Source organism: Corynebacterium silvaticum, from assembly GCF_002162115.2.
Classification (GTDB): Bacteria; Actinomycetota; Actinomycetes; order Mycobacteriales; family Mycobacteriaceae; genus Corynebacterium; species Corynebacterium silvaticum.
The window spans coordinates 1,612,847-1,670,517 of the sequence record NZ_CP021417.2 but is presented as its reverse complement, the minus strand read 5'-3'; the positions used below and the strand labels follow the sequence as shown (position 1 = coordinate 1,670,517).

At 55.6% G+C, this 57,671-nt stretch carries 52 protein-coding genes, 12 pseudogenes and 1 riboswitch (2 of these 65 running past the window's edge); of the genes and pseudogenes, 42 read left to right on the top strand and 22 right to left on the bottom strand.

Annotation, left to right across the window (positions count from 1 at the left end; all coding sequences use genetic code 11):
* From smc to rpsP, 8 genes and pseudogenes are all read left to right on the top strand, one after another.
* Nucleotides 1-3,256: the 3' portion of a chromosome segregation protein SMC gene (gene smc, locus CBE74_RS20265; protein ID WP_087454913.1), read on the top strand. The gene continues 248 nt to the left of window position 1, outside the view; the window shows 3,256 of its 3,504 coding nt (coding positions 249-3,504); its start codon lies off the left edge, out of view; its stop codon occupies nt 3,254-3,256.
* Nucleotides 3,257-3,446: 190 nt separating this feature from the next.
* Nucleotides 3,447-7,043, top strand: coding sequence for a hypothetical protein (locus tag CBE74_RS20260; protein WP_087454214.1), 3,597 nt, complete (start codon nt 3,447-3,449; stop codon nt 7,041-7,043).
* Nucleotides 7,044-7,209: 166 nt separating this feature from the next.
* Complete coding sequence (gene ftsY, locus CBE74_RS20255; protein ID WP_087454213.1) at nt 7,210-8,868, top strand: signal recognition particle-docking protein FtsY; 1,659 nt, start codon at nt 7,210-7,212, stop codon at nt 8,866-8,868.
* A gap of 178 nt (nt 8,869-9,046) precedes the next feature.
* A pseudogene (locus CBE74_RS20250) lies at nt 9,047-10,361 on the top strand (ammonium transporter).
* A 229-nt stretch (nt 10,362-10,590) separates the two neighbouring features.
* Nucleotides 10,591-10,929 (top strand): P-II family nitrogen regulator, encoded by a 339-nt coding sequence (locus CBE74_RS20245; RefSeq protein WP_013911801.1) that lies wholly within the window; start codon nt 10,591-10,593, stop codon nt 10,927-10,929.
* Between the two features lie 74 nt (nt 10,930-11,003).
* Complete coding sequence (locus CBE74_RS20240; protein ID WP_087454212.1) at nt 11,004-13,238, top strand: [protein-PII] uridylyltransferase; 2,235 nt, start codon at nt 11,004-11,006, stop codon at nt 13,236-13,238.
* A gap of 93 nt (nt 13,239-13,331) precedes the next feature.
* A complete protein-coding gene (gene ffh / locus CBE74_RS20235; protein WP_087454912.1) occupies nt 13,332-14,939 on the top strand; it encodes a signal recognition particle protein in 1,608 nt (535 codons plus the stop codon).
* Between the two features lie 237 nt (nt 14,940-15,176).
* Complete coding sequence (rpsP, locus tag CBE74_RS20230) at nt 15,177-15,650, top strand: 30S ribosomal protein S16 (protein WP_087454211.1); 474 nt, start codon at nt 15,177-15,179, stop codon at nt 15,648-15,650.
* An 80-nt stretch (nt 15,651-15,730) separates the two neighbouring features.
* On the opposite strand, the gene CBE74_RS20225 is transcribed toward rpsP, so the two are convergent.
* A complete protein-coding gene (locus CBE74_RS20225; protein WP_087454210.1) occupies nt 15,731-16,129 on the bottom strand; it encodes a cupin domain-containing protein in 399 nt (132 codons plus the stop codon).
* A gap of 185 nt (nt 16,130-16,314) precedes the next feature.
* Between CBE74_RS20225 and rimM the strand changes: the two genes are divergently transcribed.
* The 9 genes and pseudogenes from rimM (at nt 16,315) to CBE74_RS20180 (ending at nt 25,187) form a co-directional block, all read left to right on the top strand.
* Nucleotides 16,315-16,818 carry a ribosome maturation factor RimM gene (gene rimM / locus CBE74_RS20220; protein ID WP_087454209.1) on the top strand — a complete coding sequence of 168 codons (504 nt, stop codon included), beginning with the start codon at nt 16,315-16,317 and terminating at the stop codon, nt 16,816-16,818.
* Nucleotides 16,818-17,687, top strand: a complete 870-nt coding sequence (trmD, locus tag CBE74_RS20215) for a tRNA (guanosine(37)-N1)-methyltransferase TrmD (RefSeq protein WP_087454208.1) — start codon at nt 16,818-16,820, stop codon at nt 17,685-17,687. The genes rimM and trmD overlap by 1 nt, the downstream gene beginning before the upstream one ends.
* Nucleotides 17,688-17,735: 48 nt before the next feature.
* Nucleotides 17,736-18,113 (top strand): hypothetical protein, encoded by a 378-nt coding sequence (locus CBE74_RS20210; RefSeq protein ID WP_087454207.1) that lies wholly within the window; start codon nt 17,736-17,738, stop codon nt 18,111-18,113.
* 83 nt (nt 18,114-18,196) lie between these two features.
* On the top strand, nt 18,197-20,203 hold the full coding sequence (locus tag CBE74_RS20205) for a fructose-specific PTS transporter subunit EIIC (RefSeq protein WP_087454206.1): 2,007 nt from the start codon (nt 18,197-18,199) through the stop codon (nt 20,201-20,203).
* 61 nt (nt 20,204-20,264) lie between these two features.
* Nucleotides 20,265-22,568, top strand: a pseudogene (locus CBE74_RS20200) (Tex family protein).
* Between the two features lie 209 nt (nt 22,569-22,777).
* Entirely contained in the window at nt 22,778-23,119 is a 342-nt protein-coding gene (rplS, locus tag CBE74_RS20195; protein ID WP_087454205.1) for a 50S ribosomal protein L19, read from the top strand.
* Nucleotides 23,120-23,337: 218 nt separating this feature from the next.
* The gene (gene lepB / locus CBE74_RS20190) at nt 23,338-24,144 is read left to right on the top strand and encodes a signal peptidase I (RefSeq protein WP_087454204.1); all 807 of its coding nucleotides are present in this window, start codon (nt 23,338-23,340) and stop codon (nt 24,142-24,144) included.
* Between the two features lie 49 nt (nt 24,145-24,193).
* Nucleotides 24,194-24,877 carry a ribonuclease HII gene (locus tag CBE74_RS20185; RefSeq protein WP_216605256.1) on the top strand — a complete coding sequence of 228 codons (684 nt, stop codon included), beginning with the start codon at nt 24,194-24,196 and terminating at the stop codon, nt 24,875-24,877.
* Nucleotides 24,878-24,881: 4 nt separating this feature from the next.
* A complete protein-coding gene (locus tag CBE74_RS20180; RefSeq protein ID WP_013242174.1) occupies nt 24,882-25,187 on the top strand; it encodes a DUF2469 domain-containing protein in 306 nt (101 codons plus the stop codon).
* A 32-nt stretch (nt 25,188-25,219) separates the two neighbouring features.
* Here CBE74_RS20180 and thiD read toward each other — a convergent pair.
* The 17 genes and pseudogenes from thiD to CBE74_RS20100 form a co-directional block, all read right to left on the bottom strand.
* Nucleotides 25,220-26,039 (bottom strand): annotated as a pseudogene (gene thiD / locus CBE74_RS20175) (bifunctional hydroxymethylpyrimidine kinase/phosphomethylpyrimidine kinase); the annotation flags it as partial.
* A gap of 1 nt (nt 26,040) precedes the next feature.
* Nucleotides 26,041-27,184: pseudogene (locus CBE74_RS20170) on the bottom strand (ThiF family adenylyltransferase).
* On the bottom strand, nt 27,185-27,973 hold the full coding sequence (locus tag CBE74_RS20165) for a thiazole synthase (RefSeq protein ID WP_087454202.1): 789 nt from the start codon (nt 27,971-27,973) through the stop codon (nt 27,185-27,187).
* Nucleotides 27,974-28,177 (bottom strand): sulfur carrier protein ThiS, encoded by a 204-nt coding sequence (gene thiS / locus CBE74_RS20160; RefSeq protein ID WP_087454201.1) that lies wholly within the window; start codon nt 28,175-28,177, stop codon nt 27,974-27,976.
* A gap of 12 nt (nt 28,178-28,189) precedes the next feature.
* Nucleotides 28,190-29,349, bottom strand: a pseudogene (gene thiO / locus CBE74_RS20155) (glycine oxidase ThiO).
* Nucleotides 29,340-30,006 (bottom strand): annotated as a pseudogene (locus CBE74_RS20150) (thiamine phosphate synthase). Before CBE74_RS20150 ends, thiO begins: the two co-directional pseudogenes overlap by 10 nt.
* Before the next feature lie 19 nt (nt 30,007-30,025).
* A pseudogene (locus CBE74_RS20145) lies at nt 30,026-30,892 on the bottom strand (phosphomethylpyrimidine synthase ThiC); the annotation flags it as partial.
* Nucleotides 30,893-31,087: 195 nt separating this feature from the next.
* On the bottom strand, nt 31,088-34,240 hold the full coding sequence (locus CBE74_RS20140) for a type I restriction endonuclease subunit R (protein ID WP_087454200.1): 3,153 nt from the start codon (nt 34,238-34,240) through the stop codon (nt 31,088-31,090).
* Nucleotides 34,241-34,250: 10 nt separating this feature from the next.
* On the bottom strand, nt 34,251-35,429 hold the full coding sequence (locus CBE74_RS20135; RefSeq protein WP_225870067.1) for a restriction endonuclease subunit S: 1,179 nt from the start codon (nt 35,427-35,429) through the stop codon (nt 34,251-34,253).
* Nucleotides 35,426-37,215 (bottom strand): annotated as a pseudogene (locus CBE74_RS20130) (type I restriction-modification system subunit M). Before CBE74_RS20130 ends, CBE74_RS20135 begins: the two are co-directional and overlap by 4 nt.
* On the bottom strand, nt 37,212-37,469 hold the full coding sequence (locus tag CBE74_RS20125) for a helix-turn-helix domain-containing protein (RefSeq protein WP_087454199.1): 258 nt from the start codon (nt 37,467-37,469) through the stop codon (nt 37,212-37,214). The pseudogene CBE74_RS20130 and the gene CBE74_RS20125 overlap by 4 nt, the downstream one beginning before the upstream one ends.
* Nucleotides 37,462-38,616 carry a DUF2326 domain-containing protein gene (locus CBE74_RS20120; RefSeq protein ID WP_225870068.1) on the bottom strand — a complete coding sequence of 385 codons (1,155 nt, stop codon included), beginning with the start codon at nt 38,614-38,616 and terminating at the stop codon, nt 37,462-37,464. The genes CBE74_RS20125 and CBE74_RS20120 overlap by 8 nt, the downstream gene beginning before the upstream one ends.
* Nucleotides 38,617-38,747: 131 nt before the next feature.
* The gene (locus CBE74_RS20115) at nt 38,748-39,122 is read right to left on the bottom strand and encodes a hypothetical protein (RefSeq protein WP_225871125.1); all 375 of its coding nucleotides are present in this window, start codon (nt 39,120-39,122) and stop codon (nt 38,748-38,750) included.
* Entirely contained in the window at nt 39,106-39,372 is a 267-nt protein-coding gene (locus tag CBE74_RS24630) for an ABC-three component system middle component 7 (RefSeq protein WP_310795205.1), read from the bottom strand. The genes CBE74_RS20115 and CBE74_RS24630 overlap by 17 nt, the downstream gene beginning before the upstream one ends.
* Nucleotides 39,327-40,034 (bottom strand): ABC-three component system protein, encoded by a 708-nt coding sequence (locus tag CBE74_RS20110; protein ID WP_225871126.1) that lies wholly within the window; start codon nt 40,032-40,034, stop codon nt 39,327-39,329. Before CBE74_RS20110 ends, CBE74_RS24630 begins: the two co-directional genes overlap by 46 nt.
* Nucleotides 40,035-40,049: 15 nt before the next feature.
* On the bottom strand, nt 40,050-40,214 hold the full coding sequence (locus CBE74_RS20105; RefSeq protein ID WP_225871128.1) for a hypothetical protein: 165 nt from the start codon (nt 40,212-40,214) through the stop codon (nt 40,050-40,052).
* Nucleotides 40,215-40,248: 34 nt separating this feature from the next.
* Nucleotides 40,249-40,572: a hypothetical protein gene (locus CBE74_RS20100; protein ID WP_225870072.1), complete on the bottom strand. Its 324-nt coding sequence runs from the start codon at nt 40,570-40,572 to the stop codon at nt 40,249-40,251.
* A 403-nt stretch (nt 40,573-40,975) separates the two neighbouring features.
* Between CBE74_RS20100 and CBE74_RS24835 the strand changes: the two genes are divergently transcribed.
* The 10 genes and pseudogenes from CBE74_RS24835 (at nt 40,976) to CBE74_RS20055 (ending at nt 46,191) form a co-directional block, all read left to right on the top strand.
* A complete protein-coding gene (locus CBE74_RS24835; RefSeq protein ID WP_425290647.1) occupies nt 40,976-41,326 on the top strand; it encodes a hypothetical protein in 351 nt (116 codons plus the stop codon).
* 35 nt (nt 41,327-41,361) lie between these two features.
* Nucleotides 41,362-41,601 carry an RNA polymerase sigma factor gene (locus tag CBE74_RS24830; RefSeq protein WP_445707533.1) on the top strand — a complete coding sequence of 80 codons (240 nt, stop codon included), beginning with the start codon at nt 41,362-41,364 and terminating at the stop codon, nt 41,599-41,601.
* 63 nt (nt 41,602-41,664) lie between these two features.
* A complete protein-coding gene (locus CBE74_RS20090; protein ID WP_225870073.1) occupies nt 41,665-41,898 on the top strand; it encodes a hypothetical protein in 234 nt (77 codons plus the stop codon).
* 6 nt (nt 41,899-41,904) lie between these two features.
* Nucleotides 41,905-42,308: pseudogene (locus CBE74_RS20085) on the top strand (hypothetical protein).
* Entirely contained in the window at nt 42,301-43,434 is a 1,134-nt protein-coding gene (locus CBE74_RS20080; protein ID WP_087454198.1) for a DUF2800 domain-containing protein, read from the top strand. The pseudogene CBE74_RS20085 and the gene CBE74_RS20080 overlap by 8 nt, the downstream one beginning before the upstream one ends.
* A 25-nt stretch (nt 43,435-43,459) precedes the next feature.
* On the top strand, nt 43,460-44,002 hold the full coding sequence (locus CBE74_RS20075) for a DUF2815 family protein (RefSeq protein ID WP_087454197.1): 543 nt from the start codon (nt 43,460-43,462) through the stop codon (nt 44,000-44,002).
* 17 nt (nt 44,003-44,019) lie between these two features.
* Complete coding sequence (locus CBE74_RS20070; protein WP_087454196.1) at nt 44,020-44,229, top strand: DUF1049 domain-containing protein; 210 nt, start codon at nt 44,020-44,022, stop codon at nt 44,227-44,229.
* A gap of 123 nt (nt 44,230-44,352) precedes the next feature.
* Nucleotides 44,353-44,844, top strand: a complete 492-nt coding sequence (locus tag CBE74_RS20065; RefSeq protein WP_134873838.1) for a hypothetical protein — start codon at nt 44,353-44,355, stop codon at nt 44,842-44,844.
* Nucleotides 44,845-44,989: 145 nt separating this feature from the next.
* Nucleotides 44,990-45,523, top strand: coding sequence for a DNA polymerase family A protein (locus CBE74_RS20060; protein WP_216608130.1), 534 nt, complete (start codon nt 44,990-44,992; stop codon nt 45,521-45,523).
* Nucleotides 45,524-45,705: 182 nt separating this feature from the next.
* The gene (locus CBE74_RS20055) at nt 45,706-46,191 is read left to right on the top strand and encodes a DNA polymerase family A protein (RefSeq protein WP_233426030.1); all 486 of its coding nucleotides are present in this window, start codon (nt 45,706-45,708) and stop codon (nt 46,189-46,191) included.
* A 44-nt stretch (nt 46,192-46,235) separates the two neighbouring features.
* Here the strand turns inward: CBE74_RS20055 and CBE74_RS20050 are convergent, their stop codons facing one another.
* Both CBE74_RS20050 and CBE74_RS20045 read right to left on the bottom strand, forming a co-directional pair.
* A complete protein-coding gene (locus CBE74_RS20050; RefSeq protein WP_225870074.1) occupies nt 46,236-46,655 on the bottom strand; it encodes a TIGR02391 family protein in 420 nt (139 codons plus the stop codon).
* Complete coding sequence (locus CBE74_RS20045; RefSeq protein ID WP_225870075.1) at nt 46,592-47,068, bottom strand: hypothetical protein; 477 nt, start codon at nt 47,066-47,068, stop codon at nt 46,592-46,594. Before CBE74_RS20045 ends, CBE74_RS20050 begins: the two co-directional genes overlap by 64 nt.
* Nucleotides 47,069-47,223: 155 nt before the next feature.
* On the opposite strand from CBE74_RS20045, the gene CBE74_RS20040 reads away from it, so the two are divergent.
* From CBE74_RS20040 to CBE74_RS19985, 11 genes are all read left to right on the top strand, one after another.
* Nucleotides 47,224-47,991: a phage antirepressor gene (locus tag CBE74_RS20040; protein ID WP_087454195.1), complete on the top strand. Its 768-nt coding sequence runs from the start codon at nt 47,224-47,226 to the stop codon at nt 47,989-47,991.
* Nucleotides 47,988-48,275, top strand: coding sequence for a DUF7768 domain-containing protein (locus CBE74_RS20035; protein WP_225870076.1), 288 nt, complete (start codon nt 47,988-47,990; stop codon nt 48,273-48,275). The genes CBE74_RS20040 and CBE74_RS20035 overlap by 4 nt, the downstream gene beginning before the upstream one ends.
* Nucleotides 48,247-48,438 (top strand): DUF7768 domain-containing protein, encoded by a 192-nt coding sequence (locus CBE74_RS20030; RefSeq protein ID WP_225870077.1) that lies wholly within the window; start codon nt 48,247-48,249, stop codon nt 48,436-48,438. The genes CBE74_RS20035 and CBE74_RS20030 overlap by 29 nt, the downstream gene beginning before the upstream one ends.
* Nucleotides 48,435-50,213 carry a primase C-terminal domain-containing protein gene (locus CBE74_RS20025; protein ID WP_233426029.1) on the top strand — a complete coding sequence of 593 codons (1,779 nt, stop codon included), beginning with the start codon at nt 48,435-48,437 and terminating at the stop codon, nt 50,211-50,213. Before CBE74_RS20030 ends, CBE74_RS20025 begins: the two co-directional genes overlap by 4 nt.
* The gene (locus CBE74_RS20020; protein WP_225870079.1) at nt 50,126-50,683 is read left to right on the top strand and encodes a phage/plasmid primase, P4 family; all 558 of its coding nucleotides are present in this window, start codon (nt 50,126-50,128) and stop codon (nt 50,681-50,683) included. The genes CBE74_RS20025 and CBE74_RS20020 overlap by 88 nt, the downstream gene beginning before the upstream one ends.
* Nucleotides 50,684-50,838: 155 nt before the next feature.
* Nucleotides 50,839-51,117 carry a VRR-NUC domain-containing protein gene (locus CBE74_RS20015; protein ID WP_216605257.1) on the top strand — a complete coding sequence of 93 codons (279 nt, stop codon included), beginning with the start codon at nt 50,839-50,841 and terminating at the stop codon, nt 51,115-51,117.
* Nucleotides 51,098-51,742: an SNF2-related protein gene (locus CBE74_RS24825; protein WP_225870080.1), complete on the top strand. Its 645-nt coding sequence runs from the start codon at nt 51,098-51,100 to the stop codon at nt 51,740-51,742. The genes CBE74_RS20015 and CBE74_RS24825 overlap by 20 nt, the downstream gene beginning before the upstream one ends.
* A complete protein-coding gene (locus CBE74_RS24820) occupies nt 51,732-52,463 on the top strand; it encodes a DEAD/DEAH box helicase (protein WP_225870081.1) in 732 nt (243 codons plus the stop codon). Before CBE74_RS24825 ends, CBE74_RS24820 begins: the two co-directional genes overlap by 11 nt.
* Nucleotides 52,460-52,924 (top strand): hypothetical protein, encoded by a 465-nt coding sequence (locus CBE74_RS20000; RefSeq protein ID WP_087454193.1) that lies wholly within the window; start codon nt 52,460-52,462, stop codon nt 52,922-52,924. The genes CBE74_RS24820 and CBE74_RS20000 overlap by 4 nt, the downstream gene beginning before the upstream one ends.
* A gap of 16 nt (nt 52,925-52,940) precedes the next feature.
* The gene (locus CBE74_RS24620; protein WP_445707532.1) at nt 52,941-53,456 is read left to right on the top strand and encodes an HNH endonuclease; all 516 of its coding nucleotides are present in this window, start codon (nt 52,941-52,943) and stop codon (nt 53,454-53,456) included.
* Nucleotides 53,423-53,686, top strand: coding sequence for a hypothetical protein (locus CBE74_RS19985; protein ID WP_167552588.1), 264 nt, complete (start codon nt 53,423-53,425; stop codon nt 53,684-53,686). The genes CBE74_RS24620 and CBE74_RS19985 overlap by 34 nt, the downstream gene beginning before the upstream one ends.
* Here the strand turns inward: CBE74_RS19985 and CBE74_RS19980 are convergent.
* On the bottom strand, nt 53,655-54,479 hold the full coding sequence (locus CBE74_RS19980; RefSeq protein WP_087454192.1) for an abortive infection family protein: 825 nt from the start codon (nt 54,477-54,479) through the stop codon (nt 53,655-53,657). The genes CBE74_RS19985 and CBE74_RS19980 overlap by 32 nt on opposite strands.
* 168 nt (nt 54,480-54,647) lie before the next feature.
* Here CBE74_RS19980 and CBE74_RS19975 point away from each other — a divergent pair, with 168 nt between their 5' ends.
* A complete protein-coding gene (locus tag CBE74_RS19975; RefSeq protein ID WP_225870106.1) occupies nt 54,648-55,097 on the top strand; it encodes a P27 family phage terminase small subunit in 450 nt (149 codons plus the stop codon).
* An 87-nt stretch (nt 55,098-55,184) separates the two neighbouring features.
* A pseudogene (locus tag CBE74_RS19970) lies at nt 55,185-55,367 on the top strand (S-adenosylmethionine synthetase N-terminal domain-containing protein); the annotation flags it as partial.
* 66 nt (nt 55,368-55,433) lie between these two features.
* On the opposite strand, the pseudogene CBE74_RS19965 reads toward CBE74_RS19970, so the two are convergent.
* Nucleotides 55,434-55,658 (bottom strand): annotated as a pseudogene (locus CBE74_RS19965) (phosphomethylpyrimidine synthase ThiC); the annotation flags it as partial.
* Nucleotides 55,655-55,769: riboswitch (TPP riboswitch) on the bottom strand. It overlaps the preceding pseudogene by 4 nt.
* 360 nt (nt 55,770-56,129) lie before the next feature.
* Between CBE74_RS19965 and CBE74_RS19960 the strand changes: the two are divergent.
* Nucleotides 56,130-56,531, top strand: a complete 402-nt coding sequence (locus tag CBE74_RS19960) for a YraN family protein (RefSeq protein WP_087454190.1) — start codon at nt 56,130-56,132, stop codon at nt 56,529-56,531.
* A pseudogene (locus CBE74_RS19955) lies at nt 56,518-57,671 on the top strand (YifB family Mg chelatase-like AAA ATPase) (its annotated part continues 373 nt past the right edge of the window); the annotation flags it as partial. The gene CBE74_RS19960 and the pseudogene CBE74_RS19955, both read left to right, overlap by 14 nt.

Below are 57,671 nucleotides of genomic sequence, written 5' to 3'. Positions count from 1 at the left end.
CATCGACAATAGCGATGGCGCTTTGCCTATTGAGTATCGTGAAGTTTCTGTTACTCGCCGTATGTTCCGTGATGGTGCTAGCGAATACGAAATCAACGGCAGCCGCGCCCGCCTCATGGACATCCAAGAGCTGCTCTCTGATTCCGGCATTGGTCGGGAAATGCACGTTATTGTTGGGCAGGGCAGCCTTGCACAAATACTTGAATCACGTCCTGAGGATCGCCGGGCGTTCATCGAAGAGGCAGCAGGGGTACTAAAGCACCGGCGACGAAAAGAAAAAGCGCAACGCAAGCTCGTCGGCATGCAAGCAAATCTGGATCGCCTTAATGACCTCACAACGGAGCTGCGTCGACAACTTAAGCCACTGGCGCGCCAAGCCGAAGCTGCGCAACGTGCCGCTACCGTTCAAGCAGACGTAAGGGACTCTAGATTACGGCTTGCCGGGCACCGCGTAGTGGAATTACAAGAACAGCTTAATTCCGCGGAGTCCCAGGCGCGGGTGCTATTGGAAAAGGTCGAGCTCGTCACCGAACAACTCGAAGAAGCAACTGCGCAGCAAACGGAGATAGACGATCTCCTAGCGGAGGCAACCCCGCGCGCAGAAAGTGCACAGCACCTATGGTTTGAACTTTCTGCCTTGGCGGAGCGGGTAGCCGCGACCCAGAGAATCGCTTCCGACCGTGCCTCTTCCATACAAGAAGTTGCCTATTCTGGCCCGGATCCAGAAATTTTAGAGAACAAAGCCGCGCGTGCAGATGACGAATACCGGGAGCTGGCGGAAGCCGCAGAGATCGCGCGGGAGCGTTTAGACGCCATCCACGAAGAGGCAGAGCAGCGTGAAGAGGCCGCTCGTGAGGCGGAACAGGAGCACCTAGCGCAGGTCCGAGCCATTGCAGATAGACGCGAGGGCGTAGTCAGACTTCTCGCTTCAGAAGAATCCCAACGCAAGCAAGTTGAGTCGGCCCAAGCTGAGGTTTCGCGCTTAACAGAAACATCCCAGGCTTCTTCTCAGCGCCAGCGCGAGCTGATAAATGAGAAAACTGCGATAGATGAGACCGTAGCTCAGTTACAGGCGGAGATGTCTCCGCTCAGTGAGCGCCACGCGCAGGCAACGACGGAGGCCGAAACCTCCGAAAAACGGCTTGAGCAGCTCCGCGTACAGCGTGGTTCCATCGACAAATTAGTGTCTCGGTTGGAATCGCGCATTGAGACCTTAACCGCAACCCTGCAGGTGGCAACCTCAGAAAACGTGCTCTCTGGGCTGGAGGAATGCGCTCCTCTTGGGCCAAAGATTCGTCCACGACCGGGTGCAGAGAAGGCAGTTTCTGCCGCTTTGGGGCGCTTTACCGAGGCATTAGTAGCTGCAATCTTTGACGCAGGATCTGTGAACGATCTTGATTCGGTTGCTCGGACCATTGTGGTCACCAGCGCAGGTTCCGAGGGCTGGCGCATGGATGCTGATCTGCCTTCTGGCGCATCATGGCTACTAGACCACGTAGACATGGACAGTGATGTCCGCGGTGCTATCACGCGAGTGCTTGCCGACGCAGTCTGGGTGCCAGACCTAGAAGCGGGACGAACCCTCATAGAACAAGACCCACGGTTGCGTGCTGTCACTTCTGAGGGCACCATGCTGGGGCAAGGATGGATTGAGTTAGGCTCTGGCGGCTATAGCTCAGTGGAAGCTGCGTCTCATATAGAAACAGCTCAAGCTGAACTTGATATAGCTCACGCCCAGTTGGAAGAGTTATCTGGAACTTTGGAGGGCGCCCACCATGCTGCTGCAGAGGCCCGCGTTGCGGCTGCCCGCGCAACAGCGGCTTTAAGGGATCACCAGCATCGAATTTCTGAAGCTGAAAGGGACAGCTCCAGATTGCAGCAGCAGTGCGACGCCCATCAAAAGCAACACCAACAAGCTCTTGAACAATGCACAAAAGCTGAAACACGAATGCACCAGCTCCAGGAAGAATGGGAGGAGATAAAGAGTCGTCTGGATAGAGTGTCAGACAGTGACACCCCAGAAGAACCCTCCAGTGTCGCCCGGGATGAAGCTGCTTCCGCCTTGGCTCAGATCAAAGCGATGGAGATGGAAGCACGCTTGAACTTGAGGACAGCCGAGGAACGCGCGGAAAATGCTCAGGGTAAGGGCGAGGGGTTGCGTCGACAAGCTCATTACGAGCGCCAAGCAAAAATCCGCCATGAGCAAGCGATGGAACGCCGGATAAAACAGTCGCGTCTGGCGGCTGCAGTTGCTGAGGGTGCGAACATGCTTGCCCAGCGAGTATCCACGGCATTGGAGAAAGCAGCCACGGAGAAGAACTCAGCTATCGCAGAACGTACTCGCCTGGCAGCCCAGGCCGCTAGTGCAAAAGATGCGGTCAATGCTCTACAGAATCAGCTCAACCGACTGAGCGATACTGCTCATGCCTCAGAAATCGCCCAAAGCCAGTCTCAAGTGAGGCTAGAGGAAGCCCAAGAAAAATTAGTCGAGCAACTCGGCGTGCCGATAACGGACTTGTTGCGTGACTACGCGCCGGGAGCTGATTTTGACGTAGCTGCGGAACGCGCGCGTCTGAAGCAAGCAGAAAAAGACCTCAGTGCGCTTGGCGAGGTGAATCCTTTGGCTTTGGAGGAATTTAAGGCGCTAGAAGAGCGATATGAGTTTTTGTCCACCCAGCTAGCCGACGTGGAGCAGGCACGACAAGACCTCGGAGGCGTGATCGAGGACGTAGACGCGAAAATCCTGCAACTTTTTACCGACGCATGGCGCGACGTAGAGGCTGAGTTTCCGAAGGTTTTTGCAACTTTGTTCCCAGGCGGGGAGGGGCGTCTTATCCTGACCGAGCCCGACGACATGCTGGCTACGGGAATTGAAGTGGAAGCTCGCCCTCCAGGAAAGAAAGTAAAGCGGTTGTCTTTGCTCTCTGGTGGTGAGAAATCGCTGACTGCGCTGGCAATGTTGGTTGCTATTTTCCGGGCTCGGCCTAGTCCGTTTTACGTGATGGATGAGGTGGAAGCAGCACTTGATGATGTTAACCTTCGTCGTTTGATCGCTTTGTTTGAAGAGCTGCGGAAAGACTCCCAGCTCATCGTTATTACGCACCAGAAAACAACGATGGACGTAGCCAACGTGCTGTACGGCGTAACAATGTGTGGCGACGGCGTAACGCGTGTGATCTCTCAGCATATGAGCCCAGGTGCAGTAGCGGTTGCGCAAGGCGATTCTTCAGGGAACACGCCAGAGGAGAAGGCTTGAGAAAACCCACGCAGAATTAGTGTGGTCTGCCCGTATTCTTTGGCATCGCCAGCCGGATTATAGCGCTGAAATTTATGAGTATTCAGCGCGCTGCGGCGGTTAGGTATTGAGCCTTTGTGCAGGGTATCCTCGAATCTTTGTCACATCTTCGTATCTACTTTGTATCTAAAACTTTTAAGAAAGGGGACACATGAGCGAGTCAGTTCATCCGATCGCAGACATTACGGATTCACTGCTAGGTTGGGCTTCGCAAACAGAATTGGAACTCGCTCAGCGGCTTCAAGCTGAGACGCTTGTGATCAACGTTGATTTGCGTGACGATGAGCTTGAAAGAATCGAACGGCTTTACGGTATTTTCCTTACCCGCCAGCTTGTCGCCGGAGCAGACCTGAAGGCACTGTTAGGAGTTAGCCCAGCGTTGACCATCACCACTTTGGTCGGTCGGGCGCGTCGCGTTGTAGACACTGATAATTTTATTGCGGAGTACCTGGGCGGCCTGGGGCTTTCTCCAGAGTCGCAGGCAGTAGTCGGTGGGGTTGATGTTGCGCAGGTACTTGCCGAGGTAGCACCAGCAGCTTTTACGTCCCTTGATTTGTATACGGCACCCGTCGGAGATTTCGCTGAACTACTGTGCGTTCATGCCGGTATTGTGAACAATGAAGTCCCCGCGCTTCTAGAGCTTTTCGACGCCCACGAGGTAACCACTGCAGCTGAAGTCGCAGAAATAATCGTTGCCGCTGCAGAGCCACGGCTGTTCGCCCACGCACTTGCGGTAGCGCCAGTAGAAGCCACCAGGGTTTTGGCTGGTATTACCGCATTGCGAGACTTTGCTCTCGAACACCCGAATTCTTGGTTTGATCGCTCCTATGCATGCTGTGAACCACAGCTTCCCGCGCCTATCGCTGCAGCTGTGCGCGCAGAACTTCGTGAGCGCCCGGTGGGGACGCTGGATCGTGAGTCTGCAGTGGGCGTGGCAAACCGTGAGCTACGTCCGCGAATTTTGCTTGATGTTTCCCGACGGAAGGTATGCCTGCGTCTTCCTGAGCAGCGTGTACCTACGCTGGAAGACGGGAGCTTTGGGGAGGTCAACTGGCGCGTTAGCATCGACGGAACCACAAAGGTTTATCGCACAGGGTGCGCGTGGGGAGACGTCTCTGGCTTAGCGCAGCAGCTGGATGTCACCATTTCTCACCCCGTCCGTGAGGTGACCGTTCAAGACGTAACCAATGGGATTACGTGGAATGTTCCGGTGGTGGATAACGACGACCCGACTGTGATCTTTACATCGCGTGGCACCAATGTGACGGATAAAGTTTCCCTTCACCACCATAATCTTCTCGTCTTGGCACCAGCCGATGCCACCTTGATGGATGTGGTCAGCGATCATGAGATCTATGAGTCTGATTCCTTTAGCGTAGAAGGCTGGGAGGGCTGGTTGTGCCACGATCTGGATGTCAACACCGTGGCTTCTATTGCTACCGTGGCTCCTGGTACAAACCCCAGCATGGATCGCGTACGTAGCGTCGATCCTCGTCAACGCGTCATTTTCCGCTCTCCCGACTACGCGATTGATTATTTGAGCAGCTCCGGCGGGCTTCCTATTCACGCTGAGTCGCTTGTCGCAGAATTTCCTCCTACGCCATCGGGGCAAACAGAAACCTGGTACCTGACGATTTCCTCGTTTGGTGGCGTCGGCTCTGCAGGTGAAGAGGTTGCACCGCCGGAGCCTTTGGAGGTTCCAGCTGAGGGTGGGGCTTTTGCTGTTTTCGATCCTGAGCTTTACGACGCCCCATGGGTAGGAGAGTACCTCGTGCGTCTGCGCGGTCCTCGCAATGAAAGCTTTAGGCATGAATATGCAATCGTCGAGGGTGCACACGCAAATATCAACGTTATCGGCGCGTGCCGTTCCTTCCGCATTCCTTCTGGCGGCGGTTTGTCGGAAACCGTACTCACCCTGCGCTCAAGTGATAAAGAATTTATTGTTGAGCCATCTGAGGTTGTGGTGCGGGCACTAGAACCAGCCGCTAATGTGATCGTGTCCACTGAGGAGGGGGACCAACTTCCGCTTCGCTTTAGCCCACCAAGCCTTGCTTTTGAGTTCCCACTTCTTACGGAACCTCCGATGTGGCGCGCAAGCCGCTTGACTCTCCGCCCGCGTGATATTGATATGCGCGGCATCCTGCGCATCCGCGGTCGTGGTGAGCTCGGCGATCCCAAGATCACTGTGCGTAACCACCATGGCGCTCCAGTGAAGACCGCGCGCTTGCGCAGCAACGACGGTGGCCTCACCTACGTCACGCCCATGGCAACGATCGCTAGCTCCACCAATGTGTTGCCCTTCGGGCGAGTGGATTTTGAATGGACGGATCCCGTAAGCGATCGACGTGTTTCTGTGGCACTGGCAGATATTCATTCTTCCGATGCAGAAGAATTGACCTTGGTTGATGAGACCATTGTGGTTTCCGGTGGTGGGGAACGTCCTTTGGGTGTCTGGGTATGGCCTGCCACAGCGCCGTGGGCTCCAGCGCGTGCGCTTCCTGTTGTCGAGGGATCCGTGAAGCTTCCGAGTTCACTTGTTAAAGCCGGCAATCTTATTGTTCAGGTGCACACAGTAGATCGTTTTATGACTCTCATCGCTCCCGTGTCGCCGGGGGGAAATGCGGTGATTCTTGAGCAGCCTGGTCACTTTGAGGGAACCGACCCCGCGCTTGGGGCGCTATCGGCGTTTTTGGCTGGGGAAACTGAGGAGGTGCCGGCGTCGGAAAGCATCATGCCAGTGCTCTGGGACATGGTGACCACGGGCGTGGCCTCGGGAGAATCCGCTAAATCTGTCCGCAAGGTGTTCAGCAGCAATCCGAGTGCCGCGCTGACAGGCCTATCGGAATCGCTTGTTCCCGCAGGTAAGCAGCCAGGTCGCGTGGTAGAAAGCGGATTGGTGCGAGCGAGGTTCGAGGCGGGAGTAGGCACTCATCACAGGGCGCCGTGGATCGGCGTGCTAGAGCTGCTGGGGTCCCTGGACTCCATGACAGGCGCAGACGGAAAACCGCTGGCACCGGTTACTCCAGAATCTGCTGAGCCTTCTGCGGCGGATGAAGACTTGGTAGCTGCCGTGCTAGGTGGAGAAACCCTTGTCAAGGCTGATGCGGGTCGAAAGAAGATCAGTGACGGTGTGGCTGCAAAGCGAGAGATTCTTGCCAATATCAAGGACATTGCCGGCGATAACGTTGTGAGCATCCTGAAGACTGGACGTGACACCACGCTGGACACGGCGTGTATTGATAAATCCACAGTAGCGATTGCAGGTATGGCTAAAGCCCAGCAAGCAGCGCTATTGGAGATGTTCTTCTCTCGTTCACAAATCGTTCCTGGATCGCTCATGGACGACGGAACACGTTTGCTTGCGGTCTTTGAGACCTTTAATAAACGCACCGAACTGCGTGAGCTCTTGAGCAATGAAGGCCTGATTAAGTCAGCGGTAACGTTGCTTCGCACCCTGCGCAGTACTAACAAGGTTCTCTACTCAATGGCGCGAATCCGTTTTGACAAGCTCGATGGCGTGGACACCGATGCACATGAAAATTTGTGGGCACTCACGCCGGTAGTCTCCCTGGTGCTGGCGTTGGCCGCTCGAATGCATGCTCATGGGCTGGTGTCGTCTAACAAAACGCTCGATGCCGCGACACCAGGTTGGGCAAAGCTTGCCGACGTCGTGCCGGACCTTGTTACCGGCGACTTGATCGCCGCAGACGCCATTATCTTGGCGCTGGCTAAACCAGGTATCGCTTAAATGACGGGCTAATCGCATGGCCTGCTCACAAGCCCGTAAGACGTGGTTGGAACTTACGTTTTACGGGCTTGTGCGTTGCTGCTTAGGGCGTTGCGAGGGGATAGGAAAAGCTACAGAGGTGTAAAACCCGCAAGAATTTGCAACTATTAGAGGTATGTCAACTCCTGTGTTAATCGGCATCCTTATTGTCGTCCTTGCGCTCATCGTGGTTATTGCTGTTGGCCTTAGCCGAAAACGATCCAAAACTATTAGTTTTGATCGCGGTGATGAGGACGAACCAAAACAGCTTACACAGCAAGAACGTTCCGGAAACTATCAAGCTCAAGGCGGCTTTAATTTCTCCGCTGGGCAGGCCTCTGCTGCTCCCGTAGAAAAACTGCCAGTTGCTTCTCCCTCCTTTGAACCAGTGCAGGAAACACCGGTAGATCCGGTGGCACCGCTAGCGCTTCCGGAAGAACCACTAGCAACACAGGAAACAGAAAAACCTGGTGTGCATCTCAATGAGTCGGAGTTAGTCGACCCGGTCTCTGACTCGGAACTGCCAGTGGCTCATCACGCAGAATCTGAATCAGATGCAGCCTCGGCGGCTGAAGCCGCAGCTGAGGCTCAAGAGCTATTTGAGCAACAGCAAGAAGCAGAAGAACAAGCCAAGCACGTCGAAGAAAACTTTGTGGAGCTTGATGAGTTCCATGAAGAACCTGTCGAGGATGCGGCAAAAGAGTCTCTTATCCATGACGAAGACAAAAAAGAAGAGGCGAAGCTAGAAGAAGACGCATATGAAGCCGCTGTCGCAGCAAGTGTCGCAGCGTCTGGTGCAGAAAAGGCCTTACAGGAGGCTACAGATGAGCCTGTGGACAGTGCTGCTGCGGCAGAAGCTGTGCAAACGGAGTCTCAAGACGATATCGCTCCCGCGACTGGACGCATCGGACGGCTACGAGGCCGTTTGTCACGATCACAGAATGTCTTTGGAAAATCTGTCTTGGGTATGCTTTCTGCAGGTGAGCTTGATGAAGACGCGTGGGAAGATATTGAAGCACAGTTGATCCAAGCCGATCTAGGCGTAACTATCACGATGAAAGTGGTAGAAGACTTACGCGAAATGATTGCCGAGCGGGGAGTCGCTAGTGAGGCCGATGCGCGTGCGATGCTGAAAGAATGCCTGATCCGCGCTTGTAAGCCCGAGCTTGATCGCTCGATTAAAGCGATGCCTTACGAGGGCAAGCCTGCTGTGGTGCTGGTAGTAGGAGTAAACGGCACTGGCAAGACCACAACGACAGGCAAGCTCGCACGTGTGCTGGTAGCTATGGGGCATTCGGTGGTCTTAGGCGCTGCAGATACTTTCCGTGCAGCGGCGGCTGATCAGCTTGAAACGTGGGGACGTCGAGTTGGCGCACGGACAGTGCGTGGAGCTGAAGGTGCCGATCCTGCCTCGGTTGCCTTTGACGCAGTTGCTGAGGGCGTAAAAACTGGTGCCGACGTGGTGCTTGTAGATACCGCAGGCCGCCTCCATAACTCCAGTAACCTGATGGATCAGTTGGGAAAGGTCAAACGCGTTGTGGAAAAGAAAGCCGTGGTTGATGAGGTCCTTCTTGTTCTGGATGCCACCACAGGCCAGAACGGGCTTACGCAGGCGAGAACTTTCCGCGAGGTCGTGAACATTACGGGTGTGGTTTTGACCAAACTAGACGGAACTGCCAAGGGCGGTATTGTGTTCCAGGTTCAGGAGGACCTCGGGGTCCCCGTCAAACTGGTCGGATTAGGAGAAGGCGCCGACGACCTGGCACCTTTTGAAGTAGAAGGCTTTGTTGACGCGTTGCTTGGTTAAAACAGCAAGCTAAAGCCCCTTGTGCGGTGAGTGGTACACCAACCCTCATCATGCAAGGGGCTTTTGCGATAAGGCACCTAAAAATAATAAAACTGTCGATTTATAGAAAACTAAATCTGTTGCCCTATAGTTATTGAGGTGGGCGCGTGTTCACTCAATGAGATTAGGGAGCAGATATATGAATCCGGATCAGATAAATCACGCTTCCGGTAGTGCTGCGTGGATACTTATTTCTGCTTCATTGGTGTTGCTTATGACTCCGGCCTTGGCATTTTTCTACGGTGGTATGTCTCGTCAAAAATCCGTACTTAACATGCTGATGATGTCTTTTGGGGCACTGGGAGTCGTATCCATTGTGTATGTGCTCTGGGGATGGTCTATGTCATATGGATCAAAGTCTATAGGTGGGATATTTGCTAATCCCTGGGAACTATTTGGACTGCGTACAGCAATTCTGGATTCTTCACATCATTACGTTGTGGGCGTGAATGGGTATGCAAATGTTATAGATATTGGATTTCAGCTCACCTTTGCGGTTATCTCTACTGCCATCATTTCCGGTGCGATTGCAGAGCGCGTGAAATTTGGAACGTGGCTTGTCTTTATAGCCCTATGGGTTAGTTTTGTTTATTTTCCGTTGGCTCACATGGTGTGGGGGCCGGGATTCTCTCTCATGCAGCAAGGGGTGTATCTGCCTGGATGTTTGGAACTGCTGGTGGCATGGCAGCGATCCCTCCCATTGACTTCGCAGGTGGCACGGTAGTGCATATTTCCGCAGGAGCTACAGCCTTTGTTCTAGCCGTGGTCGTAGGTCGTCGACATGGCTTTCCTAGCAAACCTCAGCGCCCACATAATCTTCCCATGGTCATGCTGGGAGCGTCGCTGCTTTGGTTTGGTTGGTTTGGTTTTAATGGAGGCTCTGCATTTGCGGCAGATGGGGTGGCGGGGCTTGCATGGCTAAACACTACGGTGTCGGCTGCAGCAGCAATGCTTGGTTGGCTTGCGGTGGAACGGATAAGGGACGGCCATGCTACCTCTTTAGGTGCGGCATCGGGGCTCGTAGCTGGGCTTGTTTCTATAACTCCTGCGGCGGGAGACTTAACACCAATGACGGCCATCGTGCTCGGAAGCATGGGCGGTATTATAGGGTCCTTTGCCGTAGGTCTTAAGTATCGTTGTGGATTCGATGATTCAATTGATGTGGTGGGGGTTCATCTAGTCGCAGGTCTATGGGGAACCGTGGGAGTGGGACTTTTGCCCACGACAAAGGCCTGCTGACCGGTGGCGGAGTAGCGGGACTAAAACTCTTTATAGTTCAGCTTGTCATAGCTGCTGTGGCTGTTGTCTTTGCAGGTTTCATCTCTGTGATACTCGCATACTTGTTGAAGATAACACTGGGATGGCGAGTGGACCCAGAGGTGGAAAACGCTGGAATCGATTATGCGGTGCATGGGGAGACGGCGTATGAAACGGTGAATACGGGGTGGGGATAACAACCTGGACTAACGCGGTGAGTGTTTGTTCTTATGAGCGAAGACATCGGGCTGTAGTAATGGATCGGCCAGGTTAACCAGTGCAAGCAGCATTGAGCGGTTCAGACTGGCTACACTAGAAAATCGAAAGATTAATATCGCTGAGGCTAAGGGCGATGCGGCGTACAACAACGCGGAATCGTCGTTATGCTTTGGTTGCCGGTGTATTGATGAATGAGGAGATCTCTCAATGAAGCTCGTTACTGCCATTGTTAAGCCTTTTACGCTGACAGACATTAAAGATGCTCTGGGGCAGGTGGGTGTGCACGGCATGACGGTTACAGAGACCCAAGGCTTTGGCCAGCAAAAAGGTCATACGGAAGTTTATCGTGGCGCTGAGTACGCGGTGGACTTTGTGCCCAAGGTCAAGATTGAAATCGTTATTGATGATGAACTTCTCGATGACGTTGTACGTGCCGTTGTCGATTCGGCGCACACCGGCAAGATCGGAGACGGCAAGGTGTGGGTCACCCCTGTCGATGATCTTATTCGCGTTCGTACAGGCGAGCGCGGTTCTGACGCAATCTAGATACAGCTGCCACTTCTGCAGCTGATGGGTTTTCTCCCATTAGACCGAAGCCATAGTTCCGTTAAGGATAGATTGTGACGCATTCTGCGATCGACTCATGCGATAAAACCGCGCACGCAACAGTTCTAGCTCAAGCAACTGAGAACGGTGGGTCGCAACGGGCGCTAGAAATTCGAGAGCATGCGTATCGACGTGCGCAGGCACTGGTGGAGAAGCTTACTATCCCCGAAGGCTCCGCGCTTGCCGCGACAGGTTCCTTTGCCCGGGAAGAAATGACTTCCAAATCGGATCTGGATTTAATTCTTCTTCACCCGGCAGGATTAAATCTCGACGGTCTTGCAGATTTGTGGTACCCGATTTGGGACGCAAAAATGCGTCTTGATTACGCAGTGCGTACTCCGCAGGAATGCGCCAGCATGGTCTCAGATGATTCAACCGCCGCGTTGGCATTGCTTGATGTGAGGCACATCAGTGGCGATCCAGAGCTTACTGAGCAAACTAGACGGCTGACCCTAGACACCTGGCGTAGGGAACTGAACAAAAACTTTAATGCGGTTTCCGATACCGCTATTGCCCGTTGGCGCCGCTCTGGCTCGGTTGTGGCAATGACACACCCCGATCTCAAACATGGTCGCGGCGGTCTCAGAGACATCGAGCTGATACGGGCGCTTGCACTAGGTCACCTGTGCGACGTGCCTCCTCTTGATTCTCAACGCAGGTTGCTTCTCGACGTCCGCACCCTCTTGCACCAACACGCTGGGCGCGCCCGAGACGTCTTGGACCCGGAATTCGCTGCAGATATTGCGCTCGATTTGGGGTTTGATGACAGATACGAGCTCTCCCGCGTCTTAGCCCACGCTGCCCGGACTATTAATGACGCCACTAATCATGCGCTCAGTACTGCTCGAAATGCTCTTCCGCGGCGTAACCACGTAAGACGAGCTGTACGCCGGCCTATCGATGTTGATGTGGTTGCCGTTGATGATGAAATTTCCTTGTCTCGAAATCCGAACCTCAAAGATCCTGCCTTAGTTCTTCGAGTCGCAGCTGCAAGTGCACGCACCGGCATGCCTATCAGTGATTCCGTATGGCCCCGTCTGGAGAATCTTCCTGAACTGCCAGCTCCATGGCCTGTGGGAGCAGCGGGTGACTTCTTTGAACTTTTGAGCTCATCGGTCCATAGCCCGCGGGTTATCCAACAGCTTGATGACCACGGCTTCTGGGAGAAAATGATCCCCCAATGGGGTCATATCAGGGGACGGATGCCGCGTGAAGCAGTCCACATTCACACAATTGATCAACATAGCCTCGTAGTCACAGCCAATTGTGCAGCAAGAAGCGTTAGCGTGGCTCGTCCGGATCTCCTGTTCCTTTCCGCGCTCTTTCATGATGTTGGTAAAGGATACGGCAGACCCCATGAAATCGTGGGCGCGGAATTTGTGGTGGAGATGGGGCGCAAGCTTCGGCTGAATGAACAAGATCTGAGTGTGGTCGAGACTCTGGTCGTAGAGCACACAAAGATCGCACAAATTGTCGGCCGTCTTGACCCGACAAGCGATGAAGCCGTAACGATGCTTTTAGACGCTGTCAATTATGATCTTCTCACCCTTAACCTCTTGGAATCCCTGGTGGAGGCGGATGCTGAAGGCACCGCGCCGGGTGTGTGGAGTGCGGTGCTGAAACTTGGAACCCAAGCATTATGCAGCCGTGCGCGTGCTCGACTTACCTCATTGACTCCTGAACCACCAGAGTTTGATATTCCGCTGGATATTGGTTTGGTTCCTAAAACCTCTAATAACTTTGACAATGACCTGAACACCGGATCGACTATGAACCCTGGGAGGGAAAGTGGCAACGCCACCGTGTACTGGAAAGGCCGGTATATGCGGGAAAGCGTCAGAGTCTTGGCGTTGATTGCGGCTAAAGGGTGGAACATTGAGTCGGCACGCTTCAAGATGAGTGGATCTGATGAGGCTAAGCATGTGATTGCGGAGCTTCAAGTGCATAACACTGTGGGTACGGGGTTCGATCCATGTGAATTTGTGCAGGCCTATAAGTCGGGGGTGTACTCATCTCTGCCGAGTATCAGGAAGAGTACTTCCGCGACGTTTTGGGTGGGCAATATTCTAGAGGTAAGGACAGCCGACCGTAGAGGTGGTTTAGGCGCCGTGTTAGGCGTCTTGCCTGATGTTTTATGGCTGACTATGAGCAACCCGGGCGCGACAATGATCATGCAGTGTGAGCTTGCCGAGGGATTTGATCGTGCCAAAGTTGAGCGTGACGTGACCAAGGTGCTCACCAACGGTTAACATAGGAACGTTAATCTTCAAGTCCACGCGAGATTTTCCCAGCAATGTAATTAAAGGTGCGCAGGGAAGATCCATAAAGGGAGTGTGCGTTTCGTGTTTGAATCTCTGTCTGACCGGCTAGGCAATGCCCTGTCAGGCCTACGGTCAAAGGGCAAAGTCACCGAGGCTGACATCAATGCTGTCGCGCGTGAAATCCGGTTGGCGCTGTTGGAAGCCGATGTTTCCTTGCCAGTGGTTCGCGGATTTATAGCACGAATTAAAGATCGTGCGCTAGGGGTTGAAGTATCTAAGGCTCTTAACCCGGCTGAACAAGTTATCAAGATCGTCAATGAGGAATTGACCGGGATTCTTGGTGGAGAAACTCGTCGCCTTAATTTGGCTAAAAATCCTCCTACGGTGATCATGGTGGCGGGCCTTCAGGGTGCTGGTAAGACCACGCTTGCTGGAAAGTTGGCTAAGCACCTTCAATCCCAAGGCCATACTCCAATGTTGGTGGCGTGTGATCTGCAGCGCCCGGGTGCTGTTCAACAGCTGCAAATTGTTGGTGAACGAGCGGGCGTTCCCACCTTTGCCCCAGATCCAGGAACATCCATCGACTCCAACGACCATGAGATGGGCACTTCTCATGGCGACCCAGTAGGCGTGGCTCGCCAGGGCATCGAAGAGGCAAAGCGTAGCCAGCATGACGTGGTCATCGTCGATACGGCGGGTCGTTTGGGTATTGATGAAGCCCTGATGACCCAGGCCCGGAATATCCGTGATGCGATTAACCCTGATGAAGTCCTTTTTGTTATTGACTCCATGATCGGACAGGACGCAGTGAACACGGCTGAGGCCTTCCGCGATGGCGTCGATTTCACAGGTGTCGTGTTGACCAAGTTGGATGGTGACGCCCGCGGTGGTGCGGCGCTTTCTATCCGCGAAGTAACCGGCAAACCCATCATGTTCGCCTCCACCGGTGAAAAACTGGAAGATTTTGATGTCTTCCGCCCCGAGCGTATGTCCAGCAGGATCCTCGGCATGGGTGATGTGCTTACTCTCATCGAGCAAGCAGAGAAGAACCTTGATCAAGAACAAGCCATGGAAACTGCCCAGAAGCTGGGGTCCGGCGAGCTTACGTTGGAGGACTTCCTCAATCAGATGTTGATGGTGCGCCGGATGGGCCCGCTTGGCAACATCTTGAAGATGCTGCCTGGCGGTAAGCAGATGTCGCAGATGGCGGATATGGTTGATGAGAAACAACTAGACCGCATCCAAGCCATTATCCGTGGTATGACTTCGGCAGAGCGTGAAGATCCTAAGATCTTGAATGCTTCTCGACGCAAACGTATCGCTAACGGTTCCGGTGTTGCCGTCTCTGAGGTGAATCAGCTGGTAGACCGCTTCTTTGAGGCGAAAAAGATGATGAGCAAAATGGCCGGGCAATTCGGCATGGGTGGCGGTGGACGTAGCGCAACCAAGAAGAAGCCCAAAGGTCGTAAAGGCAAAAACGGTAAGCGTAAACCTGCGAAAAACCGTAGCGGCGCTATGAACGGCGGTATGCCGGGCATGCCAAGCATGGCTGAGCTGCAAAAAATGCAAGAGCAAATGGGTGGAGCCGGTGGTCTAGGCGGTATGCCGAATCTCCCGGGGATGCCTAAGATGCCCAAGGGCATGGAAAACATAGATCTGAACAACCTGGACTTTGGCGGCAAAAAATAACTAGATACTTTCCCTCGGCCAGTTCACTATAGAAAAATTGGAATGGCCAAGGGGAGTGCTGTATTGTGTCTAGAGTTGTCTCAATTGTGAGGGAACACCACAAGACATTCCTGCGTCATACCGTCACCGTCTACGGTCGGCCGGTCTGAGTCACCGCAGGTAAATCAAGGGATGAACCGGTTCAATGCATATGCAAAGAGCGCCTGTACTTCCCAGTGACCCAAGAAGGAGCCTTTCATGGCTGTTAAAATCAAGCTGCAGCGTATGGGTAAGATCCGTACCCCGCACTACCGCGTTGTTATCGCAGATGCTCGCACTCGTCGTGACGGCAAGGTTATCGAGAACATCGGTACCTACGAGCCAAAGCAGAACCCTTCCGTTATCAAGATTGATTCGGAGCGCGCACAGTACTGGTTGGGCGTTGGCGCACAGCCAACCGAGCCTGTTCTGGCACTGCTTAAGGTGACCGGCGACTGGCAGAAGCACAAGGGCCTTGAGGGCGCTGAGGGAACCCTGCAGGTTGCAGAGCCTAAGCCTTCCAAGCTGGAGCTGTTCAACCAGGCACTGGCAGAGGCTAACGAGGGTCCTACCGCTGAGGCTATCACCGAGAAGAAGCGCAAGGCTAAGGAAGATGCAGCTGCTAAGGCTGCCGCTGAGGTTGAGAAAGCCGAGAAGGCTGAAGAGGCTACCGAAGAAGCTGCTGCAGAGTAATTCTGTTGAGCTTTTCAAGCAACTAAACCGCTTAAGAAGGACGTTGTCTTCTTAAGCGGTTTTGTGTTGTGTGCTTGACTTTAGCTTTTCCCCGTCAGCATGGTTAACAACAAAATTGCTTCGGAGGGAGAGCTAGAAGGGGAACTCACTTTGTGGATCACTCGTTGCGGGAGATAGAGAACCTTTCCTGGAGTGAGCCGTACGTTTTTATCGGGGCATTCCACGTCGAGGAATCCTTGTAAGCATTGGATGGTAACGGGATGCGCCGCCTTGTGGTCATTGAGGACCTGCCCTGGCGCAAAAGTAAAAACGATAATATTGGCGCCTTCAGCTTGGAGCAGCCTGGTTACCGTTGGAACTTTACGCTGAGGATCAGCATCGGGAGCCTCGCTAAGAATGTCGAGGCTCGTTGCATTTTCTGCATCACAATCGCGGTGGGCGTCTCCGAAACTATGAGGGGTATTGGTGGGGACATCCATGGTCTTGCTCCTACCAGGCTAGGGGACAGTTAAAGCAAGAATAGCTCTGCTTTTTGCTCGTACACCAGGGCTGACGCCTGCACTATATAGCTAGGAAGAGATGCGGGTGGGCGTCGATAAGCATGCAAGAGAAGCTATAGCAGATGAAAGCGGAAGGGGCGAGGGGAGCTGTTAAAGTATTGTCCATGGAATTAATGATTGGGCGAGTAGTTAAATCTCACGGAATCAAGGGGGAAGTCGCCGTTGAGGTAACCACCGACGAACCAGATATTCGTTTTGCGGTGGGGGAAGTGCTCAATGGTAGGCAGGGGAAAAAAGAACATCGCTTGACCATCGCCACTGGGCGGGTGCACCAAGGCCGTCTGCTCATTAAATTTGAAGAAATCCCTGATCGCACAGCAGCTGATAGCTTGAGGGGGACTCAGTTCTTCGCGGCACCGCTAGACAACGATGACGATGAGGAAGGCTTCTACGATCACGAGCTTGAGGGGTTAGATCTACTCCAAGACGGCAAAAAGATCGGGGAGATAACGGGTGTGATGCATGGCCCCGCCGGAGAAATCCTGGAAGTTGAACTTACTGGAGGCAAGCAGGTACTTGTTCCCTTTGTTCACGCTATTGTTCCCGAGATAGATCTTGAAGAGGGAACGTGCACGATTACTCCTCCCGATGGACTTTTGGAGCTGTAATGACCGCGCGAAAACTTCGGCTTGATGTCATCACCATCTTCCCCGAATACTTGGATCCGCTTCGCCACGCCTTGCTGGGCAAAGCTATTGAAAAGGACATTCTGAGCGTCGGGATACATGATCTACGGCAATGGGCAACCGATGCACATAAGTCTGTTGATGATTCTCCTTTTGGAGGCGGACCTGGGATGGTCATGAAGCCAACGGTGTGGGGCCCTGCACTTGATGACGTAGCACAGGGAACCGGTCTCGCCTCAGCCGCACAACCTCTGGAATCTGCACTTCCGCATCTGGATAAACCCCGCCATGATGACATCGAGGGCGTGGAACAGACTGGATATCAGCGCGAGGATGAAGACTCCTCATTGCCGTTGCTGATTGTGCCAACACCGGCGGGCACGCCTTTCACCCAAAAAGACGCACAAGAATGGTCAAATGAAGAACACATCGTTTTTGCCTGCGGAAGGTATGAGGGCATCGATCAACGCGTTATCGACGATGCCGCTCACCGCTACCGCGTGCGTGAAGTCTCGATCGGAGACTACGTGCTTATCGGTGGGGAAGTCGCCGTTTTGGTCATAACAGAAGCGATTGTCCGGCTGATTCCGGGAGTCTTAGGAAATAAACGAAGCCATGAGGAAGATTCTTTTTCCGATGGTTTGTTGGAAGGCCCCAGTTACACCAAGCCTCGCGTGTGGCGCGGTCTAGAAGTTCCAGATGTTCTTTTTTCTGGTAATCACGCAAAAGTAGATCGTTGGCGTCGTGAAAAGGCACTGGAACGCACCCAACGGGTTCGGCCAGAACTACTTGAGGTCTGCGACCTGGATAAAAAAGATCGCGAGTTCTTAGCGCAGTTGCCGCAAGAGTGAGAAGAAAGTGGCTGGGAATGATTGCCCCTGCGCGCTGTTAATAAGGATATGAAAAGAAAAATATCCACTGACCTTAACGCGCTGATTATTCCTGGCCAGCGGGATAGCATACGTGCGACGTTGCGTGATGGCCTGGCCAACCACGGCTATGAGGTCACGAGCATCGTGATTGATCCGATCGATCTCACCTGCGAGCCGGATAATATGTTGGTGACCCATTATGCGCAGGTTGAAGGTCACCCGCCGAGCGTTGAGCAGCTTTATCGTATTGTGCTCACTGGATATTCGACGCTTGACCTACGATCAGCCACAAAAGTTGTGGTGGGGCTGCTTCCGCGTGACATCTATTGGTATGGAACCTCGGTAGAAGGACACGTTGAGACCACAACGACTGCAGCGTGTGCATGGCAGGCAGAAGCGGATTAACCGCTCACGTTGAGTGAGATGCCGGAGGTTATCTCGCAAACCACATAATAGGGATATCCTACCGCTGAGGCGTTTTCGCTCTTATGATCGGAAATATGAGTGAAACAGTACATCAGGCTCCATGTGTGCTTGCGATTACCGCATGCCCGACCGGAATCGCTCACACGTACATGGCGGCAGAGCGTCTCACTGAAGCAGCAGATGCCGAGGGTATAGAACTCAAGATAGAAACGCACGGTTCTATTGGAGTTGAAGGCACCTTCAGCGATCAAGATATTGAGCGTGCCGACGCCGTCCTCATCGCAGCCGACACCACAATCGACACAGCGCGTTTTGCGCATAAACCCTTGGTAAACGTGTCGGTTGCGCAAGCCATTCGTGAGCCGAATGCGCTATTGCAGCGGGTGGTGAATGCAGCTAAAACCAGCGATACCACGGGACCAGCTACACCAAAGGAAGCTCAGTCTCTAGAATCCTCCCAACAACCGAGCCCAGAGGCTAGGGGAGCGGTGGGAAGAGTTATGTATGCCGCGTTGATGAACGGTGTGTCTCACATGATTCCCTTCGTGGTGACCGGTGGTCTCCTGCTAGCTGTTGCTTTGTCCATAGGAGGGCAACCGACTGCAGAAGGACTCAAGATTCCCGAAGGCTCATTCTGGGATACTGTGCAGCAGCTTGGTGTATTGGCATTTAGCCTGATGGTTCCTGTTTTATCTGCATACATAGCTCAGGCAATCGCGGATCGCCCAGGTCTCGCACCAGGATTTATCACAGGACTGGTGGCGACCACCGGGTCTTTGTATAACTCAGAAGCAGGGGCTGGATTCATAGGCGGTATTGTTACCGGATTTCTTTCCGGTTATGTGGCGCTGGGAATTCGTAAGATACCCGTGCACAAATACGTGGCGCCTATTTGGCCGATTATTGTGATTCCGATTCTTACCACGGCGATTGTTGGCCTTTTGTTTATTTACGTTTTGGGACACCCGATTGCGGCACTATTTGAAGCCCTCACGGGATACCTTGCCACGATGCAAGGGGAATCTGTTTTGGTCCTTGGGGCAATCCTTGGCGCGATGATAGCCTTTGACATGGGCGGACCTTTTAATAAGACTGCCTTCCTTTTCTCCGGAGGTCTTATCGCGGCAGGTAATGCTCTACCCATGGGTATGATCGCTGCGGCAATCGCAGTCCCGCCATTGGGCGTTGGTGTGGCCACACTCATGCGCCGCAGTCTCTTTACCAAACCTGAACGCGATGCCGGTATTGCGTCTGTGTTCATGGGCTTTTTTGGTATTACAGAGGGAGCTATCCCACTGGCTGCAGCCCGGCCATTGCAGATTATCCCCGCGAACGTGATCGGAGGGGCAGTAGCTGCTGCATTAGCAGGGTCGTTAGGAGTTAAAGACCACGTCATGCACGGCGGTCCTATCGTCGCGGTGCTGGGGGCAGTAGACAATGTGGGCGGCTACTTCTTAGCCTTGGCAGCGGGTGTGGCTGTCACGTGTGCGTTGGCTTTGATCCTTGTCGGATTCAGCAGGAAAAGGACTGCCGCAGCGGACCCGACTCCTGAGTCGTCTCTTCGGTACAGCACGCAGGAAGCAGCAGCGCCTGTTAAACCGGAAGACCCAATCATTATGGATGAATTGGTGTACTCGGGGTCGATAAAGAACCGTGAGGAAGCTATTTGCTGTCTTGTGGATAAAGGCGTTGTTGCTGGACGAATCTCGGATGCGCGCGCTGTTGTAGACGCATCGCTTAACAGAGAGCGGTTGGCGTCGACAAGCGTAGGCTACGGCGTTGCTATACCGCATTCGCGTAGCACCGGAACCCATGCCGCGATGGTAGGGCTTGCTCGTTTGGATGCCCCGATCGAGTGGACTGACGGGGAGGAAACGGATCTAGTATTCCTCATTTGCGTTCCTTCTGATGCCGGAAAACAACACTTGAAGATTCTTTCCCGCCTTGCGCGTGCGATCATGAAAGAGGACTTCAGAACTCAGCTGCGGCAAGCACCCGAGTCTGAACTTGCAGATGTGGTGCGCAAAGTCGCAGAACCTGCAGAATCGACCGCTGCAGGTGCGTCTTAAAACAGAAACCCTGTCTACCCGTTTCTGGGTACCACAAAGGGAACTCGCTACAATCGTGTGAATGATTTCCGCGAAGATCGCTCAGGAGCTAGGAGTTAAGGAAAGCAATGTCGCTTCCGCTCTCGCACTCCTCGCAGAAGGCAATACAGTTCCCTATTATCGCTCGGTACCGCAAGGAAGCCACAGGCGGGCTCGACGACTCGCAGTTGCGCGCCATTGAAGAACGCGCGACCTATCTTAAGGAGCTGGAGGACCGGAAACAGACGATTCTCGCTGCGATTGAAGAGCAAGGAAAGCTCGATCAAACGCTTAAAACGTTGATCCTGGAATGCGATACAAAAGCTCGCCTGGAAGACTTGTATCTTCCCTACAAAAAACGACGCAAGACTAAAGCGGATATCGCGCGCGAAGCCGGGCTGGAGCAACTGCTGGATGAGCTTATCGACGCACCCCACGCGAACCCGGAGCAGCTTGCCGCGAGCTTTGTCACAGAGGGGTTTGAGGATACCAAGAAGGCCCTTGAAGGCGCACGCGCAATCCTTATCGATCGCTTTGCTTTGAATGCAGACCTGGTAGGAGAAGTTCGCGAGCGGATGTTTACCACGGGTTCTATGTTGGCCAGCCCGGTGGAAGGCAAAGAGGCAGAGAGTGCAAAGTTCAAAGATTATTTTGAGTTTTCAGAACCTTTTACATCACTGCCTAGTCACCGGATCTTGGCGCTCTTTCGTGGGAAAAAGAAGGGGTGCTGCATCTAGAGCTCGATGCCGGAGACGAATCGGTGTATGCGGGCATGATCGCAGAGCATTGTGGCCTCGATGTTTCCTCTCAATGGATTGCGTCTGCTGTGCGTTGGGGCTGGAAAACCAAGTTGGTTATCTCCTCGGGGCTCGATGTTCGTATGCGTTTGAAGGAGCGCGCAGAAGAGGGGGCACTTGATGTCTTTGCTCGAAACCTCAAGGATGTTCTTCTTGCTGCCCCAGCGGGTCAACGTGCGACTCTCGGCCTAGACCCCGGATATCGTAATGGAGTGAAGTGCGCCGTTGTAGACCGCACTGGCAAAGTACTAGACACGCTTATTGTCTATCCACATCAACCACAAAATAAGTGGTCGGAAGCTGTACAAGAATTAGCGTCGGCATGCGCAACCCATGGCGTAGACCTCATGGCTGTGGGTAACGGCACAGCCTCCCGTGAGACAGAAAAACTCGCAGGAGAGGTTGCGGATTTGATCAAAAAAGCTGGTGGAAAGCGTCCCACCCCAGTCGTAGTATCGGAGTCCGGGGCATCGGTGTATTCGGCATCGGAACTGGCGGCGAAAGAATTTCCCACCATGGATGTTTCCTTGCGCGGCGCAGTTTCTATTGCACGCCGATTACAGGACCCGCTCGCAGAACTGGTCAAGATCGACCCCAAAGCGATTGGAGTCGGCCAGTATCAACACGATGTAAACCAGGCTGCCTTGGCCAAAACTCTTGATGCCGTAGTGGAAGATGCAGTGAATGCCGTGGGCGTAGACCTCAACACAGCTTCAGTTCCGCTGCTTTCTAGAGTTGCTGGCATCAGCCCGACCATTGCAGAAAACATTGTGCATTACCGGGATGAACACGGTAGTTTTGCCTCCCGGGCTTCGCTGAAGAAAGTTCCCCGTTTAGGCCCCAAAGCTTTTGAGCAGTGCGCTGGTTTCTTAAGGATTAACGGTGCACGCGATCCCTTGGACTCCTCTGCTGTACACCCTGAGGCTTATCCAGTCGTGCGGCGAATCGCGGAGAAAACAGGGCTCAGCGTTGACGGGCTTATCGGAAACACGGCGGTGCTTAAGACACTGCGGCCCCAGGACTTTGCAGACGATCATTTTGGTGTCCCCACCGTGACCAACATCCTCGCGGAGTTGGACAAACCCGGGCGTGACCCCCGGCCGGAATTTGCCACGGCCACGTTTAAAGAAGGCGTAGAGAAAATCTCCGATTTGATCCCGGGGATGATCCTGGAAGGAACCGTGACTAACGTGGCAGCCTTTGGCGCATTCGTGGATGTGGGGGTCCATCAAGATGGCCTAGTGCACGTTTCTGCTTTGGCGGATACCTTTGTCTCCAATCCCCACGACGTTGTGTGTTCTGGGCAGGTAGTCAAAGTGAAGGTGATGGAGGTTGATCCAGAGCGTAAACGCATTAGCCTCTCCATGAAGTTTTCCGACGAGCCCAGCGCTAACACCGCTAAACCGGCCTCTCGCAACACAAACACCGCGAAAGATAAGCGTTCTTCGCGTGGAAACAGCACGCGTAATGCGTCGCAAAGGCGCAGCTCATCGCAGCCTGCAGCAGGTGGGGCGATGGCAGAAGCTTTGCGACGCGCCGGGCTCAAATAACAGACGTCCATTGACGGCGGCGGGAACCCGCAACGCACTGTGGAAGAAAAGTTGTTCCCAGTGCGTAAACATGGCATAATCTCCACCGTTGTCTGTCTCTTTCGTGGGGACAGCTGCTTTTCATGTCTTGGGCACGAACCAGTCGAGCGCCCCGATCATAGGGAAGAGCCGCTAGGTTCCTCTGTCTTTTAAAAGTAAGGATTGGTTTTATGAACCTTCTTGACAAAGTCGATGCAGCATCATTGCGCAACGACATCCCAGCTTTCTGTCCCGGCGATACCCTTGACGTTCACGTAAAGGTTATCGAGGGCAACAAGACCCGTACCCAGCTGTTCAAGGGTGTTGTTATTCGTCGTCAGGGCTCTGGCGTTCGTGAGACCTTCACTGTCCGCAAGGTTTCCTTCGGTATCGGTGTTGAGCGTACCTTCCCGGTACACACTCCAAACATCGAGAAGATTGAGGTTGTTACTCGCGGCGCTGTTCGTCGTGCGAAGCTTTACTACCTGCGTGACCTGCGCGGCAAAGCAGCTAAGATCAAGGAAAAGCGCTAATATTCAGCGCCTTGTGCCTCTGACCTGCATGAACTCCATGCGGTTGGGGGCTTTTCTTATTATCTAGAAGCGAAGAGGAATAGGGCTTTTCTGTATCGGTGTGTGGTTAACCGAAGTGTGTGAAAGCAAACCTGCAGCCTAGATATGTGATTTAAACGTGAGGTAATAAAACATTTGCCTACGCGAGGTTTACCTTAACGCTGCTAACATCATTCGTTGTGACTGATCAGAGTAATGGATTCAACACGGCGGACCGTGATGTCAAGCCGCAGGCGCGCACTGATGCGACGGATAGAGGCACAAAGGCTGATTCTGCTGAAGGCAAGAAGCCGTTGCCCTGGTTCATAGAAATACCGGTTGTTGTCGTGGTGACTCTGCTAGTTATTACGATGCTGCAAACCTTTGTGGGGCGGGTCTATATGATTCCCAGCCAATCGATGGAGCCAACACTGCACGGGTGCGCTGGCTGTACAGGGGATCGCATTTTTGTGGACAAAGTAAGCTATCACTTCAACGATCCAAAACCTGGGGACGTTATCGTCTTTGAAGGAACGGACTCCTGGAATTCTTCTTTTGTTTCACAAAGGTCCCAGAACTCGCTCGTACGGGGACTGCAGAACGTCGGCGCCTTTGTTGGGCTCGTTGCTCCAGACGAGAATGACCTGGTGAAACGAATCATTGCAACCGGGGGACAGACCGTGCAATGTTTGGAAGGCGATGAGGGCGTTAAAGTAAACGGAAAAGTGATTGATTCTTCATACATCCAGAATCCCCCTGCTTATCCGGTAGATCCTGCGACTGGATCTGATGCATGCGGCGGTTTCTACTTTGGCCCTGTCACTGTTCCTGCAGATAGTTATTTCATGATGGGAGATAACCGGACAAACTCGATGGATTCTCGTTATCACATCGGCGACCAGTTCCAGGGTACCATCCCGCGCGATCATATTAAAGGCAAGGTTCAGTTTAAGATCTTCCCGTTTAATAGGATCGGCAGCGTAGAAGATTACGATATCCAAGGGTAAAGGAATTAGGTTGACTCCTAAGGGACAAGAGGCTTGTCAAAGTCTCCCCTTGCCCACGTCCCAGGGGATTAAAGTCCGTAAGCTCAAACACCTCCGGACATTTGAGGGAACGCTAGAAAAATGGGGTTTGGGTCCAGTCGCCGGGATAGATGAAGCTGGCCGCGGTTCTTGTTGCGGCCCAATCACCATTGCCGCGTGCATCTTGCCTCCCCGGCCGATCGCGGCGCTAGCCACGCTGACCGACTCTAAGAAGCTTTCTCCTCGAATGCGGGAAGAGCTCTATCCTCTTATTAAAAAACATGCTGTAGCCTGGTCGATTCTGCATATTTCGGCTTCGGAAATTGATACATACGGTATCCAACACGCCAACATTTCTGGCATGAGAAGGGTTATCGCTTTGCTCTCGGAGCAGCCGGGTTATGCGCTTATCGACGCCATGCGGGTACCCGGCCTCACTTGTCCATCTCTGCCCGTTATTGGCGGGGATGCGGCTGCACGCTGTATTGCGGCTGCGAGTGTTTTAGCCAAACAGTCTCGTGATGAGCTGATGATTGATTTGGATAAGGAGTATCCGGGATACGGATTAGGGGATCACAAGGGATATGGAACCAAGTCTCACATAGATGCGGTGCGCCGCCACGGGGGAACACCGGAGCATCGTTATAGTTATGCCAATGTGAAGGCCGCGCATGAAGAATGGGCTGCCGAGAATAACGCAGTAATCGGGAGGTAAAGCGATGGGTGCAGAAGAACTCGACAACTATGAGGCTGAGGTAGAGCTGTCACTGTATCGCGAGTACCGAGACGTGGTTAGCCAGTTCTCTTATGTCGTAGAGACAGAACGGCGATTCTACCTTGCCAATGCGGTTGAGTTAATCCCTCATACGCAGGGTTCTGATGTTTATTATGAGGTCAGAATGTCTGATGCCTGGGTATGGGATATGTACCGTTCCGCGAGGTTTGTGCGTTACGTCAGGGTCATTACGTATAAAGATGTGAACATCGAGGAGCTAGACAAACCCGATTTTGTCATGCCCGATTAATCCAGTGTCTTATCTTATGCACATGCACCATGCTTGCGTGCGCGATAACCATGATCGATGGGGCCATGACCATGTCCTACCTGCAGGGCACTGCCGTGGGCGATGGCCTCATGAAGCCACGCGGTTGACCACTCCAATGCGGTGACCAGATCCTCGCCTAGGCCGAGTCGGGTAGCCAATGCTGATGATAAAGAACAACCAGTACCATGCGTATTTGTGGTCCTTATTTGGTTATTGGGTACTCGGTGAAAGGCCCCAGAGGGGAAGACTACCGCGTTGTCAGCATGATCCTGGTGAAGATGACCTCCTTTGACAATGACGGCTACTCCGTGTTCGCAGGCCCAATTTTGCGCGTCGATGATTGCTTTTTCCAGATTAGTGCGAAGCGGAGTGCCTGCCACAGAGTACCGCTAGTTCCGGCAGATTCGGGGTTACTACTGTGGCATGCAGAGCAAGCTCTTGGAGTGCTTTTTCAGCTTGAGGATCAAGTAGACGATGTCCACTGGTGCTAATCATTACAGGATCCAAAACTATAGGCATATCGCGGTTTTTGGGTAGTGAAGCTAGCCATTGAGCAACCGTAGTGATAACACCAGAATCACCTAGCATCCCGATCTTGATAGCGTCGATGGCAACATCATCACTGACCGAGGTGAGTTGTGAGCGGAGAAAATCGGTTGGTGGGGTATGTACATTCCGTACACCTTGAGTATTTTGTGCCACTAAGGATGTGACCACGCACATTCCATAACCGCCAGCAGCAGCCACCGTCTTCAGGTCTGCTTGAATGCCTGCTCCGCCGGTGGGATCTGTTCCAGCGATAGAAAGAACTCTGGGAATAGAAATATCCATATTATGCACTTTCTTTTCTCTTATTGTTTCCGCCTGGCAGGTCGAGCAGCGTAATAGACGCTTGTACGGCAAGGTCGCTGTATTGTGCGATGAATTGTTGGGAACGCTGCCCGGAAGCACATGCAACAACAATTGTGCGTTTGGATTGGGTCTGAACCACATCTAAGAGTGCTGCTAATGCGGCGTCTTGCGAGACGATGCTGCTTAGTGGGACCACATGGGGAGAATAGCGTGGGGGAAATGGATCCAGGAGGACTTCGTGCGGCTCGCGAATATCTAAGAGCGCTGCCTCGCCAGTTAAGACACGCTGCAGGAGTAGGGAATTTTCTTTTGTACTGGATTCCCCTGAAATGCTGCACGACGCAGCTGCCGCATAGTCACTGAGGCTAGTTGTGAGACTCCTTTGAGGATCTGCTACGGCTTGCATATGGCGTATAGTGGCCGGGATAGCATCGTAGCTAAGAATCTTGCCGACCGTTCGATCCAAACCAGACAACCATGCAAGGGCCGTAGTGGACATGAGCCCGCCGACTACGGATGTAGTCACTCCCAAAACGCCGGCTGTTGCACACGTGGGAACGGCATCGGCAGGTAGTTGATAGGGAAACACATCGCGTAGACCCACTCCGCGTTCGCGCGGTCTGGAATACCACAATGCGACATCACCATGGAACCCCAGTACCGTGCCCCATACCAATGGCGTTCCTACTATTTCTGCAGCATCTGCGACGAGATATTTGCTGGCAAAGGTGTCTGAACCATCGAGTACTATATCTGCTCCTGCTACTAATTCGCAGGCGTTGTGTGCTGTGAGAGCTTCGTTCCTGGCTTCTATGACAATGTCGGGCTGCAATGCCTGCGCTCGTCGTGCAGCTACCTCAACCTTAGGCTGGCCGCAATCATCTGCTGAGAAGAGTATTTGTCGATGAATGTTGGTTATATCGACCGTGTCATGGTCGATCAAGGTCATTTTTCCGATTCCAGCTGCGGCTAATTGCTGCACAATAGGGCACCCATGCCCACCGACCCCCCACTACTAGAACATGCGCATTATGGAGTGCCTCTTGCTGAGATAACCCGAATCCAGGAAGCAACATCTGGCGAGAAACCCGGTGTAGCTCTGATCGTGGAAGTGATGTTTCCATTTAGAGCACCTGCTCAGGCCACGACACAAAACCTGCGGATGAGGAAGACGCCTGAGCATGCTCGCGCCGGGGTATCCGACCAGCTTTACGCGCGTATCCACCAGCCTCAACGGCCAGCCGCATCGCATGCGCCATCATGACTGGATCTTGGCAACGATTGACCGCGCTAGCCAGGAGAACCCCGTCGCACCCAAGTTCGCGGGCAAAAGTAGCATCGGATGCGGTGCCCACGCCGGCGTCGATAAGCACTGGCACGTGCGCACGAGAACAGATCAGCTCGATATTATGCGGGTTGAGAATACCCAGACCTGTCCCTATCGGTGATCCCAAAGGCATGATTGCTGCGGCACCAGAATCTTCCAAACGCTGAGCCGCAACCGGATCATCGCTGGTATAAACCAGCACGGTAAAACCCTCAGAGACGAGCTGCTCGCAAGCAGTCAGGGTCTCCATCACGTCGGGCAGCAAAGTATGCTCGTCTGCAATAATCTCGAGCTTGATCCATGATGTTCCCAGTGCCTCCCGAGCCAGACGGGCCGTGATCACCGCATCCCGCGCGGTGCGGCACCCTGCGGTGTTGGGAAGCGGATCAATGCTGAGCCGACTAAGCAATTGAAAGATAGTCTCTCCATTATGCACACTGGTAGATGCGCTATATCGGCGCATAGCCACTGTTGTTAATTCAGTTCCGGAAGCGACTAATGCCTGCTCTAAGATTTCTTGGGAACTCGCCCCTCCCGTACCCATGATGAGATGAGAAGAATATTCTTTGTCAGCAATAGTAAGCACTTAACCTCCTTGAATTGCAGTGAGTATGTCTACGCGTTCGCCTGGATGCAGCGGGCGTAGCCACTGCGAGCGCGGGATTACTGCGCCCTGGACGGCAATGGCAATACCTGCGTCGTGATGACTTCGGGCAACAATTTCTTTCACTAATTCAGATACAGTGCGTGCGGTGACTTCCTGTACTTTTCCGTTTAGTTCTATATGCATAATCATGTTCCTTTAACCATGAACTAAGTGTCGTAATGGACAACACGGGCGGATATCTGTGCTCAATGGTTGCCCTAAAACAAGCTCTCGACTCACTCGAGCCCCCAAAGCTGCTAATGAAATCCCGTGCCGGAAATACCCAGTGGACATAACTACGTGATCGTTTACACGTCCTAAATATGGAAGATCATCAGGAGTTCCTGGACGCGCGCCCGCTGTTGCCTCAATAAAGTCGCAGTCTTCCAAGCATGGCGCTATGCGGATTGCGTCTCTCAAAAGATCGTGGACACCGCCGAGATGGGGCACCGGACGAGAGTCCTCCCTCGTCGTGGCCCCTAGCGCGATCGTTCCATCATCGCGCGGAATGATATAAATCGGGCGGCCTTCTACAAAACCGCGGATCACCTTACGCGTGAAAGGTTGGAGATACGTAGGAACACGCAGCCTTACGATATCGCCATAGACAGGACGCAACTTAAGCGGTGATGACTCTTGGGTTGCAGAAGGATGCCAACCTGAAAGCGTGCTTGCTCCGAGACCATTAGCCACAACTACCTGGTCGGCAGGAAAAATAGAGCTCGTGGTATGAACGTATACGGGAGCGTCGTCTTTGTCGGGATTGCTTATGTGTAGGTGCGTTGCTGCTAAAGGATGGAACGTCACACCAAGATTGATCGCGGCGTCGTAGAGCGCAGCAGAAAAACTCGAGGAGCGATCTGATGATCGCCGGGGATAGAAACGACCTCTGCCATATGCGGATGCAGCGCGGGTTCGATCTGGCGGGCTTTGCTCAGCGGTAGTCGCTCTACGTTCATGCCATAGGCACGTTGGTAGTGCATCATATCGCGTAGATGTTGAGCGTCGGCGCGGTCTGCGGCAACAACAAGCGTGCCGTCATCGCGATAACCTACGGGAAGGGATGTGTGCTCGGTAACGGTCTTTATCAGTTCCGGATACCATCGGGCCGAAGTCTGCATCAGCGGGAAAAGCGAGTCTTGCTGATAAATCATTTCTGCCGTGGGCACGAGCATTCCGCCTGCATGATAGGTGGCGCCACTCATCGGGGCAGGATCTATAACATTAATATCGAGTTTCTGCTCTGATTGGTGCGATGCCAACTCTACTGCGGTAGCCAATCCTAGGATGCCTGCGCCAAGAATCACTATGCGCATGAGCTGGCCCTTACACATTGGCTAGCTCCGCGATCAAATTCCCTCAGAATCGTAGAAGCAAAGTCCGTAGGATCTGAGGCTTCCATAAATCCACGTACTACAGCTAGCCTGGACACCCCTTGGGCAGCAAGAGGCGCTGCATCGTTAAGAGTAATGCCGCCGATGGCTACCAGAGGTACCGCAGAATGGGTGACAAGCTCTGCGTAGGAATCTAGTCCTAGAGGAGCCCGGCCAGAGTCTTTCGTTGGGGTGACCGCACCCGATATAGTCAATGTATTCGGCCTGTTTGTTTGCTTTTTCGACGAGTTCGAGGGTCCCCGTAGTCAGACCGATGATGGCTTCTGCGCCAAGGAGCTTTCGGCAGATGCGTGGGCTGAGATCGTCTTGTCCCACATGAACACCGGCGATCGGGATGTTCTGAGAACGCAAAGCAATAGCCACGTCTAGACGATCGTCGATAAGCACACGCGTGAGTGGATTGATTGTGGCTACTGCACACGCAACTTCGCTGGAAAGCTTGTACAGATCACGAGCGCTGATCGGCTTAGAACGTATCTGAATAATGCCAGCGCCGCCAGCTGCGGCTGCCATGGCGATGCGTACAATACGACGGGGGTCGGCCAGATGTCCTGTGACAAAGTAGCACCGTAGATCCACTGGGGGCGTGTTTTACGCACTAGTCTAGGGCCCTTCCTGCGTCTGGAAAGTTTTGCGAACAACCCTGAGGTATGTCTGTTGAGAGGATTCCTAGATCTGTGGGGAACGCAGACCGTATATCTTGTGATATGCGCATGGAACAAAACTTGGGGCCGCACATTGAACAAAAATGGGCGGTTTTAGCAGGCTCGGCGGGGAGAGTCTCATCGTGGTAGTCCGTTGCCGTGACCGGATCCAAAGACAATGCGAATTGATCATGCCAGCGAAATTCAAAACGAGCCTTGCTCATGGCGTCATCCCAGTCTCTGGCGCCAGGATGCCCCTTGGCCACGTCAGCTGCGTGAGCTGCGAGTTTATACGTGATAACACCAGTTTTTACGTCGTCGAGGTTAGGCAAACCCAGGTGTTCTTTAGGGGTGACATAACACAGCATGGCTGTGCCACCCATTGCTATGGTAGCTGCACCAATTGCGGAAGTAATATGGTCGTAACCAGGAGCAATATCTGTAACAAGCGGGCTAAGCGTATAAAACGGCGCATAGTGGCACCACTCTCGCTCGTGCTCATTATTAACCTGAATCATATTCAAGGGAACATGGCCAGGCCCTTCCACCATGACTTGCACATCATAGTCCCAGGCGCGTTTAGTGAGCTCACCGATAGTTTTAAGCTCTGCGAACTGTGCTGCATCGTTAGCATCGGCCAAACTACCTGGTCTGAGTCCATCGCCCAAGGAAAACGCGACGTCATAACGCGCGAAAATCTCGCATAGATTGTCAAAATTTTCGTAGAGGAAAGACTCTTTGCCATGCGCGAGGCACCAACCCGCCATAATAGATCCGCCACGACTAACAATGCCGGTGACCCGTTGGCTGGTTAGCACAACCGGTCACGATGGATACAAGAGCCCCGTGCGGAGCGGTGCTATCGGATAGCGTCGATACCGGCTATGAACTGGAAATTCTGGCTGGCGCTATCGTTTGGGGATTAGCCTACTGAACCGCTGAATGTCCGGCACGTCGCTACCCCGGCTGGCGTCCAAAGAGGGGTGAACCAGTCGGGATTTCGCGCGCAGTAATGGTTACTCCTGGTCGATGTCGTCCTCTCCATCGTCTTCAGATTGTGTACCCTTCTCAGCCTGGTGTCGGAGTTCCCAGTAAACAAGGTCGGAGATCTCTCTAATGATCTTGCCCTTACGATGAGCACTTTCAAAGAACTTCTCCATGATGCTTTGCTGGGAGTCCTGGTGATCGAGCACCGCGTTCGTGACGGCAGTTTCGTGAGTCGCAGACGATCGAAACTGCTCCTTGGTGTTTGCGTTGACCTGATCCTTAATCTGTTCATTCTGAACGAGAATCGTGACGACGCCCTGTACCCAGGACTCCACTGAACCAGGATCAAAATCCTCGTCCTCAAAAAGGGAATTGATATTGTTCAGGATCTCTTCCCAGGCCACAAGATGCGGGTCGCGCGAATGTCCACCACCAACACCCATCGGTTTGAGCTTCTCGCCGTCACCCCCGAGCGAAATAGCCCCTTCGCTCTTACGCGTCTGCTTGATATGGGTGAGCTCGATGTTGTTAAAGTCAAGCTCTTCTGGAGTCTTGCGACCCGTAAGTCGCGGTCGCAGCAGCCGGAGGAACAGGGCAAGCTTCTCGAGGTCGGTGTCCTGATAGTCGACGACTTGAGAAAGGAAATCGTAGAGGCGCACGAATGAACCAACGTCCTTGTGGAAGAGGTCAAGCTCGTCAATCTCGGCCTTTGCGTTGTCGGCCAAGGCTGCCACGTAGCGGTCATTGAACCGATCAGCGGCTTGCTTCAGCGGTGCAGTGTGCTTACCGTGCTTTTCCTCGATGATGAATGCCTGCGCGAAGGCATCCACGTCATCCTTCGTATAGATCCCGGCAATTTCAAGCTTCCGCGCAAGGTCATGCACGAGATCTGGGTCGGTAGTTTCAATGATCTCGGCAGTGCGGTAGTACGGCAGAAATGCGTCGAGGATCGTGTCCGTGTCGTTGACGAAGTCAAGAATGTACGTGGTGTCTTTACCCTTGGACGGCAGAGTACGGTTCAGGCGGGAAAGCGTCTGGACAGCTTCGATCCCGTCAAGGCGTTTGTCCACGTACATCGCGCACAGCAGTGGCTGATCAAAGCCCGTCTGGTACTTGTTGGCAACAATCAAAACCTGGAACTGATCGCCCGCGAAAGCCTGTGGAATCCCTCGACCACGAAGGTCAGGGTTCATGTTCGTTTCTGTATACGGCTCCTGCACGCCGGGCACGACATCATCAATCTGCGCAGCGGTCAAGCTTCCGGAGAACGCCACCAGGGTTCCCAACGGGTAGTTGTGTTTCTCAACGTAGGCGTCGATTGCCATCTTGTACTTCAGTGCAGCGGCTCGGCTCGAGGTCACTACCATTGCCTTAGCGTGCCCATCGAGGAGCTCAGCAACGTTTTCACGGAAATGCTCGACGATGATCTGAACCTTCTGAGCAATGTTGGTCGGATGCAGACTCACCCACCGCATCAGGCCCTTTTTCGCGGTGCCCTCATCGACGAGATCTTCAGTGCCAACAGCCCCACCGGCTTTCTGAGCGAGCTGGAAAGCCGTCTTATAGGTCGTGTAGTTACGCAGCACATCGAGGATAAAGCCCTCCTCGATGGCCTGCTGCATCGTGTACACATGGAAAGGCTTTGGCAAACCATCCACACCAGGACGGCCAAACATTTCCAGCGTCTTGCCCTTCGGCGTAGCAGTAAACGCATAGAACGAGATGCTCTGGGCTGTCGCCCGTGCTGCCATTTCAGCGGCAAGCACGTCCTCGACGCTTACCTCGCCACTGTCCTCGAGGGCTTCGATCTCTGCTTGTGAAAGAACCTGTCGCAGCTTCTGAGCACTTGTACCGGTCTGGGACGAGTGCGCCTCGTCCGCGATTACCGCAAACTTGCGATCCGCGAGCCCACCCTGCTGCGCAAGCGCCTCGAGCACGAACGGGAACGTCTGCAACGTGACGATGATGATGAGCTTGCCGCTGCTAAGTTCCTTGGTCAACAGATCCGATTTTGAAGTAGCTGACGCTTTACGAACCTCGTCAGCCTTGATCGTTCCGACCACACCCTTCGTGCCCTCAATCGCCTTGATCGCTTTCTGAAGCTGGTCATCGAGCACAGTGCGGTCAGTCACGACGATGACCGAATCAAAGGTCTTCGCGTTATCGCTGTCGTGGAGGTTCGCGAGCCCGTGAGCAAGCCACGCGATCGAGTTCGTTTTTCCTGATCCTGCAGAGTGCTGAATTAGGTACTTACTACCTGGCCCCTCAACGCTCGTGGTCTCGAGCAAGCTAGTGACGGCCTCCCACTGGTGGAAGCGCGGAAAGATGATCTGCCTACTACGCGAGCGAACGCCAGTGATTGGATCGACCTTCTCAGTAATCTGCAGGTTCACAAATCGTTCCAGAATCTGCAACCAGTTATCACGCTGCAGCACCCGATCCCACAGGTACGAGGTTGCAGCGCCATTCGGGTTGACTGGATTACCGGCACCGCCATCATTGCCGAGGTTAAACGGCAAGAACACCGTGTTCGCACCATCTAGCTTCGTGGTCATCTGAATTTCGTTAGTAGAGACCGCAAAATGCACCAGTGCACGGGAGCCGAACTTCAGCAACGGTTCGCCTTGAGGTAAACGATCTCGGCGGTATTGACGCACCGCGTCATCAATCGACTGTGTGTTGTCCGTCTTGAGCTCGGCGGTCGCCACCGGTAGGCCGTTGACGAAGAACACCAGGTCGACCGAATCCTGCGGGCGCTTCGCCGAATGATGTACCTGCCGTACAACCCGGAGCCGGTTTGCCTGGCAGTGCTGCTGAGCCACGGGGTTCATCGAGGTCGCAGGCTTGAAAGCACACATGAAGAACTTTGCTGGAGTCTTCCTGAACCCGCCACGCAACACTGAAAGCAAACCGCCACCATGCTCAAGCGGCTGGTCAAGTTCCTTCGCAAGCCGATCCAACAACAACCGCTTTGCAAGAGCAGTCTCCACCGAAGAGCCGTTATCCGGCATGACCCGCACCCACTGCTCAGGCTGCGTCTCTTGAAGCCAAGCAAACACATCCTCAGGAATCAGCGCATGCTCCTGGTCATAGCCAGTAAAATCCTCTTCGTACAGCCAGCCATGCGCGCCGAGGTACTCGCAGATCTCGGTCTCAAAACTCTTCTCGTGCTGAACACCCATTACGTCCTCCTTAAACCTCGATTTGACCTGTCACCGCAGCCGTAATCAACGCCGAACGACGCTCCTGCAAGAGTCCCAAAGCACGCTCAATTGTTGCCCTAGCGTCAGCAAGCAGCGCTTTCGCGCTCTCATCTAGCTCAGACACAATCCTTTGCTGCACTTTCCCTTGGGGCAGCGAAAGCGGAATCCGACCAAAGGTCTGCCAATTCCTGAAGTCAACAGCACGTTGGCGAACGCTTGGTGCTTGGGTAGCCAAGAATCCGCTATTACCCAGATATCGGAGCAAGTAAGCAATGAAATGAAGATTGTCATCATCATTACGGAGCCGACAGACGTGATAAACGGGTGTCGACTGGCCGTTGCTATCAGAGATACCGACGGCACCCGCGAAGCCGTCCAGGCCGTGGAACACCAGGTCGCCCGCAACTACTCCTTGATATCCAGCTTCCGACTCTGAGAAAGTGAACCCTTCTTCCCGACGGTTTGAGTGCAGTGTTACCTCGCCATCACGAAAAGCAGTGACGACGCCAGCCCCTTCAACCACCGGTCGGTATTGTTTGACAAGTAAACGCTTCAACGGAAGTGTTTTCAAGGGTGTGAACCCCGTGAACGCCTCGTGCAAGCGTGCCTCGTTGCGAAGATCGAGCAGTTTGAGAAGCTCGCGCTGTTTAGCGATGAGGTGGTCAATCTTCGCCGTCTCCACATCGAGGTAACGAACAATCTTGTCTCGAGTGCTTTCCGATGGCATCAAGACCTGAACATGCTTGATATCCGCATATTTTAAGGACTGACGTACGCCACCGCCTAGGGAATAGAGTTGCTTTGAAACGTCCAGCGCGTGAAAAAAGTAGTCAAAGTAGCGATTCCATCCTTCGCCCCATCTTCTGCTTTGGAGGGCGCAGTACGCAGAAGTAATAATGCCTCGTTCTTGAACAAGACCGGATCGCAGGCTTTTTTGATCATTCTGCATGTCGGTGAGCCTGAGCACGATTTGGCCCGGATTCACTATCTGATAGGTCTCAAACGAGGCAGGCAGTAGCCCGCCAACGGTATCAATACTCTTCGGCACGATTCTTCCGTAACTAAGAGACAGAAGATTCGTTTCCGCCATTCCATCGTTCTTGACGGCGGTTTCTTCAAATACGGCAAAGAGCGGAAGTGCACGCTGAGCCGCGCTATTGACTGTCATTCAGTCACCTCGTTAAGCAACTGCAGGATTTCCGTGGTCACTTGGTGGAGCTCGGCGTCGATCTCTTCGAGTGGTCGTGGTGGCTGGTAGCGGTAGAAGAACCGGGTGAAGGGAATCTCGTAGCCGATCTTCGTCTTCTTCTCGTCAACCCATGCGTCTGGCACGTAGGGCTTTACCTCAGCATCGAAGTATGCCTGGATGGTTTCCTGCCGCCCGCCGTCACCCTGGGTATTGCCACCGTAGGTGAAAGGTACCCGTTCGGTGTCACGCAGCGCTGTGTCCGGTTGCTTCTTGCCACGAGCGTTCGTGATCACCTCGCCGTGTTCGTCGCGCCGGGGGCGCTCCACCGTGACGAGCCAGTAGGCGAACTCATCGATGGGGACGATCTTGCCTTGCAGTGTTCAGTGTCAACGTAGTCGTCGTAGAGCTTGACGATCGTGGCGCGGTTGTCCTCGCTAATTTCACGCCCCTTGTCGCCCAGTTTCTTGCGCATCTTCTGGTAGAAGTCGGTACCGCCGATCAGTTGCACCTTGCCCTGACGTTCTTCGGGCTTGTTGTTGTCGACGATCCAGATGTAGGTGGCGATGCCGGTGTTATAGAACATGTCGGTCGGCAATGCCACAATGGCGTCCACCAGATCATGTTCGAGCAGCCATTTGCGGATGTTGGACGGCCCTGACTCCGCAGCGCCATTGAACAGCGGTGAGCCGTTCATGACGATGCCGCCCCGGCCACCGCCCTTGACTTTGGGGCGGAGTTTGCTCACCACGTGTTGGAGGAAAAGCATCTGCCCGTCGCTGACGGCGGGAACATTCTGTTTGGGTTTATCGCCACCAGCGTAGAAGCGAGAAGAGCTACCAAGCTCTTTCAGGTCCTCCATGACGGCCGATTGGCTGGCTTTCCAGTCATCGCCGTACGGTGGGTTCGACATGCAGTAGTCGAAGGTCTGTCCAGCGAACTTGTCGTCGGCGAGCGTGTCGCCGAGCTGGATGTTGCTGGAGTCATAACCTTTGATAAGCAGGTCGGACTTGCACACCGCATAGGAGTGATCGTTCCATTCCTGTCCGTAAAGGCGAAGCTGGGCTTGTGGGTTCAGGCCGGTCCTGTCACTGCTGCCGATCAGGTGTTCTTCTGCGATGGAGAGCATTCCTCCTGTGCCGACCGTGGGATCATAGATCGACCGGATGGCGCCTGGGGTGCTCAGCGCTTCGTCGTCGCCAGCAAAGACGAGATCCACGAGGAGTCGGATGGCGTCGCGCGGGGTGAAGTGCTCACCTGGCGCCTCGTTGGAGGACTCGTTGAACGTGCGGATGAGGTACTGTACTCGTAGAGGTCGCCCATCTCGGCGTTCGTGACTGTCTTGGGGTGTAGATCGATGTTGGAGAAGCGCTCTACCACGATGTAGAGGATGTTCTTCTCGGCCATAGTGGCGATCTCGTCGGCGAGCTTGAAGCGTTCGAAAACGTCCATGTTGTCGGAGAAGCCGTTCACGTAGTGCTTCAGGTTCGCTTCGATTCCCTTGGGATCTCCGAGTAGGGTTTTGAGCGTCCAGGGGCTGGTGTTGTAGAACGGCAGGCGGGTGGCGCGCTGCACCTGTGCGGACAGGAGTTCAGGATTGTTGCCGAAGCGCTCGACCATTGGCTCGATGGTGGCGGTGCTCTTCGAGGACGCAGTCAAGACGGCGCAGAATTGTCATGGGCAAGATGACATTGCCGTACTAGCTTGCCTTGTAGGGGCCTCGCAGAATGTCGGCGGTGCCCCAGATAAAAGATCCCAGTTGGCTCATTCGCTTTGTTCTTTCGATTCATTAGTAGGAATAACTTGGACGATGTCGCCGATCTGGCAGTCCAGGACCTGGCAGATGCGCAGGAGCACGTCGGTGGTGACGTTGTCTCCATTGTTGAGTCGTGCCATCGACGTGGATGAAAGCTTGGCTTCCTCACGCAAGTCTTGCTTGAGCTTGTCCTTGTCCACCAGCAGCTTCCACAAGGGCTTGTAGGAGGCTCTGACCTGGAGGTCGAACTCGATTCGTTTACTCACTGCCGTTAGTCTTCCTCTTCTTCTTTTTGCTCCACGACCGGCCAAAGAGTTCTCTTCCGTGTTCAAGATGGATGAATGCTGACTTAGTCAAGATCTGTTGGGTTTCAGCCGAATAGCGGCTGATCTTGTCGATTGCAAGGAAAACCTGTTTCTTCTGGCGCGCATAAACCTGCGCAATGCCGTCGAATGCTTGGTCTTCGATGGGTTGGACGAGCATCGAATCGTGTGCGACTGCAGGGAGAAGCGTTGTTTCCAGCATTGCTAGATCGAATGAGATGAGGCAACGTTGAGTAGAGCCCGTTCCTGAGTCGTTCTCGATCTCGTAGGAGTATTTGTCGATCGCTGGAATCTGGATGCTTGGTGGGGTTCGTTCCTCACGGGTGATTTCCCCATCTATGCGCTGCATCGCTTCGTTGAGTTTGTGTTCGGTGTCCTTCAGGATCGATGCGGATGCTTCGTCGAGTGCCTCGGAGGCTTGCTTCTTGGCTGCCGTGAGTCGCTGCTCGTTATAGAATGCCTTGTTTGCGTTGCGGAGTGAACGAACCTGGCGATCGAGTTCACTGTAGGCACGGATATCGGCCTGTGTCGCTGTGGGCGCGACGGAGAGTTCCTCGAGCCGGGAGTTGAGTTGTCCAAGACGCTGCTGAATTCGCCCACGTTCTTCTTCCAACTGCTTGGTTTCTGCTTTGAACTCGGCGTCCAGAACCTGGCGGATGCTGCGGTGGAAGTGTTCGATGCTCTCGATGTGTTCGATATTTGCTTCTGGGAAGAACTCGCGCAAGGAATCGAACTTCTTAGTCAGGCTGACGTCGGATGAGATGCCCTTGGCTCGTCGCATGGCGTTGATTTGTCGACCGAGCTGGTTGAAGCGACGCAGCAAGGGCTCGCGTTCTGCCTGCACCTCGTTGATGGCTGCCTGTTGGGCTGAAATGTAGTCCTTGGCCGTCAATCCTGCGCGGATTCCTGCTTGGTCGCGTTCGGTCTGGAGGTCTTCGATTCGTTGGGTGTTGTTCTTGACCTCGGTGATGCTCCTCGCTCGGGGGATGTCGTAGTACCGCCCGGCTGCATTGAACAAATCAAGCTCTCGAACAGCCTCATCCTTGGCAGCCATGAAGCCTTGAAGCTTGGTGTACTCATCAAACAGCATCAGTAGACGCTTGACGCCGTCAGCCTGGGTGTCTCGGGGTGTGCAAGGAGTGGATGGTCGACATCAGAGTTCTTTCGTTGCCAGATGCGGAAGAAGTTGCTAACTGCTTGACGGAGACTGATACCAGTATCTTAAAGTCCATACTGGGTACCGACAAAGCCCTTGAAGTCGTCAAGTGTCATGGTGCGCAGCGGACGGTAGTTCCTATCGCAGAGGGTGATCACTGTCGGCGTGTCGGTAGCTCGCCGGAAACGGTGAATCTCTCCGCCGAGGAGGAACGCGAAGCGAATCTCGTGATGGCCGATGTTCTTGATGACGTCTTTGGCTTTGTCGATGTAGTCAGAACCGCCGAAGCAGAAGTCGATGGCCAATAGCGTGGGGGATTTGCCGATGGAGTTCTCGGTGTTTTCAGTACCGAGCACCGTGTTCAGCCCTTCGCTCAGGCGCAGCGGGCCAGGACGTTGTTCGTCGTGAAAGAACGCGTCACTGTCAAACTCGACCAACATAGTGGAGCACCTCCTCCGGGTAGAGCAGCTCGATCTGGCCGAGTGCGAATAAGCAGTCCAAAGTGTCGGCGAACTCGTCCACGTCCGCGAACTTCGATTTGACCTTCCTGTATAAGGCGGCGGAGCTGAGATCTTGTTCGGACAGATTCTTCAGGATCGGCGGGAACTGGCTCAACGTGGACTGCGAGTAGGGGGGTGACCTTGCTAGGCAATCGCATCGAACACCTCGCAGTTTTGAACGAAAAAGCACGTCACAATGATCGATGCGCTGAGGTTCGTCGAGTCGGAGTTGGTGTGGATCCAATCAGCAACTTGATCGAATATCGCCTGCTGGTCATCAGTGTGCCGGGACGCCTCGGCGTAGAAGTCGGCGACTTGCCCGGCTATCGCGTCGAATCTGCTGCGCCCCCTGCTGCCTTCGAGGGCGCGGAACTCTTGCTCGATGATGCGGTACCACTGCAAGACGTGGATCTTGATCCGCTCGGCGAGCTCAAAGTACTCGGGCCTGACCTTTTCAGCGATTCGTACCGCGTCCATCGTCAGTTTCGGGATGGTTCCGGTGACGATGCGCTCCCCAAGCGTTTCGATGACAGAGGCGATCGCCGGGTGGAGTTGCGAATTGAGAGCGGCGTCTTGAAGGGCTGTTGCGGCGATCCGGCGATTTCGAATGTCTCGGAGCTTGTTTACGACATCAGACAGTTCAAGCAACGTGTCATTGGTGGGGACGAGTTTGGCACACTTGACACACACTGCTTCCCGGTCAGTTTCAGAGCTGCCATCGTCAATGGTGAAAGGGACAATCTCGAAGAATGGTCGCCGTTCGCCTCTGACGGTCTTCACCAGTCGCTCTTTGCGGCAGACAGGACACAAGTCTCCATTGCGGGCGGCAAGCACGACATCCGCTTTGGTCACTGCGCCGTTGTTGTCTCACTTCTTGTTTGGTCTTGAAATGGCAGATAGGAACGTATCGGCATAAAAAGACACGTCATCCTGGTCTGCGGTGTACAGCAGTTCTTCGGCGGCGTCGGCACTGACCTCAGGATCATCTTTGATCAGTTCGATCAGCTCGGCTTTGAAGTCAATCTCGCGCATGGGCGCAATGTCATGGGAGATCTTGCCGAACGCTTCACGTGCAGCCCCACGTAGTCCAGGTTGCTTCAGAACGGGCCCGAAGCCGGTGTGCAGCTCGACGTCCTGCTTGAGTAGCCCACTTACTTACTGTCTTAGGTGTGCGCCACACGTCCCATCCGTCTTTGTCCGTAACAGGGGCGAAGTCCTGAATCCAGCGCAAGAGGACCTCCACGAGGTAGGCGTCAGTTGAAGTCATCTTTGGTCGCGCCGTCGACGGATTCTTGCCTCCCTGCCTAGTCGGAGTGGTGTAACTCGCTGCTGGCTGGATGAGCACCTTTTGCAGGGCGCGCGCGAAAGTCGCGAAGCACAACTGGCTCATCAACAACCTCCCTCGGGAAAAGAGGACCAAAACAGCACCAAAACCGGGACAAGGACTTTTTCTCGCCCGATTTTTAGTCTCGAAGTACTTCCGGAGGCGTCCGCTGAGTACCTAGAGATCATGATCTTGAGTCTACCGCTGATGCCCTTCGAAGGGGTCTAGGACGCTCTGTGAGTGACCTAGACGGCTGCGGGACCTGAGTGGCCACGACGGTTCCGTGACCTACAGGTGCCGCGTGCTGATCACACAAGGCCGTCGACCACCAGGGAGACGCGTAAGAGAAGCAAGTGGCAGGTATCCGACCTACGGGTACCTGCCTTCTCGTTTCTCTGCCCATCCCTTCTGAACCGTCGACATCGAGCTTGCTTACTTAAGCGGGTCTCCCTCCTCAGGAGGGATTCTCTTGACAACACAACCAAATAGAAGGACCAGCGAGCCGTACTCCGTGCGGACCAAGATGATCGGCGGCAAGGTCTACACCCAGATCTACGTGCCTTCGACCACCTCGAAGGACGGCGTTCAGAACTATGCGTGGATCGAGCTCGTCGACCCACCCGTTGGCGACGAAAAACTTGGCCTGAGCGCCGATGAGGTTCTCGCCTTGCTCTACGCCCGACGTACGTGCCGGAGTGGAAAGTCGCGTATCTGTGTACGGCCTACCGCAGTTTTCGTGCCGCTGAGAACGCTCGAAATCGTGGCGACCTCTCCTATAGCGACTGGGAAGTCGAGGTCCATGACGGGCCCCAGTATCTGAACGTCTCGGTTCATGAGGACCAGGTCGACAGCGAGTTGGTTGTCGATTGGCTGCTGGCTCAGGTCAGCGCCAAGCAAGCCGAACACATCCGCCTGCACGTGTTTGAGGGGCTCTCCTTCGTCGAGATCGCGCGTGAGGAGCTGCCCGGTGCCGACGAAGCCGATGCGACCAAGCGAGCGAACAGCATCGGGCGCTCGGTCAAGCGAGCTCTGAAGAAGCTTCAGGAATTCATCGAGCAGGAATGTCTGGATCTGGCACCCGTCGGGGGCGTATGAGTGCCCGGCCCACATGAAGGCCAGCACAAACCGACGCGCACTCTGATTCAAAAGGAGGAAACGATGTCCAAGCATCGTCTCAAGGTCACGTTGACTGACCAGCCCGAACCTGACGCTGCGGTCTCTACCCGCAAGGTCAGCATCCGAAGCAGGATCGCCCGCAAGCTGCTCGGAAACCCCCAGCATCTCACCGTTCTCGTGCCGGGCAACCAGGTCCGCTCAGTGGAAATCATCCGTCCAGACGACGATCTCATGGCGCTGGCTCGCGCGGGTCGGTGTTACCCGGAGTGGTGGTGATGCCGCGTGAACGTCACCGAAGCTAACCGCTACATCCAAGCGCTGAATCGGATCGCGGAGGGGGTCACGATGCTGGCCTCTGCGATCGAAGAGGCCGCGTGGGAGTCGTTCGAGGATCACCCTGGTATGTCGGGTGCTCGCCCGATCGCCGCAGCTCAGCTCGCCCAGCCTGCGCTGGAAGCTGCAGCCGAAGACCACGAAGCCAACCGCCAGCCCCGGCACCGGCCCCGGAGGTTGTGCCGGTGACGTTGGAGCAGGTCCGCACGGTTCTGGCTCGTTTGTCACAGGCAGGCCATACCGCGCAGGTGCGTGAGCTGATCCAGGCCGCTGGAGCGAACAAGCTCTCCGAGGTTGACCCGGTCAAGTACGGGCGGCTCTTGGAGCAGGCGGAGGCGATCGCTGATGCCTGACCAGCACGCACTGCTCAGCGCCTCAGGTGCGCACCGCTGGTTGGCCTGCCCACCGTCAGCAATCCTGGAGGCCGGACTGCCGGAGTCTTCCTCGCAGGCGGCTGAGCAAGGCACCGCTGCCCATGAGCTCGCAGAGTGGAAGCTGCGCCGCGCCCTGCATGACGCCCCGACCACGAAGCCGGTCTCGGATTGGCATGACGCGGAGATGGACACCCTGACTGATGACTCCCTGGCCTTCGTTCAAGAGCGGCTGCGCGGTGTGCGCCAGGCGTGTGCTGATCCGCAAGTGCTCATCGAGCAGTGCTTGGACTTCTCCCACGTGGTGCCGGGTGGGTTCGGCACCGGGGACTGCGTCATCATCGCCGAGCCGGTCCTGCACATCATCGACCTCAAGTACGGCCAGGGTGTCATGGTCGAAGCCGAGCAGAATCCGCAGCTGATGTTGTATGCGCTGGGAGCGGTGAACGCGTTCGGGTCGCTGTACGACATCACCGAAGTGGCGGTGACGATCTTCCAGCCAAGGTGCTCGAACGTCTCAACCTGGGCGATCCCGGTGGCCGAGTTGGAGGCGTGGGCAGAACAGGTGGTGAAACCTCGTGCCGCGTTGGCTGCCAGCGGGGATGGCGAGTTCGCTCCTGGTGAGTGGTGCCGGTTCTGCAAGCTCGTGCCGACTTGTCGGACGCGCGCTGAGGCGAACCTTGCGCTTGCCAAGCATGAGTTCGCACCACCTGCCGAGCTCACCGATGCCGAGATAGCACAGGTGTTGGCCCAGCTGCCGAACCTGAAGGCGTGGGCTGCCGATGTGGAAGCGCACGCGCTGTCGCTGGCGGTGAACCAGGGCAAGACCTGGCCCGGGTTCAAGCTCGTCGAAGGCCGCTCAATCCGAAAATACTCCGACGAGTCCGCTGTCGCCACGGCCGCTGAGGCAGCCGGTGTCGACGTGTGGGATCGCAAGCTCAAGACCATCACCGTGCTGGAGAAACAACTGGGCAAGAAGCGCTTCACCGAGCTCCTCGGGGACCTCGTGGTCAAACCAACCGGTAAGCCCACGCTGGTGCCCGAATCCGACAAGAGGCCCGCACTGGAGATCCAGTCAGCGGCCAACGAATTCACTGCAATCAAGTAACGAACGAGAAAGAAAGTAAGACAAGATGTCTACAATGAATCCGACCCGTGTGGTCACCGGCGAAGTCCGACTCAGCTACGCCAACATTTTTGAGGCAAAGTCCATCCAGGGCGGCAAGCCCAAGTACAGCGTGTCGCTGATCATCCCGAAGGGCGACACCGAGACCCTGGCCAAGATCGAACGCACCATCGACGCGGCGATCGATGCCGGGATTGGCAAGTTCGGTGGCAAGCGACCGAACAAGGCCGCTCTGAAGCTCCCGCTGCGCGACGGCGACATCGAGCGCGACGACGAAGCCTATGCGAACGCGATGTTCGTCAACGCCAACCCGCAGGTCGTGGGTACGGACCTGCAGCCGATCCTGGGCGCCAGCGAGGTCTACTCCGGCTGCTACGCACGCGTGAGCATTTCGTTCTACGCGTTCAACACGAACGGCAATCGGGGTATCGCCTGCGGACTGGGCAACATTCAGAAGCTGCGTGATGGCGAACCGCTCGGCGGCAACCGCATCAGTACCGAAGCCGACTTCGGTGGCTTCGGTACTGCGTCGGATGACTTCCTCAACTAGGAGATAAGGACACAGACATGACTGAGTGCTACGAAGCGGCCCTTGCCGCGAACAACACGACGCTGTTCTACGGCTTCATTGGCCTTCTCCTGAGTTTCGTGATCCTCGAACTCACTTCGTTCGTGGTCAGCAGGTGGGCGACCCGCAGGGATCGCAAGCACATCGGCAAGCTCATGGCTGACACCGAGGCCGAACTCGAGAAGTACCGCGCTGACCACGACCGCTAACCCTTCACCCGTGCTGGGAGGAACCACGCCCACTTCTGGGGTGTGGTGTCCTCCCAGCGCCCTTGTTCTTAGGAGCTGTCGCGCATGCGTGAACTCTTCATTGACATCGAGACCTTCTCGCCAGTGAACCTGGCGAAATCCGGGATGTACCCCTACGCCGACCACGACGACTTCGAGCTCCTCCTGTTCGGCTACTCGATCGACGGTAGCCCAGTCGAGGTTGTGGATCTCGCCTCTGGAGAAGAACTACCGGAGGAGGTGCTCCATGGCCTGGCGGATCCGGGTGTGGTGAAGTGGGCGTTCAATGCCGCGTTCGAGCGTGTCTGTCTTTCAAGCTGGCTAGCCCGACTCTACCCAAACCTCATGGCTGGCCGCAGGTTTCTGGATCCTGCCCAGTGGCGCTGCACGATGGTGTGGTCTGCGTACCTGGGCTTGCCGAGGAGCCTGGACCAAGTCGCTACCGTCCTTCATCTGCCGATGCGTAAAGACAGTGCGGGTAAGAAGCTGATCACCCGTTTTTTGCACCCCGGCCACACCCAGTGTCTTCAATCAGGGCGGGATGCGTCACCTGCCTGCATCCGACCCAGACGGGTGGGAACAGTTCATCTCCTATAACCGCCGCGACGTCGAGGTCGAACTGGCGATCCATGACCGGCTGGCCGACTTCCCGCTCCCCGTGTCCGAATGGGACACCTACGCGCTTGACCAGCGCATCAACGACACCGGCATCCGCCTCGACGAGACGCTGGTCGATCGTGCGGTGGAGTGCGATCGGCAGCACCGCGTAGCCACGCTGGCTCGCGCGCAAGAGCTCACGGGGCTCGACAACCCGAACTCGCCGATCAAGCTCAAGGAATGGCTCACCGCTCATGGCACGCCCCTGCAGTCATTGACGAAAGACGAAGTTGCCGCCGCACTCGACTCGGCTACCGGCCAGGTGCGCGAGGTCCTGCAGCTGCGTGGCGAGCTCGCGAAGTCTTCGGTGAAGAAGTACGAGGCGATGCAGCACGTGGCAGGTCGTGATGGTCGTGGGCGGGGTTCCTCCAGTTCTACGGGGCAGGGCGCACTGGCAGGTTCGCAGGCCGCCTGGTTCAAGTCCAGAACCTGCCTCGCAACTACCTGCCCGACCTGGCCGAGGCCAGAGGACTCGTGCGGATCGGAGACTTTGGTGCGGTGGAGTTGCTCTATGACTCCGTGCCCGACACCCTCTCTCAGCTCATCCGCACCGCATTTATCCCCGCTGATGGGCACCGGTTCGTGGTGGCTGACTTCTCTGCGATCGAGGCGCGGGTGATTGTGTGGCTTGCAGGTTGCAGGTGAAACCACCACTCTTCAGGCCTTCCGTGACGGAAAGGATCTGTACTGCGAGACCGCTTCGCGCATGTTTGGTGTCCCCGTTGACAAGGATGGCGTGAACAGTGAACTGCGGCTATCAAGGCGGCGTCGGTGCCTTGATAGCCATGGGGGACGCTGCGGATGGGGCTCGCTGAATCCGAGCTTCAGCCGCTGGTCGATGCGTGGCGGGCAGCTAACCCCAATGTTGTGCAGCTGTGGGCCGACATCAATGCCGCCGCCATCGAGACGATCAGCACCCGCCAGCCGACCAGCGTCGGGGCGCTGACCTTCACCGTGGAGTCCGGAATCATGTTCATCGCCCTCCCCTCCGGACGTCGCCTGGCCTATGTGAAACCCAAGCTAGGTGAGAACAGGTTCGGTGGCACCAGCATCACTCACGAGGGCATCACGACGGGTCGCAAGTGGGGCCAGTTGGAAACCTACGGTGGGAAACTCACTGAGAACATCGTCCAGGCCGTCGCCCGAGACCTGCTCATGTTCGGCATGCACCAAGTCGCTGACGCTGGGCATCGGATCGTCATGCACGTCCATGACGAGATCGTCGTGGAAACCACCACGGCCACCGTGGACGAGATCTGCGACCTCATGGCCAGTACGCCCGACTGAGCTGCAGGGTTGCCACTGGCGGCAGACGGGTACTCGTGCGATTTCTACCGGAAAGACTGATAAATCTGGGCGGAATCGAGGCGACGATGAACATAGGAGAACAAGCTGAAAGCATCGAGAAAGTCATGCTTATCTTCCTCACTACCTAGTCGGGTTTTGTGAGCACGGGGATTGCGATAGTGCCCGTGGATTCCTATCAGCAGGTTCTTAAATCCCTTGTGTTCTGATTTTTCCGACTCCGTGGAAAAGCTATTAATCACTAGCTCGGGGGCAGAATTATTTGTTCCCAAAACTGCGTCGAACAACTCCTGACCATCATCTGTAAAGCCAGTAAGGACGCGGATGCGGTCATGAATCGACTTGGCTGCCTCGGATATCGCGTGGAACAGAGACTCGGCGATCAGTTCTCGGCTGCAATACTCCAGCAGGCGTTCGTGGGTACCGCGCCGCTGAAGCTCCTCCACAGGAGAGCTGGTGAGACGCTCGATATCATATCATTGAATGTGCGTGCCGCCTCAGCGAGTTTGGTCAACCGGCCAGCATCGTCGATCTGCCATCCCTCGGTGACCAGCACCTTGTTGAGCAAACGACGCAAATCATCCCAACGCCGACGATCGGTGGTATACCGTGTCGGACTCATCGCCACCGCGATGAAGTCACGAGTGCGTTGACCTGCTTGCGCTGGGGTAACTCCCTCCGTAAGCGCGCCAAACAGTCCTTCTCGCTTATTCCCGGCAACACGCGGTGGTGCTCCAATGTCGTGGAGAAGTTCGTCGATTTGGCTTCCGGTTAGGCCCGGCAAATCAGTACTAGCCAGGACATCCGCAATATTGCGGATAGTCGAGCGTTGAGAAAAAGAATCGGACTGGATCACCACGCAAGCTTCTCATGTGAGTGGGGGCCTGAATTCTTCAGCAAGACCCGGTGTCCGGATTCTTGCACGCTCAGGGGCGTATGCGTGAGAGCCCGACGCGGCCGCACCCGTGGCTTGCTGGAATTCACGTCAATCCTGGCTCTTAGAAGGAGCCAGACATGGCTACTAGCGATCTTCAGGTATTCACCAACGATGCCTTTGGAACGATCCGAACTGTCGAGCATCAGGACAAGGTTTATTTCTGTGGCCGTGATGTGGTCACGGCGCTTGGATACACCAATACCAGCAAGGTGATTCAGGATCATTGCCGTGGGGTTCCGTTTCGTTACCCCATCGTCGACGCGCTCGGGCACACTCAAGAAGCCCGGTTCATCACCGAAGGTGACCGGTACCGGCTCATCTTCTCCTCCAAGCTCCCCGCAGCCCAGGACTTCGAAGCCTGGGTTGTCGACGAGGTCCTACCCACGATTCGCCGCCATGGCGTGTACGCCATCGACGAGCTCTTGGACGATGACGAGTTCCTCGAGCCCGCCATCATCCAGCTTCGCTCCGAGCGGGCCAAGCGGCTGGCAGCCGAGCAAGCCCTGCTTGAGGCCGCCCCGAAAGTCTCCTACTACGACGTGGTGCTCCAGTCGGATTCGCTGCTGACCATCACGGAGATCGCGAAAGACTATGGGTTGTCGGCAAAGAAGCTGAACTCGCTGCTGCACGACGCCGGGGTTCAGTTCAGGCAGTCCGGCCGCTGGTTCCTCTACGCCCGCTTCGCCGAGCAGGGCTACACGCAGTCCAAGACGCATGAGTACGACGAAGGCAAGACCCGCACGCACATGTACTGGACTCAGAAGGGTCGCTTGTTTATCTATGACTTGTTGAAGAACCAGTTCGGTCTGCTGCCGGTCATCGAGCAGGACGGCGGTGCAGCATGACCTCGACCGCTGTCAACATCGACCTGGGTTTCTCGCCCCACAACACGGAGGGCTACCCGGACCCCACCGCGTTCAAAGCGCTGAAGAATCTTCAACGCGCCGAGTACGGCTACCGGCCCTTGGTGTACATCTGCTCCCCGTACTCCGGAGACGTCGCGAGCAACGTGGAGTTGGCTCGAGCCTCGAGCATTGTGTGCTCACGCGGTGTTACGGCACAAGATTCCGCTCGCGCCACACCTGTTGTTCCCGCAGTTCATGGACGACGCCGACGCGAGCGAGCGTGAGCTGGCGATGTTCTTCAACCGGATTCTTTTGACCAAGTGCGAGGCGATCTGGGTCTACACCGGCCGCGTCTCGGCAGGGATGCGTGCCGAGATCGAATGGGCCCACCACCTCGAGATGCCGATCACCTATTTCGACGCTGACTTTGAGGAGGTCACCCTATGAAGGCGATGACGATGTTCACCGCGCAGGTGGCAGGCCAAGAAAACAACGCCCACTACCCAAATTCGCACACTGTGACCACGGCAGCCGACCTCGAAGCGGTCGCCAGGTTGGATCATGTGGTTGCCGAGTACGTGGGTGGCAGGCGCTCGGTTGGCAGTTTCGTGACCTCGAACTGCCTGGTCATGGACGTCGACAACTCCCACACCGACGAGCAGGCCGAATGGGTCACCCCAGCATCGCTGGCTAAGCGGCTGGCGAGTGTGGCGTTGATGACCGCCACCAGCAGGAACCACCAGAGAGCGAAAGGTGCCCAGTCGGCAAGACCCCGCTTCCACGTCTACTTTCCAATTGACCCCGTGGCTGATGCTGAGGCCTATGCAGGGCTCAAGAAGCAGCTTGCTTCCAGGTTTGAGTTCTTCGACCCCAACGCGATCGACGCTGGACGCTTCATCTACGGCCACAATGCTCCGCAGATCACCGTGGTCGAGGGCGAACGCACCATCGACGCCTGGCTTGCCGACGCGGTGGATGAGGACTTGTTCGCCCAGTGGGATGACGCCACCCAGGCCATCGAGGAAGGTTCGCGTAATGCGACCCTGTCGAGGTTTGCTGGCAGGCTGCTGATTCGCCTCGGCACGACCGATGAGGCACGCGCCTTGTTTGACCGCAAGGCCGCCCGCTGTAACCCGCCGCTGCCCGAAGCGGAGGTGGAGTCGATCTGGCGGTCGGCCACCCGGTTCGCCAAGACGGTCGAGAACCAGCCCGGGTATGTGCCACCAGAGGATTTTGAGGCGAGCCTGGATTCGGTACGCCCCGCCGATTACAGCGACGTCGGGCAAGCCCAAGCCTTAACCAAGGCTTACCCGGACTCGCTGCGCTACTCGGAGGCCACCGACTGGCTCGTCTACTTTCGTGGTGTCTGGTACGAATCGGCCCCTGCAGCCCAGGCTGTCGCCCAGGAGCTCACCGAGCGCCAACTGGCCGAAGCCCACGAGCTGCTCGAAGAAGCCAAAGACCAGCTCGCCGCCACGGGGGCTGCCATGTTGTTGGCGTCGATGTCGAAGGCGAAAGCCCAGGCCATGTTCAACGCCGCCCAACAGGAGGCGTTCGCCGCCTTCGAGGACGCGAAAACCTATGCGGCCTACGCGCTCAAGCGCCGGGAATCGCGCGGGATCACCAACTGCCTGAAAGAGGCCCGCCCCATGCTGCTGACCACCCCCGAGCAGTTGGATGCAGACCCGTATCTGCTCAACACCCCATCAGGTACCTACGATCTGCGCCACGGGGCTCGCTCGCGCCGTGACCATGACCCGGCGGATCTGGTGACCAAGCAGACCAGCCTCGACCCAGGCACCGACGGCGCGCACCTGTGGCAAGAAGCCCTCGAGGTGTTCTTCCAAGGCGACGCTGAGCTCATCGCCTACGTGCAACGCATCGTCGGCCTGGCTGCGATCGGGCAAGTCATGGTCGAAGCCCTCGTCATCGCCTACGGGGATGGCCGCAACGGCAAATCCACTTTCTGGAACACCATCGCCCGCGTGCTCGGTACCTACGCAGGCAACATGAGCGCCGATGTGCTCACCATCGGTGGGATGCGCAACGTCAAACCTGAGCTGGCAGAGGCCAAGGGCAAGCGCCTCATCATCTCCGCCGAATCCGAAGAAGGCGTGCACATGTCCCCACCTCCGTGGTCAAACAACTCGCCTCCACCGACCAGATCTACGCAGAGAAGAAATACAAGGCCCCCTTCGCCTTCACCCCCTCCCACACCTTGATCCTTTACACCAACCACCTGCCCAGGGTGGGGGCGATGGATGCAGGGATTTGGCGCAGGCTCATCGTCATCCCCTTCGAAGCCAAGATCGAAGGCAACAGCGACATCAAGAACTACGCCGACCATCTCTACAAGCAGGCAGGTGGCGCAATCCTGACCTGGATCATAGAGGGCGCCCGCCTCATCCACGCCGAGGATTACCACCTCATCGCCCCGGCACGAGTTGTGGAGGCATCAGCGGCGTATCGGGAAGAGAACAACTGGTTCGCCCAGTTCCTCGACGCCCACTGCGACGTCGACCCTGGGCTGTCGGAACGGGCCGGGGACTTGTACCAGACCTATCGGGCGTGGGCGATGTCGACCTCCGGGTGGGGGCGCGCCCCATGGTCGATTTCAACGCCACCGTCGAACACCACGGCTTCACACGTAAAAAGACGATGCACGGCATGTTCGTCCGCGGTTTGGCCTTGAAGAACGAGTTCGACAACTAAGCCAGACGGGCCTTATGACGACCTATGACGACCCATATGTGAGTTTGCTATAGGGCATAAAACATAGCCCTTAGGAAAAGTTCATATCGCATCGTCATAGGTCGTCATGGGCCTCTCACAAGAGAGGACACAACCATGAACGAGCAAGCAATCGAACAACACTTGAAGCAAGCCGTTGAGGCGATTGGTGGCCTGTGCTGGAAATTCACCTCACCGAGCACCGCAGGGGTTCCAGACCGCATCTGCATCCATCGCGGACGCGTCATCTTCGTCGAGCTCAAAGCACCCGGACGCCTCCCTCGCCCCATCCAACGCCGCCGCATCCAGCAACTCAAGGATCACGGCGTTGATGCGGTCGTCGTCGACAGCATCGACGCAATCCAGGAGGTGGCTGATGCACTACAAGCCGCATGACTACCAACGACATGCCACCAGGTTTGTCGAAGACCACCCGCAGGCCGCGATCCTTCTCGGGATGGGTCTGGGCAAGACGGTGATCACCTTGACGGCCATCTGGAATCTGCTACTGGACTCCTTCCATGCCCGGCGGGTCCTTATCGTGGCACCCCTGCGGGTCGCCCGCGACACCTGGCCTGCCGAGGTCACCAAGTGGGACCACCTGGCAGGGCTCACCGTCGCAGTCGCCGTCGGGTCCAAGGCCCAGCGGGTGGAAGCGCTTGCCGCCGAGGCCATGGTGACCGTCATCAACCGTGAGAACGTGCCCTGGCTGGTGCGCCACCTCGGCAAAGCCTGGCCGTTCGACATGGTCGTCATCGACGAGCTGAGCTCGTTTAAGAACCATCGGGCGCAGCGGTTCAAAGCTCTGGCGGCCGTGCGGCCACTGGTCACCCGGATCGTGGGTCTGACCGGCACGCCCGGATCCAACGGACTGATGGATCTGTGGGCGCAGTTCCGTCTGCTGGATGAAGGCCAGCGCCTCGGACGGTTCATCACCCACTACCGCAACCGCTGGTTCGTGCCTGACAAGCGAAACGGCCAGCAGATCTTCACCTACAAGCCCGCACCCGGTGGGTGCTGAGGACGAGATCTACGAGGCGATCAGTGACATCACGCTGTCGATGCGCACCACCGATTACCTGCGTCTGCCTGAGCTGACTGTCACCACGAAGCTCGTCGATCTCGAACCCAAGGAGCGCAAAGCCTACGAGCGGTTGCGAGATGAGATGGTGCTCGACCTCAACGGGCAGGTCATCGACGCCGCGAACGTCGCAGCCCTCTCAGGCAAGCTGCTGCAGCTGGCCTCCGGTGCGATCTACGACGAGGACGGCCAGCCGCTGGTGGTGCACGACCGCAAACTCGACGCGCTCGAAGACCTCGTGGAGGCGGCCAACGGCCAGCCGCTGCTCGTGGCGTACTGGTTCAAACACGACCGTGAGCGGATCACCGAACGGTTCCCGCAGGCCCGCGAGCTGAAAACCAGCGCCGACATCACTCAGTGGAACCAGGGAGGGATTCCGTTGGCGCTGATCCACCCAGCCTCAGCCGGGCACGGGCTCAACCTCCAGCAAAGCGGCAACCTCCTGGTCTGGTTCTCCCTGACCTGGAGCCTGGAGCTCTACCAGCAGACCAACGCGAGGCTCTACCGGCAGGGACAGCACCAGCCGGTGACGATCACCCACCTCGCCGCAGACCACACCCTCGATGAGGCGGTACTGGTCGCGCTGGACAACAAAGACACGACACAGGCTGCGTGGATTAATGCGGTCGCCGACACTCTGGGAAAGCAGGCACACTCATGAACGACCACCCCATCTGGGACTACTTCGACTACCGCAAAGCCGCCATCGGCGTCCTCCAGGACTACGCAACCCAAGCTGTCATTCTCCAGCAAGGCGACGGGTACGCCGACGAGCTCAAAGCCTCACTGACCTCAGTCGGAACACCCCGATTCGACGGGCTCCCACGGGGCAACAACCCGCAGGCCGGTGAAGCGAGAGTCTGTTCGATCCTCGACAACCTCGACGCGATCAAAGCCCGCAACCTCAAAGCGCAGGCCTACATGGATTGGTTCAACCCGGCCTGGGAAAGCCTCAGCGACGATGACCGGCTGGTCCTCGAGGTCTTCTTTCTCGACTACCTCTCCGCTGAGGACGCCGCCGTCAAAGTTGCCGAGCACTTCTACGTCGAACGCAAGACGGCCTTCGCCAAGAAGCAGCGCGCCCTTGCCCGCTTTGCGCGTCTCTTGTTCGGCAGAGACTGAGCATTGGCGCGCATGAGTGTCGCAAACAGGGGATGACTTTCAGGGTGTGACTGTCGCATGCTGTAAGTGGTTGAAAAGTAGGTCCCGACCCCCAGACGCATCCCCGCGGTCCGTCTGGGGGTCGTTGCCATTAGCGACGAGGGCGGTGAGACGGATACCGAGGAAACCCAAGCGCCCGTGCTCCCAGCCCGGCTGCCCGCAGTTGACCGACACGAGGTTCTGCCCCGAGCACGCTCGCGCCGAGGACACCCGCTACCGCAAGTACCAGCGCGAGCCGAAGATCAACCGTCGCTACGACCACCGGTGGCGAAAGATCCGCGCGGCCTACGTCGAAGCCCACCCGCTGTGCGAGGACTGCCTGGCCCGTGGCCGGTACACGCCGGTCGCTGAGGTCCACCACGTGATCCCACTCGAACATGGCGGCACCCACGACGAGTCGAACCTGCGCTCGTTGTGCAAGCCGTGCCACTCGCACCAGTCCGCGCTCGATGGTGACCGGTGGCGGCAAGCCCCTCGGGTCTACAGCTACTAAAAGGCGCTGTGTGCCCGCCTGTCGCGGCCTACCTGCCGACCCTCACCTGTGCCGACCTCGACCCCGTTCGCCCACCACGTGGCGACGTGGTGCGTTTGCCGAGGGGGGCGAGCGGATCTCCACAGCTGGCGCGCTCCTCAGCGGGCGGGGCCAACCGTGCGCAAAGTTTCCGAATCAAACAGGGTATTGCCGATGCTGTTATTTTCTCCACGGGGCTGCCGGGTCAGTAAAGGTAGAAAGAACCAGGTCGCACCACAGTACCGCGGCGTGAATCGCCAGACGTGCATGACGTGGCCCGAGTCCGCGCCTCGCGGTTGGCTGCCCGTGCCCGGTTCCGTAGCCAGCATTGCGGAATTCTGCGAGTCCTAGGGCGACTGATTTGGCGCCTCCAAGTATCCGCTTGAGGGATGTCGCAGAGTCCACGTCGGCGTTGCTGCTGGGATCGAGACCGAGTTTGGTGTGCACGGTGTTGATGAGTGTCTTTGAATCGAAATTAACTCCCAGCTCCTGGAGTAGGACTTTGGCTGTTGATTCCATCAGCTCTTTGGCTGCCCCGATAGAGGCTGCAGGATCATCGGTGAGCGTCTGCAGCCTTGTGATTCCTTCTTCAATCCCGCTGATGTCGCTGATAGTTGTCATGGACTCGACTAGCGCCGCAGCTGAAGGCAGCAAGGCAGAGATGGAGCCTGTCTCATCGACAATCCACCCATCTTCTCGCATGTATTTCACGAAAGGGGCCCAGTCGCTCGGCTGGGTGCCGGGCGTATGACAGGGCGCGATGGGCTCTAGGACGACTTCCATCGCTCGAATCAATCTTGGATACACCAACGGATCATCAAAAACGATGGCAGATAGGTACTGTTCGGTCCGCACCCGCCGTTCACTTGAGTCCTCGTAGCCATTTAGTGGATCAGCGGTAAAACCTTCATCTTCGAAAGCCGTCTCTATCGAACGAATCGGTATCTGAGTAGTCAGCTGTCGAAACGCGCTGAGCGTGCGGCGAGAAAACTTTTGGCTACTCATGACCACTACTCTACGAAAACCTGAACGAAGAGGTTTGTATGGCCAAAGACGGCACCAACCGTGGCGGACGCAGGGTGCGCGCCGGGGCAAAACCCGAGGCGCTGAACGACAAGCTCGCAGCCGGTCGGCCAGCCACACGACTGACAACCCCAACAGAACTAACTGGATGTGTTCGACCTGGATGGCACCGATATTGGTGACGGTGCGCTGCTCGCTGGTGAGCCGATGCCCGAACCCGGCGAATACCTGTCCGCCGAGCAGCGTGATGGCAAACCGCTCGGCGCTGACCTGGTCTACCGAGAGACCTGGAACTGGCTGGATGCGCGGGGCTGTACCGAGTTCGTCTCCAAACGCCTCATCGAGCAGTACGCGCAGGCATTCGCCCGCTACATCCAGTGCGGGCAGGCGATTTCCAAGTTCGGTCTGCTCGGCAAACACCCCACCACGGGAGCTGCGATCACCAGCCCGTTCGTGGCCATGTCGCAGTCGTTCGGCAAGCAGGCCAACGTGTACTGGTACGAGATCTTCGACATCGTGCGCGCGACCTGCACCTCCGACTACTCCGGCACCACGCCGGGCGATGAGGTCATGGAGCAGCTGCTCAAAGCCTCCTCCTAACGCCTCTGGCCCTACGTACTTCGTTTCCTGCCTGCCCGATACCGGGCGTGCTTTGTTGTTGTTCGCTTTTGTGAAAGGAGCCCTCGCGTGTCTGTAGTGCGAAGTGCTGAATCTGTGTGTATCGGCCACCCCGACAAACTGTGCGATCTGATTGCAGACCACATCCTCGATGACATCCTTACCTGCGACCCGGCGGCACGCGTGGCCGTTGAGGTCATGGCGAGTGGCAGGCGCATCATCGTCACCGGCGAGATCACCACTTCCGTCCGGCCGCAGCTGCGTGCCTGCGCGCGGGAGGCGCTGCGTCGGGCGGGGTACAACCCGAACAGGTTCTTGATACTTTTGTGTGTCTCCCCGCTGTTCAATCCACTCTTCACGCAGAGCTGGAAGCCCCTTCACCGGGTCGCATTCTGGACCGCGTGTGCGGTAGACGGGGAAAGGTTCATTGGGGCCGCTGGGGGAATCGTCTAATGCGATTTCAGTTTCAGGAACAGCTAGGCCATTGCGGAGAATGGGGGAGTAAGAGTGCTTGAAATGGTTTTCTTCAGGGGTAACCGACATTGGCTATATCTCGCTTCCTACGCTGGTGCTAACCAGACAGGTTCGAACGGTGCGAACACGGTGACAGTGTTCTTCTCAGCCCGATTCCATCGGGCACCCGTGGGGATAGATGTATGAGTCAGCATAACTATGTTCGGCTTATGCGCGGAACAAATATGGAAAACTTCACTATTCAGGGGGTGCGTAATAGTACGCATCAGGTTAAGTACTGGTTGCTGTGGCGTAGATTTTGGCGTTATGTCATGAAGTTCGCTGGGGGGCTAAGCATAAAAATGGAAAGACCACAAGAGCGCGTGACTGTTGTGATGAACATGTGGATAGCGTGCGTAAGTAACTAGAACTTATCCACATACCAAGAGCTTTTATCCGGTAGCTACTGAAAAACACGGATTTTATCGCATGATCAACTGCACAACCGAGGCAGCTTAAAGCCTTGATCGACAGTGCAGCCTAAGAAAATAGGGAATAAAGATGAAAGCCACTTCTAGTCATGCGCCTACCCACGGACAGCATCCACAGCATCTTGTACTGGGGAAGGAAGGCGAAAAGATTGCCGCTCAGTGGTACCAAGCCAAGGGCTACGCGGTAGTGGAACGTAATGCACTATTTCCAATAGGAGAACTTGATTTGGTGCTTGAGGCTCCGGACGGATGCCTTGTGTTTGTTGAGGTAAAAACTCGTTCCACACCGCTTTATGGGGTAGGGGAGGCTATTACAGCTAAGAAACTCAGAAAAATGCGCAAGGCGGCGTATCTATGGCTACAGGATAAAAGATGGTTAGACATTCGATTCGATGCGATTGTTGTCTGTATAGCCAGAGACTCTTCTGTGCAGATTACCTGTTATGAAGGGATCGATCGTGGCGCTTGCTAGAACTCTTTCCGCAGCGATCGCGGGAGTAACAGGTTACGTTGTGACCGTAGAAGTAAACATAGGCCCAGGGCTTCCCGGCACATATGTGGTAGGGCTTGCGGATGCTGCGATTGCTGAAGCACGAGATCGTATGAAGACAGCCGTGCAGAATTCAGGGTTGGCATGGCCTAAAAAAGTGATCGTTAGTTTGTCTCCGGCTTCGTTGCGAAAGTCTGGTTCACAGGTCGATTTAGCTATGTGCATGGGGATCCTGTGCGCTGCAGATACGCGGTTGCCAGCGTTGCGACGACTTGAGTCCACGATGCTCCTTGGAGAAGTAGCATTAGATGGCGGTATCAGGGCTGTCCCCGGTGTAGTCCCAGCGCTGATCGCTGCGCGTGACCAGGGGATTAAAACAGCTGTTATACCAGTTGGAAACGCTGAAGAAGCGAAAGTGATAACGAGCATCTCAGATATCAAAGTCTTGGTTGCTCCTACTATTTCCGCAGTTCTTGAATGGCTAAGAGGCGCGGATAATCTGCAGTGTCAGTAGGGGAGAATAGCGCTCATGGGGAAAAGAACGGGTACTCGATTGGAAACGGAAAAGATTTAGCAGATGTGGTTGGGCAACCTGAGGCTAAGCGTGCTGCGGAGATAGCTGCAGCGGGTGGACATAATTTGTTTATGATCGGCCCACCTGGGAGTGGAAAATCGATGATAGCGGAGCGAATTCCCACGATTCTCCCTCCACTCAATTCTGAAGAATTGTTAGAAGCGATGGCTGTGCATTCAGTCGTTGGAAAAACATTTCGGAGTCTTGCCACACATGCTCCTTTTGTTGCTCCGCACCACTCTGTGAGCCGGGCTGCTCTTTTAGGCGGTGGTGCAGGGAATGCGCGACCTGGGGCTGTGAGTCTTGCTCACACAGGCGTTCTTTTTCTTGATGAGGTAAGCGAAATTCCCGCCCGCATATTGGATTGTCTCCGTACCCCTATGGAGGAAGGATGTGTGCGACTTTGTGCGAGCGCAACAAGAAATACGCTTTCCAGCGAGATTTCAGCTTGTTGTGGCGGCGAATCCGTGCCGCTGTGCAGTTGAAGATCCTGTTCAATGCAGGTGCCCCTCTACAGTACGGAGAAACTACCTGAGCAACGTATCAGG

What these genes read in the sequence shown, in the direction of transcription:
- CBE74_RS20260 (WP_087454214.1), top strand. Translation starts at nt 3,447, where the DNA reads ATGAGCGAGTCAGTTCATCCGATCGCAGACATTACGGATTCACTGCTA.
- CBE74_RS20245 (WP_013911801.1), top strand. Translation starts at nt 10,591, where the DNA reads ATGAAGCTCGTTACTGCCATTGTTAAGCCTTTTACGCTGACAGACATT.
- rpsP (WP_087454211.1), top strand. Translation starts at nt 15,177, where the DNA reads ATGGCTGTTAAAATCAAGCTGCAGCGTATGGGTAAGATCCGTACCCCG.
- CBE74_RS20225 (WP_087454210.1), bottom strand. Translation starts at nt 16,129, where the DNA reads ATGGATGTCCCCACCAATACCCCTCATAGTTTCGGAGACGCCCACCGC.
- rimM (WP_087454209.1), top strand. Translation starts at nt 16,315, where the DNA reads ATGGAATTAATGATTGGGCGAGTAGTTAAATCTCACGGAATCAAGGGG.
- trmD (WP_087454208.1), top strand. Translation starts at nt 16,818, where the DNA reads ATGACCGCGCGAAAACTTCGGCTTGATGTCATCACCATCTTCCCCGAA.
- CBE74_RS20210 (WP_087454207.1), top strand. Translation starts at nt 17,736, where the DNA reads ATGAAAAGAAAAATATCCACTGACCTTAACGCGCTGATTATTCCTGGC.
- CBE74_RS20205 (WP_087454206.1), top strand. Translation starts at nt 18,197, where the DNA reads ATGATCGGAAATATGAGTGAAACAGTACATCAGGCTCCATGTGTGCTT.
- rplS (WP_087454205.1), top strand. Translation starts at nt 22,778, where the DNA reads ATGAACCTTCTTGACAAAGTCGATGCAGCATCATTGCGCAACGACATC.
- CBE74_RS20180 (WP_013242174.1), top strand. Translation starts at nt 24,882, where the DNA reads ATGGGTGCAGAAGAACTCGACAACTATGAGGCTGAGGTAGAGCTGTCA.
- thiS (WP_087454201.1), bottom strand. Translation starts at nt 28,177, where the DNA reads ATGCATATAGAACTAAACGGAAAAGTACAGGAAGTCACCGCACGCACT.
- CBE74_RS20140 (WP_087454200.1), bottom strand. Translation starts at nt 34,240, where the DNA reads ATGGGTGTTCAGCACGAGAAGAGTTTTGAGACCGAGATCTGCGAGTAC.
- CBE74_RS20135 (WP_225870067.1), bottom strand. Translation starts at nt 35,429, where the DNA reads ATGACAGTCAATAGCGCGGCTCAGCGTGCACTTCCGCTCTTTGCCGTA.
- CBE74_RS20120 (WP_225870068.1), bottom strand. Translation starts at nt 38,616, where the DNA reads ATGCTGTTTGATGAGTACACCAAGCTTCAAGGCTTCATGGCTGCCAAG.
- CBE74_RS20115 (WP_225871125.1), bottom strand. Translation starts at nt 39,122, where the DNA reads ATGTTGGTCGAGTTTGACAGTGACGCGTTCTTTCACGACGAACAACGT.
- CBE74_RS20105 (WP_225871128.1), bottom strand. Translation starts at nt 40,214, where the DNA reads ATGCGCGAGATTGACTTCAAAGCCGAGCTGATCGAACTGATCAAAGAT.
- CBE74_RS20100 (WP_225870072.1), bottom strand. Translation starts at nt 40,572, where the DNA reads ATGAGCCAGTTGTGCTTCGCGACTTTCGCGCGCGCCCTGCAAAAGGTG.
- CBE74_RS20090 (WP_225870073.1), top strand. Translation starts at nt 41,665, where the DNA reads ATGTCCAAGCATCGTCTCAAGGTCACGTTGACTGACCAGCCCGAACCT.
- CBE74_RS20080 (WP_087454198.1), top strand. Translation starts at nt 42,301, where the DNA reads ATGCCTGACCAGCACGCACTGCTCAGCGCCTCAGGTGCGCACCGCTGG.
- CBE74_RS20075 (WP_087454197.1), top strand. Translation starts at nt 43,460, where the DNA reads ATGTCTACAATGAATCCGACCCGTGTGGTCACCGGCGAAGTCCGACTC.
- CBE74_RS20070 (WP_087454196.1), top strand. Translation starts at nt 44,020, where the DNA reads ATGACTGAGTGCTACGAAGCGGCCCTTGCCGCGAACAACACGACGCTG.
- CBE74_RS20055 (WP_233426030.1), top strand. Translation starts at nt 45,706, where the DNA reads ATGGGGCTCGCTGAATCCGAGCTTCAGCCGCTGGTCGATGCGTGGCGG.
- CBE74_RS20040 (WP_087454195.1), top strand. Translation starts at nt 47,224, where the DNA reads ATGGCTACTAGCGATCTTCAGGTATTCACCAACGATGCCTTTGGAACG.
- CBE74_RS20035 (WP_225870076.1), top strand. Translation starts at nt 47,988, where the DNA reads ATGACCTCGACCGCTGTCAACATCGACCTGGGTTTCTCGCCCCACAAC.
- CBE74_RS20030 (WP_225870077.1), top strand. Translation starts at nt 48,247, where the DNA reads ATGGACGACGCCGACGCGAGCGAGCGTGAGCTGGCGATGTTCTTCAAC.
- CBE74_RS20025 (WP_233426029.1), top strand. Translation starts at nt 48,435, where the DNA reads ATGAAGGCGATGACGATGTTCACCGCGCAGGTGGCAGGCCAAGAAAAC.
- CBE74_RS20015 (WP_216605257.1), top strand. Translation starts at nt 50,839, where the DNA reads ATGAACGAGCAAGCAATCGAACAACACTTGAAGCAAGCCGTTGAGGCG.
- CBE74_RS24825 (WP_225870080.1), top strand. Translation starts at nt 51,098, where the DNA reads ATGCACTACAAGCCGCATGACTACCAACGACATGCCACCAGGTTTGTC.
- CBE74_RS20000 (WP_087454193.1), top strand. Translation starts at nt 52,460, where the DNA reads ATGAACGACCACCCCATCTGGGACTACTTCGACTACCGCAAAGCCGCC.
- CBE74_RS19980 (WP_087454192.1), bottom strand. Translation starts at nt 54,479, where the DNA reads ATGAGTAGCCAAAAGTTTTCTCGCCGCACGCTCAGCGCGTTTCGACAG.
- CBE74_RS19960 (WP_087454190.1), top strand. Translation starts at nt 56,130, where the DNA reads ATGAAAGCCACTTCTAGTCATGCGCCTACCCACGGACAGCATCCACAG.